At 72.1% G+C, this 57,039-nt stretch carries 46 protein-coding genes and 1 tRNA gene (1 of these 47 only partly in view); 31 read left to right on the top strand and 16 right to left on the bottom strand.

Annotation, left to right across the window (positions count from 1 at the left end; translation table 11 throughout):
- Positions 1-662, bottom strand: the 5' portion of a protein-coding gene (locus ACLBWX_RS18825) for an isocitrate lyase/PEP mutase family protein (RefSeq protein ID WP_447678522.1). 100 nt of this gene lie to the left of the window's left edge; 662 of the gene's 762 nt are visible here — the first part of the coding sequence; the start codon lies at positions 660-662; its stop codon lies off the left edge, out of view.
- Positions 663-977: 315 nt separating this feature from the next.
- Here ACLBWX_RS18825 and ACLBWX_RS18820 point away from each other — a divergent pair, with 315 nt between their 5' ends.
- From ACLBWX_RS18820 to ACLBWX_RS18810, 3 genes are all read left to right on the top strand, one after another.
- Complete coding sequence (locus ACLBWX_RS18820) at positions 978-3,155, top strand: marine proteobacterial sortase target protein (RefSeq protein WP_447678521.1); 2,178 nt, start codon at positions 978-980, stop codon at positions 3,153-3,155.
- On the top strand, positions 3,152-3,814 hold the full coding sequence (locus ACLBWX_RS18815; RefSeq protein WP_447678520.1) for a class GN sortase: 663 nt from the start codon (positions 3,152-3,154) through the stop codon (positions 3,812-3,814). The genes ACLBWX_RS18820 and ACLBWX_RS18815 overlap by 4 nt, the downstream gene beginning before the upstream one ends.
- Positions 3,815-3,906: 92 nt before the next feature.
- The gene (locus ACLBWX_RS18810; RefSeq protein ID WP_447678519.1) at positions 3,907-4,665 is read left to right on the top strand and encodes a helix-turn-helix domain-containing protein; all 759 of its coding nucleotides are present in this window, start codon (positions 3,907-3,909) and stop codon (positions 4,663-4,665) included.
- Between the two features lie 73 nt (positions 4,666-4,738).
- Here ACLBWX_RS18810 and ACLBWX_RS18805 read toward each other — a convergent pair whose 3' ends face one another.
- Both ACLBWX_RS18805 and ACLBWX_RS18800 read right to left on the bottom strand, forming a co-directional pair.
- A complete protein-coding gene (locus ACLBWX_RS18805) occupies positions 4,739-5,389 on the bottom strand; it encodes a glutathione S-transferase family protein (RefSeq protein ID WP_447678518.1) in 651 nt (216 codons plus the stop codon).
- Positions 5,390-5,552: 163 nt separating this feature from the next.
- A complete protein-coding gene (locus ACLBWX_RS18800; protein WP_447678517.1) occupies positions 5,553-5,822 on the bottom strand; it encodes a hypothetical protein in 270 nt (89 codons plus the stop codon).
- 354 nt (positions 5,823-6,176) lie between these two features.
- Between ACLBWX_RS18800 and ACLBWX_RS18795 the strand changes: the two genes are divergently transcribed.
- Genes ACLBWX_RS18795 through ACLBWX_RS18780 form a run of 4 tightly spaced genes read left to right on the top strand, consistent with a single transcriptional unit; the run spans position 6,177 to position 9,144 of the window.
- The gene (locus ACLBWX_RS18795; RefSeq protein WP_447678516.1) at positions 6,177-6,707 is read left to right on the top strand and encodes a sigma-70 family RNA polymerase sigma factor; all 531 of its coding nucleotides are present in this window, start codon (positions 6,177-6,179) and stop codon (positions 6,705-6,707) included.
- Positions 6,704-7,477 (top strand): anti-sigma factor family protein, encoded by a 774-nt coding sequence (locus ACLBWX_RS18790; protein ID WP_447678515.1) that lies wholly within the window; start codon positions 6,704-6,706, stop codon positions 7,475-7,477. Before ACLBWX_RS18795 ends, ACLBWX_RS18790 begins: the two co-directional genes overlap by 4 nt.
- 9 nt (positions 7,478-7,486) lie before the next feature.
- Complete coding sequence (locus tag ACLBWX_RS18785) at positions 7,487-8,599, top strand: catalase family peroxidase (RefSeq protein WP_447678514.1); 1,113 nt, start codon at positions 7,487-7,489, stop codon at positions 8,597-8,599.
- A complete protein-coding gene (locus ACLBWX_RS18780) occupies positions 8,596-9,144 on the top strand; it encodes a cytochrome b (RefSeq protein ID WP_447678513.1) in 549 nt (182 codons plus the stop codon). Before ACLBWX_RS18785 ends, ACLBWX_RS18780 begins: the two co-directional genes overlap by 4 nt.
- A gap of 123 nt (positions 9,145-9,267) precedes the next feature.
- On the opposite strand, the gene katG is transcribed toward ACLBWX_RS18780, so the two are convergent.
- The 3 genes from katG to ACLBWX_RS18765 form a co-directional block, all read right to left on the bottom strand.
- Positions 9,268-11,589 (bottom strand): catalase/peroxidase HPI, encoded by a 2,322-nt coding sequence (katG, locus tag ACLBWX_RS18775; RefSeq protein WP_447678512.1) that lies wholly within the window; start codon positions 11,587-11,589, stop codon positions 9,268-9,270.
- A gap of 617 nt (positions 11,590-12,206) precedes the next feature.
- Positions 12,207-12,851 (bottom strand): hypothetical protein, encoded by a 645-nt coding sequence (locus ACLBWX_RS18770; protein WP_447678511.1) that lies wholly within the window; start codon positions 12,849-12,851, stop codon positions 12,207-12,209.
- On the bottom strand, positions 12,848-13,492 hold the full coding sequence (locus tag ACLBWX_RS18765) for a hypothetical protein (protein WP_447678510.1): 645 nt from the start codon (positions 13,490-13,492) through the stop codon (positions 12,848-12,850). Before ACLBWX_RS18765 ends, ACLBWX_RS18770 begins: the two co-directional genes overlap by 4 nt.
- 169 nt (positions 13,493-13,661) lie before the next feature.
- On the opposite strand from ACLBWX_RS18765, the gene ACLBWX_RS18760 reads away from it, so the two are divergent.
- A complete protein-coding gene (locus ACLBWX_RS18760; protein ID WP_447678525.1) occupies positions 13,662-14,645 on the top strand; it encodes a hypothetical protein in 984 nt (327 codons plus the stop codon).
- Here ACLBWX_RS18760 and ACLBWX_RS18755 read toward each other — a convergent pair.
- The gene (locus tag ACLBWX_RS18755; RefSeq protein WP_447678509.1) at positions 14,633-15,853 is read right to left on the bottom strand and encodes a glycosyltransferase family 4 protein; all 1,221 of its coding nucleotides are present in this window, start codon (positions 15,851-15,853) and stop codon (positions 14,633-14,635) included. The genes ACLBWX_RS18760 and ACLBWX_RS18755 overlap by 13 nt on opposite strands.
- Positions 15,853-16,893, bottom strand: coding sequence for a glycosyltransferase family 4 protein (locus ACLBWX_RS18750; protein ID WP_447678508.1), 1,041 nt, complete (start codon positions 16,891-16,893; stop codon positions 15,853-15,855). The genes ACLBWX_RS18755 and ACLBWX_RS18750 overlap by 1 nt, the downstream gene beginning before the upstream one ends.
- A 60-nt stretch (positions 16,894-16,953) precedes the next feature.
- Between ACLBWX_RS18750 and ACLBWX_RS18745 the strand changes: the two genes are divergently transcribed.
- The 6 genes from ACLBWX_RS18745 (at position 16,954) to ACLBWX_RS18720 (ending at position 23,837) form a co-directional block, all read left to right on the top strand.
- Positions 16,954-19,008, top strand: coding sequence for an HAD-IIB family hydrolase (locus ACLBWX_RS18745; protein ID WP_447678507.1), 2,055 nt, complete (start codon positions 16,954-16,956; stop codon positions 19,006-19,008).
- Positions 18,998-19,897, top strand: a complete 900-nt coding sequence (locus tag ACLBWX_RS18740) for a glycosyltransferase family 2 protein (RefSeq protein ID WP_447678506.1) — start codon at positions 18,998-19,000, stop codon at positions 19,895-19,897. Before ACLBWX_RS18745 ends, ACLBWX_RS18740 begins: the two co-directional genes overlap by 11 nt.
- Positions 19,898-19,918: 21 nt before the next feature.
- A complete protein-coding gene (locus ACLBWX_RS18735; RefSeq protein ID WP_447678505.1) occupies positions 19,919-21,055 on the top strand; it encodes a glycosyltransferase in 1,137 nt (378 codons plus the stop codon).
- A gap of 43 nt (positions 21,056-21,098) precedes the next feature.
- The gene (locus ACLBWX_RS18730) at positions 21,099-22,016 is read left to right on the top strand and encodes a glycosyltransferase family 2 protein (RefSeq protein WP_447678504.1); all 918 of its coding nucleotides are present in this window, start codon (positions 21,099-21,101) and stop codon (positions 22,014-22,016) included.
- The gene (locus ACLBWX_RS18725; protein WP_447678503.1) at positions 22,013-23,077 is read left to right on the top strand and encodes a glycosyltransferase; all 1,065 of its coding nucleotides are present in this window, start codon (positions 22,013-22,015) and stop codon (positions 23,075-23,077) included. The genes ACLBWX_RS18730 and ACLBWX_RS18725 overlap by 4 nt, the downstream gene beginning before the upstream one ends.
- A 76-nt stretch (positions 23,078-23,153) precedes the next feature.
- Positions 23,154-23,837 (top strand): class I SAM-dependent methyltransferase, encoded by a 684-nt coding sequence (locus tag ACLBWX_RS18720; RefSeq protein WP_447678502.1) that lies wholly within the window; start codon positions 23,154-23,156, stop codon positions 23,835-23,837.
- 53 nt (positions 23,838-23,890) lie between these two features.
- On the opposite strand, the gene ACLBWX_RS18715 is transcribed toward ACLBWX_RS18720, so the two are convergent.
- A complete protein-coding gene (locus ACLBWX_RS18715) occupies positions 23,891-24,643 on the bottom strand; it encodes a DUF502 domain-containing protein (RefSeq protein WP_447678501.1) in 753 nt (250 codons plus the stop codon).
- A 209-nt stretch (positions 24,644-24,852) separates the two neighbouring features.
- Here ACLBWX_RS18715 and ACLBWX_RS18710 point away from each other — a divergent pair, with 209 nt between their 5' ends.
- Positions 24,853-25,116 carry a hypothetical protein gene (locus tag ACLBWX_RS18710; protein WP_447678500.1) on the top strand — a complete coding sequence of 88 codons (264 nt, stop codon included), beginning with the start codon at positions 24,853-24,855 and terminating at the stop codon, positions 25,114-25,116.
- Between the two features lie 53 nt (positions 25,117-25,169).
- Here the strand turns inward: ACLBWX_RS18710 and ACLBWX_RS18705 are convergent, their stop codons facing one another.
- Positions 25,170-25,505, bottom strand: a complete 336-nt coding sequence (locus tag ACLBWX_RS18705) for a hypothetical protein (protein WP_447678499.1) — start codon at positions 25,503-25,505, stop codon at positions 25,170-25,172.
- Positions 25,506-25,705: 200 nt separating this feature from the next.
- Between ACLBWX_RS18705 and ACLBWX_RS18700 the strand changes: the two genes are divergently transcribed.
- The 7 genes from ACLBWX_RS18700 to ACLBWX_RS18670 all read left to right on the top strand — a co-directional run bounded on the left by ACLBWX_RS18700 (position 25,706) and on the right by ACLBWX_RS18670 (position 34,727).
- Positions 25,706-26,383 carry a trna delta -isopentenylpyrophosphate transferase gene (locus ACLBWX_RS18700; RefSeq protein WP_447678498.1) on the top strand — a complete coding sequence of 226 codons (678 nt, stop codon included), beginning with the start codon at positions 25,706-25,708 and terminating at the stop codon, positions 26,381-26,383.
- A 60-nt stretch (positions 26,384-26,443) separates the two neighbouring features.
- Complete coding sequence (gene recD2, locus ACLBWX_RS18695; RefSeq protein ID WP_447678497.1) at positions 26,444-28,705, top strand: SF1B family DNA helicase RecD2; 2,262 nt, start codon at positions 26,444-26,446, stop codon at positions 28,703-28,705.
- Positions 28,706-28,919: 214 nt separating this feature from the next.
- Positions 28,920-29,183: a DUF6894 family protein gene (locus ACLBWX_RS18690; protein WP_447678496.1), complete on the top strand. Its 264-nt coding sequence runs from the start codon at positions 28,920-28,922 to the stop codon at positions 29,181-29,183.
- A gap of 88 nt (positions 29,184-29,271) precedes the next feature.
- Positions 29,272-29,568, top strand: coding sequence for a hypothetical protein (locus ACLBWX_RS18685; protein WP_447678495.1), 297 nt, complete (start codon positions 29,272-29,274; stop codon positions 29,566-29,568).
- 543 nt (positions 29,569-30,111) lie between these two features.
- A complete protein-coding gene (locus ACLBWX_RS18680) occupies positions 30,112-32,388 on the top strand; it encodes a TonB-dependent siderophore receptor (RefSeq protein WP_447678494.1) in 2,277 nt (758 codons plus the stop codon).
- 39 nt (positions 32,389-32,427) lie between these two features.
- Positions 32,428-34,044: a PepSY-associated TM helix domain-containing protein gene (locus tag ACLBWX_RS18675; protein ID WP_447678493.1), complete on the top strand. Its 1,617-nt coding sequence runs from the start codon at positions 32,428-32,430 to the stop codon at positions 34,042-34,044.
- Between the two features lie 95 nt (positions 34,045-34,139).
- Complete coding sequence (locus tag ACLBWX_RS18670; protein ID WP_447678492.1) at positions 34,140-34,727, top strand: PepSY domain-containing protein; 588 nt, start codon at positions 34,140-34,142, stop codon at positions 34,725-34,727.
- Positions 34,728-34,781: 54 nt separating this feature from the next.
- Here the strand turns inward: ACLBWX_RS18670 and ACLBWX_RS18665 are convergent, their stop codons facing one another.
- Together ACLBWX_RS18665 and ACLBWX_RS18660 are read right to left on the bottom strand one after the other, a co-directional pair.
- Complete coding sequence (locus tag ACLBWX_RS18665) at positions 34,782-36,140, bottom strand: sigma-54-dependent transcriptional regulator (RefSeq protein WP_447678491.1); 1,359 nt, start codon at positions 36,138-36,140, stop codon at positions 34,782-34,784.
- Positions 36,137-38,023 carry an ATP-binding protein gene (locus ACLBWX_RS18660; protein WP_447678490.1) on the bottom strand — a complete coding sequence of 629 codons (1,887 nt, stop codon included), beginning with the start codon at positions 38,021-38,023 and terminating at the stop codon, positions 36,137-36,139. The genes ACLBWX_RS18665 and ACLBWX_RS18660 overlap by 4 nt, the downstream gene beginning before the upstream one ends.
- Positions 38,024-38,382: 359 nt before the next feature.
- On the opposite strand from ACLBWX_RS18660, the gene ACLBWX_RS18655 reads away from it, so the two are divergent.
- Positions 38,383-39,726 (top strand): dicarboxylate/amino acid:cation symporter, encoded by a 1,344-nt coding sequence (locus ACLBWX_RS18655; protein ID WP_447678489.1) that lies wholly within the window; start codon positions 38,383-38,385, stop codon positions 39,724-39,726.
- Between the two features lie 112 nt (positions 39,727-39,838).
- Here the strand turns inward: ACLBWX_RS18655 and glmS are convergent, their stop codons facing one another.
- Positions 39,839-41,665, bottom strand: coding sequence for a glutamine--fructose-6-phosphate transaminase (isomerizing) (gene glmS, locus ACLBWX_RS18650; protein ID WP_447678488.1), 1,827 nt, complete (start codon positions 41,663-41,665; stop codon positions 39,839-39,841).
- 241 nt (positions 41,666-41,906) lie between these two features.
- Complete coding sequence (gene glmU / locus ACLBWX_RS18645; RefSeq protein ID WP_447678487.1) at positions 41,907-43,307, bottom strand: bifunctional UDP-N-acetylglucosamine diphosphorylase/glucosamine-1-phosphate N-acetyltransferase GlmU; 1,401 nt, start codon at positions 43,305-43,307, stop codon at positions 41,907-41,909.
- A 282-nt stretch (positions 43,308-43,589) separates the two neighbouring features.
- Between glmU and ACLBWX_RS18640 the strand changes: the two genes are divergently transcribed.
- The 3 genes from ACLBWX_RS18640 (at position 43,590) to ACLBWX_RS18630 (ending at position 47,502) form a co-directional block, all read left to right on the top strand.
- The gene (locus ACLBWX_RS18640) at positions 43,590-45,185 is read left to right on the top strand and encodes a glucan biosynthesis protein (RefSeq protein WP_447678486.1); all 1,596 of its coding nucleotides are present in this window, start codon (positions 43,590-43,592) and stop codon (positions 45,183-45,185) included.
- A 68-nt stretch (positions 45,186-45,253) separates the two neighbouring features.
- Positions 45,254-47,359 (top strand): glucans biosynthesis glucosyltransferase MdoH, encoded by a 2,106-nt coding sequence (gene mdoH / locus ACLBWX_RS18635; RefSeq protein ID WP_447678524.1) that lies wholly within the window; start codon positions 45,254-45,256, stop codon positions 47,357-47,359.
- 53 nt (positions 47,360-47,412) lie between these two features.
- Positions 47,413-47,502 (top strand) — tRNA-Ser (locus ACLBWX_RS18630).
- A 118-nt stretch (positions 47,503-47,620) separates the two neighbouring features.
- Here ACLBWX_RS18630 and ACLBWX_RS18625 read toward each other — a convergent pair.
- Positions 47,621-48,958, bottom strand: coding sequence for a TAXI family TRAP transporter solute-binding subunit (locus ACLBWX_RS18625; RefSeq protein ID WP_447678485.1), 1,338 nt, complete (start codon positions 48,956-48,958; stop codon positions 47,621-47,623).
- A 127-nt stretch (positions 48,959-49,085) separates the two neighbouring features.
- On the bottom strand, positions 49,086-49,274 hold the full coding sequence (locus ACLBWX_RS18620; RefSeq protein WP_447678484.1) for a hypothetical protein: 189 nt from the start codon (positions 49,272-49,274) through the stop codon (positions 49,086-49,088).
- Between the two features lie 394 nt (positions 49,275-49,668).
- Here ACLBWX_RS18620 and ACLBWX_RS18615 point away from each other — a divergent pair, with 394 nt between their 5' ends.
- The 5 genes from ACLBWX_RS18615 to ACLBWX_RS18595 all read left to right on the top strand — a co-directional run bounded on the left by ACLBWX_RS18615 (position 49,669) and on the right by ACLBWX_RS18595 (position 57,039).
- Positions 49,669-50,301, top strand: a complete 633-nt coding sequence (locus ACLBWX_RS18615; RefSeq protein WP_447678483.1) for a hypothetical protein — start codon at positions 49,669-49,671, stop codon at positions 50,299-50,301.
- A gap of 274 nt (positions 50,302-50,575) precedes the next feature.
- Positions 50,576-51,694, top strand: a complete 1,119-nt coding sequence (locus tag ACLBWX_RS18610) for an efflux RND transporter periplasmic adaptor subunit (protein WP_447678482.1) — start codon at positions 50,576-50,578, stop codon at positions 51,692-51,694.
- A gap of 4 nt (positions 51,695-51,698) precedes the next feature.
- The gene (locus ACLBWX_RS18605) at positions 51,699-54,890 is read left to right on the top strand and encodes an efflux RND transporter permease subunit (protein ID WP_447678481.1); all 3,192 of its coding nucleotides are present in this window, start codon (positions 51,699-51,701) and stop codon (positions 54,888-54,890) included.
- Positions 54,891-54,921: 31 nt separating this feature from the next.
- Positions 54,922-55,764 carry a polyphosphate kinase 2 gene (gene ppk2, locus ACLBWX_RS18600; RefSeq protein WP_447678480.1) on the top strand — a complete coding sequence of 281 codons (843 nt, stop codon included), beginning with the start codon at positions 54,922-54,924 and terminating at the stop codon, positions 55,762-55,764.
- 336 nt (positions 55,765-56,100) lie between these two features.
- Positions 56,101-57,039, top strand: coding sequence for an IS481 family transposase (locus ACLBWX_RS18595; RefSeq protein ID WP_447676926.1), 939 nt, complete (start codon positions 56,101-56,103; stop codon positions 57,037-57,039).

The following is a 57,039-nucleotide window of genomic DNA, read 5'->3' as shown; positions in this document are numbered from 1 at the left end:
CGAACCCCGAGTTCGGCGAACACCCGGATCTCCTCGTCGTACCGGTGCACCACGACGTTGACCGGCTTCGGGGCGACGGCCGCGACGAGTTCCGCGACGGCACCGCGATCGCGGATGAAGGGCACGAAGAGGCAGTCGGCGCCGGCCTCCGCATAGGCGACGGCGCGCACGATGCTGACGCCGACCGACAGGTCGGGGACCCGGAAGTTCTCGTTTCGACCGACGAGCATCACCGCGGGATCGACGGCGTCGATGGCCCCGCGCGCGGCGGCGATCCGTTCGACGGCCTGCCCCGTCTCGTACAGCGCGGTTCCGGACCAATCCTCGATCGACAGGGCTGCCACACCCGTGTCGACCGCCCGGGCGACGTTTCGCGCGACGTCCTCCGGACGGTCGGCGAAGCCGTTCTCGAAATCCGCGTTGACCGGCAGATGGGTGCTGGCCACGAGTCCTCTCAGATAGTCGAGGACGGCCTCCAGGCCGAGTTCCCCGTCCTGCCTGCCGGCGGCCCAGGCCGCACCCGCGCTCGTCGAGGCGATGGCCTTGAAGCCGAGCGCGGCGAGCCGAACCGCGCTGCCGCCGTCCCAGGCATTGGGCAGGAGGAAGAAGCCGCTTTCGTGAAGGCTGCGAAAGGCGCTCCGCTTCTCCGCCGTGGTGGCCATCGCTCGTTCCATCCTCTTCAGGCTTAGCAGTCTTTCGTCGCCGCCGCCGGCCAGCCCCGTCGACGTTCGAGGTCGCGACCCCGGCGGTCGACGCGACCGGGATCCTGGACCATTCGGGGCTCACGATCGAGCACCGGGCGCGGTCCGCCGGGGGCGGACGGCGCCGCACCGGCCCCGCACAGATCCGCCCGGGCGCGGCGGACGGGTGCGGTTCCGGACCGGGAAAGGGCGAAGTTTCTCGTGGTGGCAGAGGGGCGGGCGCGGGAGCTTCGGCGGCGAGCCGGCCCCGATCCGCCGGCGCAGGAGGTTTCCCCGATGCCGTTCTTCACCCCCCGATCCGCGGTCGGGCTCCCCCGCAGCGCCGGGCTGTCGCCGCTCTTCCTCGCGCTGCTGGCGCTCCTCGTCGTGGTCGCCTCGGCCCAGGCGTCGCCGGGGCCGGCGCGGGGCGGCCTGACGCTGCGCGGGTCCGCCGACGGCGCGCCGGTCGAGGCCATCCGGCTCGCGACCGACATCAGCGTCGATGTCAGCGGCCCGACGGCCCGGGCCGTCGTCACCCAGGCCTTCCGCAACCCCGGCGCGGACTGGGTCGAGGGCACCTACGTGTATCCCCTGCCCGAGGACGCGGCCGTGGACGGCATGACGCTCGTCGTCGGCTCCCGGGTGATCGTCGCCGGCATCCGCGAGCGGGCGGCGGCCGAGCGCGCCTACGAGGCCGCGAAGGCGGCCGGGCAGTCGGCGGCCCTGACCGCGCAGGCGCGGCCCAACCTCTTCACCAACGCGGTCGCCAATATCGGCCCCGGCGAGACGGTGCTGGTCCAGATCACCTATCAGCAGACGATCCCCGTCTCCGGCGAGACGCGGATGCTGCGCCTGCCCCTGGTGGTCGCGCCCCGCTACAATCCCGCCCCCGCCCCGGTGGACGCGGTCTCGCGCGACGGCGTGGCCGCGGCGGGCCGCGACCCGGTTCCGGATCGCGCCCGGATCAGCCCGCCGGTGCTCGACCCGTCGGTCTCCCGCCCGACCAACCCCGTCGCCGTCACGGTGCGGCTCCGGGCGGGCTTCGCCGTCGGCCCCGTGCGCAGCGCGACCCACGCGATCCGCGTGACCGAGGCGGGCCCGGAGGCCCGGACCGTCACCCTGGCCGACGGCGTCGTGCCGGCCGACCGCGACCTCGAGCTGACCTGGGCGCCGGTCCCCGGCCGGATGCCGGGCCTCGGCCTGTTCCGCGAGACCGTCGCCGGCCGGACCTACCTGCTGGCCGCCGTGACCCCGCCGGAGATCGAGGCCGGCGCGGGCGCCGGGCCGGCGCGCGACGTCACCTTCGTCATCGACAATTCCGGCTCGATGTCCGGGGCCTCGATGCGGCAGGCCAAGGCCGGGCTGCTGGCCGGCCTCCGCCGCCTGACCCCGCAGGACCGCGTCAACGTCATCCGCTTCGACGACACCTGGGACGCGCTGCATCCCGAGCCCGTCCCGGCGACGCCGGATGCCCTGGCGGAGGCCGAGCGCTTCGTCGCCGCCCTGGAGGCGCGCGGCGGCACCGAGATGCTAGCGCCGCTCGAGGCGGCCCTGGCCGATCCCCGCCCGGAGGACGGGCGCGTGCGCCAGGTCGTGTTCCTCACCGACGGCGCCGTGGGTGACGAGGAGCGGATCTTCGCGGCGATCCACGCGCATCTCGGGCGCTCGCGCCTGTTCATGGTCGGCATCGGCTCGGCGCCCAACGGCCACCTGATGCGCCACGCCGCCGAGATCGGGCGCGGCAGCTTCACGGAGATCCGCGACCTCGCGCAGGTCGGCGAGCGGACCCGCGCGCTCTACGAGAAGCTCGAATCCCCCGCCGTCACCGACTTGACCGCGACCTTCTCGGCCCCGGGCGTCGCGGTGACGCCGGGCGCGCTTCCGGACCTGTATCGCGGCGAGCCGCTGGTCTTCGCCGCGCGGCTGCCGGGGGCGGCCGAGGGGACCGTGACCGTCGCGGGCCGGGTGGGCGGCCGGGCCTGGAGCCGGACGCTCCCGCTCGCCGAGGCGGGCGCGGGTGCGGGCATCTCCAAGGTCTGGGCGCGCTCCCGGATCGGCGAGACCGAGACGGCGCGCATCACCGGGCGCCTCGGCACGGACACGGCCGACGCCACCATCCTGGCCCTCGCCCTGGAGCACGGCCTGACGACGCGCCTGACCAGCCTCGTGGCGGTCGACGCCACCCCGCGCCGGGCACCGGGCACGCCCCTCGTCACCGCCGACCTGCCGCTGAACCTGCCGGCGGGCTGGGACTTCGCCAAGGTGTTCGGCACGGACCGGCCCGGCGCGGCGCCCGCCGACGACCGGCCGGCCCGGATCGTGCCGATCGGCGCCGACGGCGCGGCCGTCGACCTGCCGCAAACCGGGGCCGGGATTCTCGCCGAGCTCGGCCTGGGCCTGCTCCTCGCCCTCCTGGGCCTGCTGCTGGGCACCGGTCTCCGGTCCGGCGAGCGGCCGATTGGGGACATGCGATGAGCCGTCGCCGCGCAACCGGACCGCGGAGGGCCCTCGCGGCCCTCCTCACCCTCGCGGGCCTCGGGCTGGCGCTGCAGGCCGCCTGGATCCCCGCCAAGGCCGCCCTGGCGCAGGGGCTGCTGGAGCGTGCCTTCGCCCGCAGCCTGGCCGAGGAGCAACTCACCGGGCAGCCCGCCGGGCAGCCCACCGGGCAGCCCGTCAGGCCCTGGCCCTGGGCCGACACCGAGCCGGTCGCCCGGCTCACCGTCATGGGCCGCAGCTTCGTGGTCCTGCGGGGCGGGAGCGGACAGGCCCTGGCCTTCGGCCCCGGCCATCTGGACGGCACCCCGGAGGCCGGCGCACCCGGCACCGCGGTCTTCGCCGCGCACCGCGACACGCAGTTCGCGGGGCTGGGGCGGCTCGGCCCCGGCGATCCCGTGGTGGTGACGGGCCGCGACGGCCGAACCCGGCTCTTCCGCGTCACCGGCACGCGGGTGGCGCGCTGGGATGCCTCGGGCATCGACCCGCAGGCGCCCGGCCGGCATCTCGCCCTCGTCACCTGCTGGCCCCTGGAGGCCCTGCGGGCCGGCCCCCTGCGGCTGATCGTCGACACCGAGTTGGTGCCGGAGGCGGAGTTGGTGCCGGAGGCGGAGTTGGCACCGGAGGCGGGCCGTTCCTGACGGGTCGCCGTGGATGGCCAGCTCGGCCGCACTTGCGCGAATGTGCGGTTTCGTGCGGATCTGTGCGGATCGAGCCTGCGCGAGCCCTGTCCGTGAGCGACGTCGAACTGTCCGAGGCGCAGAGCCGCGCCATTGCCCAGATCGTGCGCGAGGCGTTGGCCCGCCGGCGCATCTCGCGGCAGACGCTGGCCGAAGAGGCCCGGATCAGCCTCTCGACCCTGGAGAAGGCGCTCGCCGGCCGCCGGCCGTTCACCCTGGCGACCACGATCCGGCTGGAGGAAGCGCTGGGCCAATCCCTACGGCAGCCGCCGGGGCAGGCGCCGGCTGTGGAACCGCCCCTGCATGCCCCCGACGAACTCGGGGCCTACGCGCGGCAGGGCGTGGCCTGGCTGGAGGGCCGTTACCTCACCCTCCGCCCCTCCTTCGAGACGGCGGGGGTGATTTTCGCCTACCGGACCGAGATCGCCTGGGACGCCGGCAGCGCGCGCCTGGTGTTCCGCGAGGCCGAGCGGATCGACGCGCCGTTCGCGCAATCCGGCAGTGTCGCCGTCCCGAGCCAATCCGGCATGATCTACCTGGTGACCAACTGGCACGGGCAGCATCGTCTCGCGGTGTTGTGCCGCCCCAACATCCGCGGCGAGATGTACGGGATCCTCACCACGCTGCACGCGGGCCGCGGGACGCAACTCACGCCCGCTTCGGCACCGCTCGCCCTGCTGCCGGAGCGCGATGCGGCCGAATTCCGTTACGGCCGCGTCGCTCCGCAGGAGCCGGCTCACGCGGCCTATCGCGCGCATCTCGATCGCGTCCACGCAGACGGCTACGCCACGTTCTTCACGAGCGCTTCCTAGCCGGAACGACACCGGCCCGAGTCCCGCGCCCGCCCGTCGTGCCGGCCGGCAGACAGGCAGGCGACCGCGATCCTCAACCCGTGCGGTGCTCGATCTCGCCCTCGAGGTCCCGGGCGAGCCTCTCGTCGAGCGCTTCGGCCCGGACGACGGCAGACCGGGTGCGGAAGCGCTCGACATACCGCAGCAATTCGAGGTTCGGCGGCACGAGCTTCGCGCGCGTCGTCCAGCCGAGGGCCGTCGCCCACAGGACGTCCGCGGCCGTGAACCGCTTGCCGAACAGGTAGGGTCCCCGGCGAAGCTGCGCCGTCAGCGCGTCCATCACGGCGTCGTAGCCGCCATACGGCGACATCGCCCGAGGTCCTGGATCGCGGTTCATGGCGCGATCGACGATGGCGGGTTCGAAGGAGGCGCCGTGGAAGGCGAGCCAGCGCAGGTAGGGGCCGCGCAGGGGGTCGTCGAGCGCGGGGGCGAGCTTCGCCTCGGGGTAGAGGTCGGCGAGATAGATGACGATCGCCGCCTGCTCGGTCACGACCACGTCGCCGTGCACGATCGCCGGCACCTTCCCGAGCGGATTGACCGCGAGAAACGCGGGCGCGCGGTGTTCGCCCGCCTTCAGGTCGAGCGTGCGCAGCCCATAATCCGCCCCGAGCTCCTCCAGCAGGGTCAGGACGCCCGACGAGCGGGTGCGCGGCGCATGGTAGAGCGTGATCCGGCGGGAATTCATCGCGAACAGCTCCGTCGTTCGATGATCAGGACGCCCACCATGACACGGCGCGGCGCAAAGGCGACCTGCTGCCGTTCCGATTCGTCGTCGTTCGGGCTTGCGCGGGGCCGGATGGCGGGGAGACGGCCCCGGGCGCGGGCTGACGCGCTCGGGGAAGCGCGCGCTAATTCGGGATCAGCTCACGGGCGGGTCCGCCGGTCTCCTGACCGCGGGCCTGGGCATAGCCCGGGAGCGCCGGGTTCCGGGCGTTGCCGCTGTCGGTGTCCGGGCCGCCCAGCCAGTCCGTCGACCGCGCCTGCGGCAGGATCGAGCCGGTGATCGCCGGACCTTCCGCAGGATACGGGATGGGCCGGGCCTGGGACGCTCCGGTCAGGGCAGCGACGGTACAGGTGGACGCGAAGGCGAGGGCCGAGAAGGTCTTGAGCATCGACATGCCATGTCTCCAGTGTTTCCTGCTCGATCCGGGAGCGTCGAGCCGGGATGCCGGACAGACGATGTCTTGGGCTGATTATTCCGGGTGCCGTCGAAAAATCGCTCGTCCGCCTTCAGGACCGTCGCCGCGACCCGACGCGCGCTGCGGACCGTAAAAAATGCGGTGCGCGCGTGGAATAATACGACATCCACGGCGTCCATGCCGCCATAGGCCGGTCCGGGCACAGGCCCGGCGCGGCCGTCCCGCAAGGAGAGGAGCCCGGCCCATGTTGGGAGACCGGCGCATGTTGGGAGACCGGCGCATGCCAAGAGACCGGCGCATGCCAAGAGACCGGCCCGAGCCGGGAGACCGCACATGACGGACATGATGCGCCTCGTCGAGCCGCTGATCCCGGCCCTGCGCCGCTATGCGCGGGCGCTCCTGCGCGACCCCACCGACGCCGACGACCTCGTGCAGGACTGCCTGGAGCGGGCGGTCGGCCGCTGGCACCAGCGCCGGGCCGATGGCGACGCCCGGACCTGGCTCTTCGCGATCCTCCACAACCTGGCCGTGACGCAGATGCGCCAGCGCGTCCGCCGCGGCGCCCACATGCCGATCGAGGACACGGCGGACGCCAGCCTCGCGGTGGCGCCGACCCAGGAGAGCGGCCTGCGCCATCGGGACCTGATGACGGCCCTCGACGCCCTGCCGGAGGAGCAGCGCAGCGTCCTCCTGCTCGTGACGGTGGAGGGCCTGTCCTACGCCGAGACGGCGGACATCCTCGCCATCCCGACCGGGACCGTGATGTCCCGTCTGTCCCGGGCCCGGAACCGGATGATCCAGCTCATGGAGGGCACCGAAGCCTTCGCGCCCGCCAGGCGCCCAAACCTGCGGAGGGTCAAATGACCATGCATCCGATCGGCGAAGACGATCTCCAGGGCCTCGTGGACGCGCGGCTCGAGGCCGGCCGCAGGCGCGAGGTCGAGGCCTATCTCGACGACCATCCGGAAGCGCGCATGCGGGTCGCGCGCATGGTCGCCCTGCGCGAGGCGATGCGGACCGCCTTCGCGCCCACCGCGGCCGAGCCGGTGCCGGCCCGGTTGAACCTGGCGCGGATCGCCGCGGCGCGCCGCCGCCCGGCGCGGCCGGCCTGGCAGGCGATGGCGGCCGGGCTGCTGCTGCTCGTCGGCGGCGCCGGGGGGTGGGGCCTGCGCGAGGTGGCCTCGCCGGTGCCGACCGGCATCGAGGCGCTGGCCCAGTCCGCGAGCATGAACTACGCGGTCTACGCCCCCGACCACACCCGGCCCGTCGAGCTCGCCGCGGCGAACCGGGACGAACTCGCCGGCTGGTTCTCGGCCCGGCTGCAGCGACCGGTGGGCGTGCCGGACCTCAGCGGCTCCGGCTACCACCTCATGGGGGGACGCCTCGTCGCGACCCCCCAGGGGCCTGCCGGACTGCTGATGTACGATGACGGGCACGGCGCGCGCTTCGTCATGCTGATGCGGCCCATGAACGGACCCGGCGATGCGCCGATGCGCCCGCACAGCACGCAGACGTCGAACGGCTACGCCTGGGCCCAGGACGGGCTGGGCTACAGCCTCGTGGGTGCGGCCGACGACACCGTTCTGCATCCCCTCGCCGACGCGATCCGGCGCGCCACCGCGAAGAAGATCTGAAGGTCTGCCATGTCGCTCCTGAACGACCTCACCGGGGCCGGTCCCGGCTTGAGCCCGCGCGCCGTCCTCCTGCGCCTCGGCGCGATCGGCGCCCTCGTCACGGGAACCGCGGGGGCCTTCGCGTATGCCGGAGGCTGGCTCTCGCCGGGGGACCTGACCCAGGCGCGGATCGTCGACCGCTTCGAGGCGGTCAACGGCCCGCATCCGGGGTTCCGCCGCAACCACGCCAAGGGACTGTGCCTGGCCGGGCGCTTCGAGAGCAGCGGCCGGGGCCAGCGCCTGTCGAAGGCCACGCCGTTGGCCGCAGGACAGGTCACGCCGGTCACGGGACGCATCGCGCTCGCGGGCGGCCAGCCCTATGCGGCGGACGCGGCCACGACGGTGCGCAGCCTCGCGCTGCGCTTCCGGCTTCCCGACGGCGAGGAATGGCGCACGGGCAACAACGACATCCCGGTCTTTCCGGTCCGCACACCCGAGGCATTCTACGCGCAGCTCGTCGCCGCCAAGCCCGATCCGGCGACCGGCAAGCCCGATCCCGAGGCGACGAAGGCGTTCTTCGCGGCAAACCCGGAGAGCGTGAAAGCGGTCGCCCTGATCGAGGCCCGGACGAAGACGTCCGCGTTCGCCGACGACACCTTCCGGAGCCTCAACGCCTTCCGCTTCATCGCCGCCGACGGCACGCAGACGCCCGTGCGATGGGCCTTCGTGCCGGAGCGGACCGCGGCGGCGGAGAGCCCCGCACAGGGCGCGCGCACGGACAAGGACTATCTGTTCGACGACTTCGCGGCGGCGGTCCGCGCGGGTCCCGTGCGCTGGCACCTGGTCGTCACGCTGGGCGAGGCGGGCGATCCCACGGCGGATGCCACCCGTCCCTGGCCCGCCGAACGGCCCAGCCTCGACGTCGGGACGGTGATCGTGGCGCAGACGCAGGCCGAGGCGGATGGCAATTGCCGCGACGTGAACTTCGACCCCCTGGTCCTGCCCGCCGGCATCGCCGCATCGGACGATCCGCTGCTCAGCGCACGCTCGGCGGCCTATTCGGTCTCGTTCACGCGCCGCGCCGGCGAGCCGAAGGCGCCGAGCGCCGTCCACGACACACCCGCGCCGGGAGCCGGATCGTGAGCGCCACCGCACGCTTCAGCCGGCCGGCGCGCCTGCTGCACTGGACCATGGCGGCCCTGATCCTGGCGATGCTGTTCATCGGCGTGGCGATGGTGACCTCGGTGGCCCACTATCATGCGCTCGTCGCGCTGCACCGGCCGCTGGGCATCGGCATCCTGATCCTGGCCGTGCTGCGCCTCGCGCACCGCTGGCGCCATCCGCCGCCGGCGCTGCCGTCGGACCTCCCGGGCTGGCAGCGCCGGGCGGCGCACGCCTCGCACACCTTGCTCTACGGGTCGATGCTCGGGCTGCCGCTGGTCGGGTGGGCGATGCTGTCGGCGGCCGGCTACCCGATCGGGCTCGGCGGCGCGGTGGTGCTTCCGCCGATCCTGCCGCGCGATCCGAGCCTCTATGCGTGGCTGCGTCCGCTTCACACCGTCCTGGCCTACACGCTGTTCGGCCTCGTCCTCGCCCATCTCGGGGCGGCGCTGATGCACGGGCTGATCCGCCGCGACGGGGTCTTCTCCAGCATGGCGCTGCGTCCGAGCTCACCCCGGTCCCGCTGAGTCCATCGCGGGTGCCGGCCTCGGGCCGGCCCGCTCCCGGGGCGCCCGTTCGGAGGTCCCGGATACGACCCCGCCCTTCCGGGCGTCGGGATGGGGTCGCGGGCAGCCCGCGACCCCCGTCTCTCAGGCCGCCATCGGTCCGGAGCGGCGGTGGCCCTTCACGTCGAACCGGTCGAGCATCATGACCTTGTCCCAGACCCGAATGAAATCCGCCACGAACCGGCCTTGCCCGTCGCTGCCCGCATAGGCGTCGGCGATGTTGCGCAGCTGCGCGTTCGATCCGAAGACGAGATCGCTGCGCGTGGCCTCGAACCTCACCTGCTGCGTGGCGCGGTCCTTGAGGGCGAAGGACGTCCCGGCCGCATCGGCCTTCTCCCAGACCAGGTCGGTGTCGGTCAGGGTGCGGAAGAAATCCGTCGTCAGCACGCCCACCCGGTCGCTGAAGATGCCCCGGTTCGATCCGTCGTGGTTGGCGTTGAGGGCGCGCAGGCCGCCGGTCAGCACCACCCATTCCGGCGCGGTCAGGGTCAGCAGGTTGGCCTTGTCGAGGAACATCTCCTCCGGCGACAGGCTCTGCGCTATCGCGGGAAACCCGTCGTCGACGTAGTTGCGGAAGCCGTCCACGACGGGCCTCAGCCACTGGAACATCTCGATGTCGGTCAGTTCCTGGGTGGTGTCGACCCGGCCGGGCGTGAACGGCACCCGCGCCGCGACCCCGGCGTCCCCGGCCGCCGTCTCCACGGCGGCGCAGCCGGCGAGCACGATGAGGTCGGCGAGCGACACCTGCTTGCCGTCGCTCCGCCCGGCGTTGAACGCGGCCATGACCCCGCGGAGCGCCGCGACCACGGGCGCGGCCCGGCGGTTGACGGCCCAATCCTTCTGCGGGGCCAGGGCGAGACGGCCGCCGTTGGCGCCGCCGCGCTTGTCGCTGTCGCGGTAGGTCGAGGCGGCCGAGAAGGCCGTGAAGGCCAGATCCGAGACCGAGAGGTTCGTGGCCCGGATCGCCTGCTTCAGGGCGACGATCTCGGCCTCGCCGATCGGCGCATAGGCGGCATCGGGGATCGGGTCCTGCCAGAGCAGGCCGTCCTCGATTCGAACCTCCGGGCCGAGGTAGCGGTGCTTGGGTCCCATGTCGCGGTGGGTGAGCTTGTACCACGCCTTGGAGAAGGCCTGCGTGAAGGCGTCGAAGTCGCTGAGGAACTTCTCGCAGACCTTGCGGTATTGCGGATCGACCTTCAGGGCGATGTCGGAGGTCATCATCATGAGGGGATGCATCTGCCCGGCGACATGGGCGTCGGGGGTCTTGGGCGCGTTCGGATCCTTCGGGGTCCATTGCAGGGCGCCGGCGGGGCTCCGGGCCTGCTCCCAGTCGAACTTGAAGAGGTTCTCCAGATAGGCATTGTCCCACTGGGTCGGATCGGGGGTCCAGCTGCCCTCGATGCCGTTGGTCATGGTGTCCTTGCCCGAACCGGCGCCCTTCGGGTTGTGCCAGCCGAGACCCATCGCTTCCATCGGCGCCATCTCGGGCGGCGGCCCGATCTCCTTGGCCGGGGTCATGCCGTGGCTCTTGCCGAAGGCATGGCCGCCGGCGATGAGCGCCACGGTCTCCTCGTCGTTCATGGCCATGCGGGTGAAGGTCACCCGGATGTCGTGGGCCGAGCCCTGCGGGTCGCCGTTCGCGTAGGGGCCTTCCGGGTTCACGTAGATCAGCGACTGGTGGGAGGCGGCGAGCGGGTTCTCCAGGTCGTAGTCGGGCTCGCCGTTCCTGGCCCGCCAGCGCTTGTCGCGGTTGACCATCTCGTCGAAGCTCGCGACCGTGCCCATCTCGACGACCTCGGGGCCCCAGTAGGTGGCGTTGTCCGCCTCCCAGGCGTCGAGGCGCCCACCGGCGAATCCGTAGGTCGGCAGGCCCATGATCTCCAGGGCGCAGTTGCCGGTGAGGACCATCAGGTCGGCCCAGGACAGGGCGTTGCCGTACTTGTGCTTGATCGGCTGCAGGAGGCGGCGCGACTTGTCGGTGTTGCCGTTGTCCCACCAGCTCGAGATCGGCGCGAAGCGCTGCATCCCGGTGCCGGCGCCGCCCCGCCCGTCCGCGATGCGGTAGGTGCCGGCCGAGTGCCAGGCCATGCGGACCATCTGCGGGCCGTAATTGCCGTAGTCGGACGGCCACCACGACACCGACGAGGTCAGGAACCGCTTGATGTCGCTCTTGAGCGCGTCGAGGTCGATCGCCTTGAAGGCGCCGGCATAGTCGAAATCGGGTCCGAGCGGATCGGCCGCGAGCCCGTTCTGGTGCAGGAGCTCGACCCGCAGGCGGTGCGGATACCAGTTCTCCAGCGCCGGACGGCTGCCGAGCGCCCCACCGATCCGGTCGCCTCCGAACGGGCACCGGCCCGCCATCGGATAGGACGCGGTGTCGGTCTTGTCGGTCGTCATGGTGTTCATCAACATTCCCCTTGGCGCGGGACCGGCTTCACCGGACGGTCGGGTCCTCCGGTCTGTCGCCGACCGAGGCGCGCGGCGCGCAGCACCTCGCGAAGAGCAACTTTTGCGCGATCCGACCGTGAGCGAGATCAGGCGATTTCATCAAAAATCAAGGCGCCGCCGACGCCCTTATCGGCCGGGCGGCCGCTGAAACGCCCTGCAGGCAGCGGCCTCACGTTTGCGCGAGTCGGCGACGCGCGATCCGCCCGTGCCGACAGCGCTCCCGCGCGCGACCGGTGCGGCCCGAACCGCGCCGGGTTGTTCGCAGGCTCCGAGGTCTGAGCGGATGGAGCCCTGACGACGCGCACCGCGCGGTGCGGATGGTGTGGGTGCACCGGGGCGAGCCGGCCTCGCGGCGGGCGGCGGTCACGGCGATCGCGGCCGAGATCGGCTGCTCGGGCGAGACGCTCCGGAGCCGGATCCGGCGGTCCGGACGGGGCACCGGACAACGGGACATGGAACAACGGGACATGGGACAGCGGGACATGGGACAGCGGGGCGGCCCGAGCGCGGACGCGCGCGCGGCGCTGGGCGAAACCGGCGATGGGGATACCGTCAGGTCCGTTTTCCGCGACGGATCATGTCTGCGTCCACGCTGCCCGGACCGGACCGCTCGCGGTGTCGGGCTTCGACTCGCCGATGAAGACGACCACCGGGCCGTGATCGGCCCGCCGCGGATCGTAGAAGTCGAGCAGGGCGGGGTAGCGGCGCTGGAAGAGGTCCGGGTGCAGGCCCTCCCGGCGCAGCAGGTGGTCGATGACGACCTGATCCCCGTGGACGGCGTTCGGCACCGGTCCGCAGGCGCCGGGCGCCATCCAGCGCTCGGGCTCGGCCGCGAAGGCGTCGTAGAGGAAGTCCAGCGTCCCGCCGGGCCATCGCAGCAGGGCGCTGGAGACGCGGCCCTTGTGGAAGTAGTCCTCCATGGCGGCGAGGCCCGGCTCGGCCAGGGCATCGGCCGGCCCGGTCAGGACGGTGTCGAGGTCGCAGAGCAGCGTCGGCCCGGTTGTGAGCCCGGGGCGGAAGGCCTCCATCTTCGCCCACCAGGCCGGCCAGTCGTGCCGGAGCGGCACCCGTTCGACGCCGGCCACCGCGAGGGGAAGATCCGTGAGGCAGAGGATCCGGTCGAAGGCCGGGGCGTGGCGGCGCACGCCCCGGGCGAGGCGCTCGACCCAGGTCGCGTCGTAGCGGCCGCCGCTCTTCAGGACGGTGACGAGCGTGGTCATCGGATGCAGGCGCTCCCGCCCGGAGCGGTCGCGGATGACGGGCGACACGGATGGAGCCGCAGCCGCCCGTCCGCCTCGGCCTGCCGGAACCAGGCGCGCTCGGCCGCCCAGGGATGGCCGGGCCAGCCGTCGAAGCCGAAGCCATGCGCCTCGACCGGGCCGTGCCCGAGGGGACCGCCGAGGAGGAACGCCAGCGTCACCAGGAAGCCGGTGCTCGGGTTGGGCCGCCCGGCCGTGCCGGGGGCGAGACGCTGCCGCGCCGCCTCGTGAAGGCCCTCCGGCAGGATGTGGATGGGTCTGCCGAGGGGCGCCAGCCGCGCCACCGCTTCGCGGGTCCAGCACACCTGCTCGGGCCGGTTGTGCGCGGCCGGCAGCCTCGGAAAGGGCAGGATGAACGTGTCCGCCTGCCGGACCACCGGGCGATCGAGGAAGCGCGGATCGGCGAGCCATTCGCGCATCTGCCCGCCGCGATTGACCAGGGCGAGGTGGGTGACCCGGGAGCCGGCGCGGCCCCCGAAACCCGGCGCGTTGTTGAAGCGCACGACGCGGGGCGCCCCGTCGATCGCGGCGGCGGCATCGAGTCCCGGGGCGTTGCCGACGATGGCGACGGGGCCGGAAGCGGGGACGGACGGATCGAGCATGCGCGGAGAGTCGACCTCGGCGTTCGGTTGCGGCAGGGATTCGCGGAGCCGCGGAGGTATGGCGCCGGGCCGGCGCGGCAAGGGCTCGGCGCGGCAAGGGTCCTGCGCGGCAAGGGCCCTGTGGTCGAAGGGGGAGGCCCGCAATGAGGGAGAGAGGCCGGGACCGATGATGCGACGATGCTTCGTCTGTGCGGCCGACATGCTCGGGCCGAGCGCCCGGCGCCTGATCTACCCGGACGGGCGGGACCGGGCGTTTCCGATCGCCTGCGGGTCCTGCGGCCTCCTGCTGGAGGTGGAGGCCGATCCGACGGAATGCCGCGCGCACCTGGCCGGACGTCTCGCCGGCCCGGTCTTCGGCCCCGACCCGGACGCGCCCTATGGCCTCGATCTCTACACCCTCCGCAGCGCTGCGACCGGCCACGCCCGCGGTATCCGGCCCTGGGACGAGGCCGGGCGCACGGCGCTGCGCCGGCCCCACGACCGGTGCGCCGCGCGCGCAGACCTCTACGCGCTCGACCTCGCGGCGGGGCCGCCCGTCTCCCTCGGCCTGCTCTGCCGCCCGGAGGCCCTGGCCGCCGTCCTCGCGGCCCTGGCGATCCATGGGGCCTGGACCGACGACATCGTGGTCCTCCTCGACGCGCCGGCACGGCCGGCACGGGCGGTGGAGGCCGCCGGATGTCCGCCGGGCTCCGTGCGGGTGGGCGCCCGGCCCCTGGGGCAGGACTTCGCCGCCCAGCGCAACGCCCTCCAGGACCTCGCCCGCCATCCCTGGATGCTGCAGCTCGACGCCGACGAGACCCTGGCCGCCGAGGCCGGGCGGCGCCTGCCGGCGCTGGCGGCCCTGGCCGAGGCGGGGGACGTCCTCTCGATCGGATTGGCGCGCCGGAACCGCGTCGACGGCCGCCTCTCGGACGTCTACCCAGACGTGCAGTACCGGCTGAACCGGCGCGCCGTGCGCTATGCCGGCCGCGTGCACGAGCGGCCCGTGCTCGACGGCGGCTGGCCGCGCAGCCTCATCGCCCTGCACGGGGCGATCGAGCACCATCTCGGCCGCGCCCATGTCCTGGCGCGCTCCCGGCGCTACGAGCGCCTCGCGCCCGGGCAGGGCCGCCCCGAGGAGGAAGCCGCGCTGCTGCGCCCCTACCGGGACTGAGACGGCGGGCGCGCACGGCGCCCCGGGCCGGGCCGGGCCGCCGCGATGGCCCGGGCGTAGAGAGCGAGGGTTTCGCGCGCCAGGATCGTCCGGGTGAAGCGGCCGGACGCCGCCAGCGCCCGACCCCGGTAGAGATCGCGCAGAGCCGGGTCGGCGAGGAGCGGGCGCAGGGCCTCCGCCAGGGCGGCGCCGGTGGCCTCCCGTGCCAGGGGACCCGCCTCCGGCGCGCCCACGAAGGCCCGGGCGCTCGCGTCCTGCGCGCAGGCCACCAGCGGCCGGCCATAGGCGAGGGCCTCCTGGTAGACGAGGCCGAAGCTCTCGTAGCGCGAGGGGGCGAGCACCGCGTGGGCCTCCGCATAGGCCTGCGCCAGCGCCCCGGCCGGGACCCGCCCCCGGGCGCGGATGCGGGCCCGCGCCGCCGCGGGCACATCGTCCGGCAGATCCTCCGGGGACACCCCGACGAGGTCCAGCCGGAAGGCCGGGATCGCGCGCCGCTCCGCCTCGTCGGCCAGGATCGCGACCGCGCCGAGGAGTGCGTCGAAGCCCTTGCGCGCCTCCGCCCGGCCCACGAAGAGCAGGCGCACGGGCTCCGTTTCGCCCGGATAGGGGGCACCCCGCGCCGTCGCGACGATCTCCGGCGGGAGACTGAGGCCGATCACCGCCTCGGGCTGGCGCCCGGACAGGCCGTAGCGTCGGGCGATCACCGCCCCGTGCGCCTCGGTGTTGGCGATGAGCCCGGCGCTGCCCCGGGCCTGGGCGCGCTCCAGGGCATCGGCGGCCGTGCCGTCGAGGCGGTCGCGCAGGGTGGCGGGGGCGTCGCGCGTGAAGGCGGCGGGCGTCGAGCTCCGGGTCACCAGCGGAAGGTCCGGGCGCCCGGCCAGCAGGGCGGCGGGGGCGTACCAGTTCGTGGCTTCCGCGATGTCGAACGGCCGGTCGGCGTGGGCCGCCAGCACGGCGCGCCGGAACGCGAGCGGTGCGGCGAGGTGCCCGGCCGCGCCCCAGCGGCGCAGACGCGCCAGCCCGCCGCCGGGCGGCAGGGCGAAGCCCGCCACCGTGACGCCGCCGCGGCGCTCGCGGCCGGTCCGGTCGAGGCTGAAGACCGTGACGTCGGCGCCCGCCTCGGCGAGGCTCTCGGCGATCTCGCGGGCCGCGGTCGAGAGACCGCTCGGGGCCGGAGGGTAGTCCCAGGCGAGGAGGGCGACGCGCATCAGGCGGCCAGCAGGCGCCGGTACAGGGCGAGGTAATCGGCCGCCATGCGGTCTGCGGTGAAGCGCGCCTCGAAGCGCCGGCGGATGCGGGCGCGATCGAGCGTCGCGATCCGCCCCAACGCCGCCACCGCTTCCCCCTCGGAGGAGACGACGAACCCGGTGACGCCCTCCTCGACGATCTCCGGCACGGAGCCCCGGTTCCAGGCCACCACCGGCGTGCCGCAGGCCATCGCCTCGATCATCACCAGACCGAAGGGTTCCGGCCAGTCGATGGGAAACAGCAGCGCCCGTGCGCTCCCGAGGAGCTCCGCCTTCCGGGCATCGTCCACAGGTCCGAGATAGGTCGCGTCGTCGCCCAGGAGCGGGCGCACCGCGCGCGCGAAGTAATCGGGGTTGCCGACGTCGATCGTGCCGCCGAGCCGGATCGGCAGGCCGGCGGCGCGCGCCACCCGGATCGCGACGTCGGGCCGCTTCTGGTCGGTCATCCGGCCCACGAAAGCGACGTGCGCGTCGGGCTCGGGCCGCAGCGCGTAGCGGTCCCGCGCGATCCCGTGATGCACGATCCCGGCCCGGTTGGCCGGCGGGATGCCGGCCGCCTGCGCCGCCGAGATCGCCGCGACCGGCAGGTCGGGGAAGCCCGCGAAGAACAGCGCCCGGTCGAGCTCGTCCACCCGCCAATGCACGGTCGTCAGGCTGTGGCGCCGACGGGCGCCGAGGAGCGCCGCATGGGCGAACTCCCCGTGGCAATGCACGATGTCGAACCGGTCGAGCCGGCCCCGCAGGGCCTCCGACTGCAGGGCGTCCAGGGCCGCCGGGACGCCGGGCGCGACCGGCCCGTGGCGTCGTTCCAAAGCAGCGAGGCTCGGATGATCGCCGATGCGAGGCAAGTCTGTCGCACTGTCGGAGGGGGCGAACAGTGTTACTTCCACGCCCAAATTATGCAGCGCCATGCTGAGGTCGTGTATGACCCGCTCCGTGCCGCCGTGATGCTCTGGGGGAACGGGGAAAATGTTTGGTGCGACTTGGGCGACACGAATCACGGATTACACCTCGACTTTAACATACATCTATCTGATCGTTCCTGATCCGCTGGCTGCCTGATGTTTGTCCTGCACGTCGCTCTGCAAGGCTGCCTGCGCGGTGGCGGAGTCGTGTTCGGTCTCACCGCCGATACGGGCGGGCACATCCGCTATCTGCTCGATCTGGTGGCGGCCTCGTCCCAGGATGCGGGGATCGATCGGATCGTGATGGCGACCCGCCTGTTCAGCGGTGCCCCCGGCCCGGACTACGCCGTGCCCGAAGAGCGGATCTCCGACAAGGTCACGCTCGTGCGGCTCGCCAGCGCGTCGCCGCAATACCGCTCCAAGGAGGAGATGCACGCGGAGGTCGTCAGCTTCGCGCGCAGCCTCATGGCCTGGATCGCCGCGCAGCCGCGCGCGCCCGACCTGATCCATGCCCATTACGCCGACGCGGCGTCCGTGGCGGCGATCGTCGAGGCCGCCTGCGGGATCCCCTTCGTGTTCACCGCCCATTCCCTCGGGCGGGTCAAGGCGTCGATGCTGGGGTCGGGGGCGGGGGACGACCCGGACCTCCTGCGCCGGATCGGCGCCGAGGAGGACGCGCTGGCCCGCGCGAGCCTGGTCATCGCCTCCTCCCGCGACGAGGCCGAGGTGCAATATGCCGGGTATGGGGCCTACGATCCCGGGCGCATCCGCGTCCTGCCGCCGGGCAGCGACCTCGCCCGTTTCGCGGCGGCCGAGACCCGGCCGCAGGTCGATGCCACCATCGACCGGTTCCTGCACGATCCGCGCAAGCCGGTGCTGCTGGCCCTCGCCCGCCCGGTGGCCCGCAAGAACCTCGGCGCCCTGGTGCGGGCCTATGGCGAGAGCCCGGCCCTGCAGGCGCGGGCCAACCTCGTCCTGATGGCCGGAACCCGCCAGGACATCGACGCCCTCGACGGCGACATGGCCGGCACCATGCGGGAGATCCTGGTGCTGATCGACCGCTACGACCTGTACGGGCGCGTGGCCTACCCCAAGACCCACGGGCCGGAGGACGTGCCGGCGCTCTACGCCTATGCCCGCGCGCGGGGCGGGCTCTTCGTCAATCCCGCCCTCAACGAGCCCTTCGGCCTGACCCTCCTGGAGGCGTCCGCCGCCGGACTCCCGCTGGTGGCCACCGACAGCGGCGGCCCCAACGACATCGTGGAGACCTGCGGCAACGGGCTCCTCGTCGATCCGCGCACCCCCGACGCCATCGCGGCGGCCTGCCTGCGCATCCTGGACGATCCCGAGCTCTATGCCGCGTGCGTGGCGGGGGGCGCCCGCGCGGCGGCGGCCTACGACTGGGACCGGCACGCCGCCCGTTACCACGACCTGCTGCGCAAGCTGCTCGCCCCCGAGCCGCCCCTGGCGGACCCGCGACAGCTTCTCGTCTGCGACATCGACAATACGCTCGTGGGCTGCGAGGCGGCGCTCGGGATCTTCCGGCGCTGGCGCAGCCGGCAGGCGGGCCTCGCCTTCGGGGTCGCCACCGGCCGCTCGTTCCACAGCGCCATGGCGATCCTGGAGCAGCAGGCGAGCCCGCGTCCGCAGGTGATGATCACCTCGGTGGGGTCGGAGATCTATCACCTCGATTCCAACGGCGTGACCTACACGACCGATGCGGCCTGGCGCGCCACCGTCTCGGCCGGCTGGGACCGGGCGGGCATGCGCGCGGCGCTGTCCGGGCTCGACGGCCTCGTGCCCCAGGGCCCCCTGGAGCAGCGCGGACACAAGCTCAGCTATTTCGGGGATGCGGCGACCGCCCAGAGGGTCCGGGCGGGCCTCGCGCGGGCGGGCCTCTCCGCCAACGTGATCCACAGCCACGGCCTCTACCTCGACGTCCTGCCGGAGACGGCCTCGAAGGGCACGGCGGTGGCCCATGTCCGGGCGCTCTACGGCCTGCCGGAGCGGGCCGTGTTCGTGGCGGGCGACTCGGGCAACGACGTCGAGATGCTGCGCGCCCAGGCGCAGGCGATCATCGTGGCCAACTTCTCCGACGATCTCGCCAGCAACGCCGCCCTGCAGCATTCCTACGTGGCCCGGGCCTCGCACGCCCGCGGCATCATCGAGGGCGTCGGCTATTTCCGCCGGATGCTGGCCGATGCCGGCTGATCCGTCCTCCGGCCCTCGCCCCGGTCCATGCGCGAGCGTGCTCACCCTGGTGCGCGGCCGGGCCGACCGCCTGCGCAACCTCATGGCCGGGCTGGCGCGCCAGTCCGCGCGCCCGCACGAGCTGGTGATCGCCTGGATGCAGCCGGACCGCGTGTCCGACCTGCCGGACCCGGGCTGCCCGGTGCGCCATCGCCATGTGGCGGGGGAGCCGATGCCCCTCGCCGCCGCCCGCAACCGCGCGGCCGAGGCCGCCACGGGCGATCTCCTGGTCTTCCTCGACGTGGATTGCATCCCGTCCCCGACCGTGGTCGCGGCCTATCGGCGGGCGGCGGCGCAGACCGACGGCCTGTTCCTCGGCGAGGTCCTGTACCTGCCGCCGGGGCTGAGCCCGGAAGCGGCCACGGACGAAGCGGCGCTCGCCCGGCTCGGCCGCGCCCATCCGGCGCGCCCCGCGATCCCGCCGGAGGGCCTGCGCCGGGAGGCCGATCCCGGCCAGCTCTGGGGATTGTCCTTCGCGCTGCCCGCCCGGTCCTGGCACGCCGTCGGCGGCATGGACGAGGCCTATCGCGGCTATGGCGGCGAGGAGACGGACCTCGCCGCGCGCCTCGCGGCCTCGGGGCTGCCGACCCACTGGGTCGGGGGCGCCCGCGCCTACCACCAGCACCATCCCGTCCACGTGCCGCCGCTGCAGCACTTCGACGCCATCCTCGCCAACGCCGCCCGCTTCCGGGCCACGCATGGGCGCTGGTGCATGACCTACTGGCTCGGCCAGTTCCGGACCGCAGGCCTGATCGCCTGGGACGACGACGCCCCCGCGATCCGGGTCCTGCGCCGGCCCTCCGCGTCCGAGACCGCCGCCGCCCTGAAGCCCGACGCCCTGTTCTCCTGACGGATCGCGAAACCGACAGCCATGAAGAAACCCATCGCGTTCTTCGTCCATCACCAGGGACGGGGCCACGCCAACCGCACGATGGCGGTGGCGGCCGCGTTCGCCCAGGACCGGCCCGTCTCCGTGCTCACCGCGGGCCCGCGGCTCTTCGACGGGTTCGCCCGCGACATCGAGATCGTGCCGCTGCCCGACATGATCGGCGCCGCGGTGCCGACGCCGCGTCTCCACGCGGAGCCGACGCCCCGGGTCATGCACTGCGTGCCCCTCGGCCTCGCCCCGATGCGCCGGACCATGCGGCGCATCCTCGACCATCTCGACGAGCGCGACGTCGGCCTGTTCGTGGTCGACGTCTCGGCGGAGATCGCGCTGCTGGCCCGCATCGCCAGCGTGCCGGCGGTGCAGATCCGGATGCATGGCGACCGCACCGACATCGGCCATGTGGGCGCCTACGAGGCCTGCGTCGGCATGCTGGCGCCCTTCGACGCGCGCATGGAGCAGGACGACTACCCGGCCGCCCTGCGGGCCAAGACCTTCTACAGCGGCGGCCTCTGCACCAGCGTCGACCGGGTGCCGGATCGGGCCGAGGCCCGTGACAGGCTCGGCCTCGACCAGGACCGCGAGATCGTCGTGGCGGTGACCGGCGGCGGGGGCAGCGGCACGCCCTACGCCCCCCTGACGGTGGCCGCCCGGGCCGCCCCGGAGGCCCTGTGGCTGACCCTGGGGCCGACCCATCGCGAGGGCCACGAGACCGATTTCTCCAACCTGCGCGAACTCGGCTGGGTGCCCTCGGTGACCGACTACCTCGCCGCCGCCGACATCGTGGTGGCCTCCGCCGGCGACAACACGATCCACGAGGTCGCCCGCGTCGGCGGACGCCTGATCGTGATGCCCGAATGGCGCTATTTCGGCGAGCAGACCCGCAAGGCCGAGGCCCTGGTCCGGCTCGGGGCCGCCGTCCAGGCGCCCGTCTGGCCCGGCGACCTCCAGGGCTGGCGCGACCTCCTCGCCCGCGCCCGCGCCCTCGACACCGCCCCGCTGCGCGGCCTCTACGCGCCGGACGCCGCCGCCCGCGCCGCCGGCTGGCTCGAGGGCCTCACCGACGAACTCTGGCACGGGGCGGCGGAGCCCGCCGGCCAACCGGTCGCCGTCGCCGGCTGACCGCCCCCTCCCCCCGTCCCGTCGCCCCGGAGCCAGACCGCCCATGTCCACCGTTTCCGTCGTCACCCTGGCCAAGGGACGGCCGGCGCATCTGCGCAACGTGCTCCTCGGCCTGGAGCGCCAGACGCAGAGGCCGACCGAGTTCATCGTCGCGGTGATGCAGGACGCGCCCTACGACCTGCCCGAGGTCGGCTTCCCGGTCCGCCAGATCCCGGTGACGGGCACCGAGCTGCCCCTGGCGGCCGCCCGCAACCGCGGGGTCGCGGAGGCGGCCGGCGCGGCGATCGTCTTCCTCGACGTCGACTGCATCCCGGCCCCCGGCCTCGTGGCCGATTACGCGCGCGGCCTCGCCGAACTCGACGGCCTGCTGATGGGCGAGGTCCTCCACCTGCCCGAGCGCGCCACGGCCGGCGACTGGGCCTGCGAGGGCTTCGCGGCCGTGGCCGAGCGCCATTCCGACCGCCGGGGCCCCCCGGCCTCCGGTCTGGAGATCTGCCCGGATTACCGCTGCTTCTGGTCCCTGAACTTCGCCATCCGGCGGGCCACCTTCCTGGCCACGGGCGGCTTCGACGAGCGCTACACCGGCTATGGCGGCGAGGACACGGATTTCGGCAAGGTCCTCGATCAGCGGGGGATTCCCATCGCCTGGATGAAGGGCGGGCTCGCCTATCATCAGTACCACGCGCACCACATGCCGCCGGTCCACCACCTCGACAGCGTCGTGCGCAACGCCGAGCTGTTCGAGGCCAAGTGGGGCTACCGGACGATGGGCCACTGGCTCCATGCCTTCAAGGTGATGGGGCTGATCGACGACACCCCCGACCGGCCCATCCGCATCCTGCGCCGCCCCGAGGCCGGCGACTTCGCGCTGACCGGCCAGCAGAGCCACCAGCCCTACAGCAATTCGGCCTCCGTCATCCGCTTCCTCGAGGCGCGGGGCACCGCGGCGGCGACCGCGTGAGGATCGCGCTCCTCGCCCATCTGCGCCATCCGGTGGCGCGGCCCTTCGCGGGCGGCATGGAGGCCCATGCCTTCGCCCTGGCCGACGGGCTGATGGCGCGGGGACACGACGTCGTCCTGTTCGCCGCCGGGGACAGCGACCCGCGCTTCTCCATCGACCCGGTGATCCCGGTCCACCACGAGCGCCGCTTCCCCGGGCTCGAACACCGGGGCGATGCCGGCCTCGTCGCCCATGTGGATGCCGGATACGCCGCCGCCTGCGACCGGATCGCGGCCGGCGGCTTCGACGTGCTGCACAACAATGCCCTGAGCCGCCTGCCCCTGGAGCACCGGCGTCTCGCGGCGGTGCCCACCGTCACGTCGCTGCACGTCCCGCCCTACGACGCCCTGCGCTGGTTCGTGACGGACAGCCTCGTGCCCGGCCACCGGATCACCGTGACCTCGGAGGCCCAGCGCCGGACCTGGTGGCCCGAGGGCGCGCCGCCGGCGGTGTCGGTGCTCCACAACGGCGTCGATCCCGCGGCCTGGCCCTTTCGGGACCGGGGCGACGGCGGCGCCGTCTGGTCCGGGCGCATCGCGCCGATCAAGGGTCCGCATCACGCCGTCGCGGCCGCCCGGCGGGCCGGTCTCCCCCTGACCCTCTTCGGCCCGATCGAGGACCGGGACTACTGGGAGACGCGGATCGCCCCGGAGCTCGGCGGATCGATCCGCTACGGCGGCCACCTCTCCGGCGCGGCCCTGGCGGGCGAGATCGGCCGCGCCTCCGTCTTCCTGTTCACGCCCTGCTGGGACGAGCCCTTCGGCCTCGTGGCCATCGAGGCCATGGCCTGCGGGGTGCCGGTGGCGGGTCTCGCCATGGGAGCGGCCGCCGAGATCGTCGGCGAGGCCGGACATCTCGTCCCGCCCGACGACGGCCCCGCCCTGGCCCGGGCGATCGGCGACGCCCTCGCCATCCCGCGGACCATCCCGCACGCACGCGTGCTGCGCCTCTTCACCCGCGACCTCTGGCTCGCGCGCTGCGAAGCCCTCTACGGGCTGGCGCAGCGGGACGCCCGGGGCTGAAGGCCCGACGCGCGCCCGATCCCGGACGCGAGCCCCCCCCCTGTCTCGCGAGCCGCCCCCGAGGAGCCAGCCGCCGATGAGCCAGCCCAGGACGAACCGTCGCGCCATCGTCGACGCGCTCTGGCACGGCCGGGATCCGTTCGCGCGCCCGCCCGACAGCCTGCGCCCCCGTGATCTCCAGGGCTGGCGCAGCCTCCATCCCTTCCTCGACGGGGCCGTCGCGGAGTTCCGCCCGAGCGTGATCGTGGAGATCGGTGCCTGGAAGGGGGCCAGCACCCTGCACCTGGCCCGGAGCCTGGCGGCGCACGGCGTCGACGGGACCGTCATCGCGGTGGACACCTGGCTCGGGGCCGTCGACCACTGGGCCGATGCGGACCTGTTCGGCGAACTCGCCATGGAGAACGGGTATCCCAGCCTGTACCGCACCTTCCTGGCCAACGTGCTGCGGGAAGGGCTCGCCGACCGGGTCGTGCCCCTTCCGCTGGATTCGGTGAATGCCGCCGAACTGATGCGCCTGCGCGGCCTCACCGCCGACGTCATCCATCTCGATGCCGGTCACGAGGAGGCCTCCGTGGCGGCGGATCTCCGGGCATGGTGGCCGGTCCTGCGTCCCGGCGGCCTCCTGATCGCCGACGATTACGATAGCCTGGGCGGCCGCTTCCCCGGCGTGACCCGCGCGGTCGACGCGTTCTGCGCCTCGGAACGGGTGCGAGGCCCCTGGGCGCAGGGCGGAAAATGCAAGGTCCTCAAGCCGCTCTGAGCCCTCGACGCGAAGCTCGTGGGAGGGCCGCCTCGTCGGGCCGGGGGCTCGGCTCAGGCGTCGACCTTCGGCGCGTCCCCGTGGGCCGCCCGCAGGCTCGCCGCCATGGCCTGGACCTTCGCCCCCGGATCGTCGGGCTGGATCACGCCGGCCGACATCACCAGCTTGGCCGCGTCGTCGACGCTCATGGCGATCTCCACGATGTCGGCGCGGGGCAGGTAGAAGAAGAACCCGGTGGTCGGGTTGGGCGCGCAGGGCAGGAACACGCCGACATGGTCGCCCCCCGGCGCCAGAGCGTTCTGCACGTCGGGCGCGGCCGGCGCCGACAGGAACACCACCGACCAGGTGCCCTTCACGGGGAATTCCACGAGGCCGACGGTGCGGAACGAGGTGCCGTTGGCGGAGAACAGCGTCTCGAAGATCTGGCGCAGGCCCTTGTAGAGCCCCGAGATCACCGGCGTGCGGGCGAGCAGCACCTCGCCGAACTCGACGACGCTGCGCCCGACGAGGTTGGCGGTGAGGAAGCCCAGCAGGGTCACCGCCACGAAGGCGATGAGGAGCCCGAGGCCCGGAATCGAGAAGGGCAGGTAATGGTCGGGCAGGTAGCTCGCCGGCACCAGCGGCTTCACCCAGCCGTCGATGAGGCTGATGAACCACCAGGTCAGGTAGATCGTGATGGCCAGCGGCCCCGACACGATGATGCCGGTGAGGAAGTAGGTCCGCAGGCGGCCCCGCGCGCTCACCCGGGGGCGGGCGCCGGCCTCGGGCTCGGGTGGGGGAAGCGTCGGGGGAAGGGTGGGCGCCACGGGATCGCACTCTCGGCCGGGGGACGGCGTCTCGGAACGCCCCTTGTCTGAACGCCCCTGCCCCGCGCGGGGCGCGGAGCCGGGGTTCCGGCAAGCTTGGCCCCGCGCCAAGAGGTAGCCCCTGCGCTCCCGCGGCTCAAGACCGCGTCCGCGCGCCGGGCGACGGGCCGCGTTGCGGCGGCGGCCTCCGCGGGCCTATGGAGGGGCGCATGACCGAGAAGCTGACGATTCGCGCCCTGTGCGACCTGGGCCTCATTCCCGCGACCGAGGTGGCGGCGGCCGTCGACGCCTACATGGCCGACCCGATGGCGCCGCCCTTCGTGTTCGGGGCGGGCTACCGGCTCAACCTCGGCAAGGCGATCCGCCGCCATCCCGGCGCCAACGACTTCGTCCTGCGCAGCGCCGCCGGCCCGCAGCTGAAGCGCCCCTTCGTCGAGGCGGCGATCTGGGAGGCGCGGCCCGACCGGGGCTGAGCCGCCCGAGATCTCCGCTGTCCGAGATTTTCTTCGCCCGAGATCTCCGCCGCTCAGCCGCCCAGCATGGTGGCGAGGACCTGCCGGGCGCGCGCCAGGTCGGCGCGGGCCTCGGCCTCGGCGGCCTCCGCCTGCGCCAGCCGGTGGACGGCGTGCATCAGGGGCGAGCCGCGGGTCAGGGCGGCCAGCGCCGCGACCGAAGCGGGATCGACCGACGCGAGGTGGCCGACCTCCCCGAGGAGCAGGGCGATGCGGTGCTCGCACTGTTCCTGCGCGACGCCCTCCGGGCAGGTGCACGTGAAACGCACGCCACGGGCGGTCTTCGTCGCTTCCATCCGGTAGGTGCCGTCGCCCTCGGGGCTCGACACGGAGAAGATCAGCGAGGTCATCGGCGCTCCTGTTCGCGCTGCGGCTCCGCAGGACAGCGGGTGTCCGGCGCCCCTTCTACGACGGCTTCGGTCTCGACACACCCACTTGTCATGCCCCGCCCCGGGGACCACATCACGTCTTCTGGAACATAACAGGAACGCGGCCCTGGGGGCGCGGCCTGGGGCCGGCCCGGGCGGCCGGCCTTCGACGGGAAGGCCCGATGAGAACGGCGGACAAGCAGATCGCGGACATCCTGGTCCGCTACGGCGAACCCTTCGGCGGCAATGTCTGGCGGGTGCAGGGCACGGCGGTGATCTACCACCGGACCCTGGAGCGCATCGCCGCCCAGGCCGGCATCGCCTTCGACCCGCCGACCCTGGTGCGGGCCGAGCGCGACGAGGCCGTGATCCTGGTCACCGGCCGGATGGCAGGGGCGAAGGCCGGGACCGAGCGGGTCGAGTGGTCGATCGGCGAGGCCCTGGTGAACGTGAACTACCGGGTCTCGGGCAAGCAGGCCGGCTACGTCTACGCCATGGCCGAGAAGCGCGCCAAGGACCGGGTCATCCTCAAGCTCCTGGAACTGCACGGGCTCGTCTATTCCGAGGAGGAGGCGGACGCGTTCCGGGCCGAATCCCCGGCCGCGATCCAGGCCGTCGACGACGCCTTCGCGGATCCCGACCCGTTCGACGAGGTGACCGAGGCCGAGGCCGACCTGAAGCGCCGCATCGACGCGCAGGACAGCATCGACGCCGTCACCGACCTGATGCTCGACGCCGAGACCCAGCAGGTTCTCGCCCGGATGCCGCCGGGCACCCGCGACGAGGTCCGCGACTATGCCCGCGCCCGCCTCGTCGCCCTGGGCTGGCCTCCTAAAAAACCCGGCCGCCGCGCGGCCTGAACCAAGAAACCGGGCCGCCGCGCGGCCTGATCGTCAGGCGGGGCCGGTGGCGTGAACAGGATGATCCGCCCGGGAGATCTCGAACCGCAGGCCCGCGCGGCGTCTCGCGGCCGGGAGCCCGGCGACACGCTCGCGGGCACGATCGAGCGCGTCACCTTCCACAACGCCGAGACCGGCTTCTGCGTGCTCAAGGTCCAGGCGGTGGGCCGGCGCGAGCTCGTGCCGGTGGTGGGGCACGCCCCGGCGATCGCGGCCGGCGAGTGGATCGCCGCCGCGGGCCGGTGGACCAGCGACCGCCAGCACGGGCTGCAGTTCCGGGCCGAGACCCTGCGGGTGACGCCGCCGACGGGCCGCGAGGGCATCGCGCGCTACCTCGCCTCCGGGCCGATGCGCGGCATCGGCCCGGCCATGGCGGAGCGCATCGTGGCCCGGTTCGGCGCGGACACCTTCTCGGTCATCGAGGCCGAGCCCGGCCGCCTGACCGAGGTGGAGGGAATCGGCCCCAGGCGCGCCGCCCGCATCCTGCGCGGCTGGGCCGAGCAGACGCTGGTGCGGGAGATCATGGTCTTCCTGCACGCCCACGGGGTCGGCACCGCCCGGGCCGTGCGCATCTTCCGGACCTACGGGCGCGACGCCATTGCGGTCATGAGGCAAGACCCCTACCGGCTCGCCCGCGACGTCCGCGGCATCGGCTTTCGCACCGCCGACGCCATCGCGATGCGGCTCGGCATGGCCCGCGAGGCGCCCCAGCGCCTGCGCGCCGGGGTCACCTTCGCCCTCCAGACCGCCACGGACGAGGGCCATTGCGCCCTGCCGACCGAGCGCCTCGTGGCCCTGGCCCGGCGCCTGCTGGAGGTCGAGCCCGACCTGATCCGCCTCGCCATCGCCCTGGAGCTGCGCGGCGCGGACGTGGTGGCGGACACGATCGAACGGGAGACCTGCCTGTTCCTGAAGGGCCTGCACGGGGCCGAGCGCGCCATCGCCGAGCGCCTGCTCGACCGCCGCGACGGGGCTCCGCCCTGGCCCGCCATCGACCCCGCCCGGGCGATCCCCTGGGTCGAGGCCCGCACGGGCCGGACCCTGTCGCCCTCGCAGGGCGCCGCCATCGGCACCCTGCTCGCCGCCCGGCTCTGCGTCCTCACCGGCGGCCCCGGCGTCGGCAAGACCAGCACGCTGGATTCCCTCCTGCGCATCCTCGTCGCCAAGGGCGTGCGCGTGCTGCTGGCCGCCCCCACCGGCCGGGCCGCCAAGCGCATGACCGAGCAGACCGGCCTGCCCGCCCGGACCCTCCATCGGCTGCTGGAGGTCGACCCGGCCCGGGGCGGCTTCACCCGCGACGCCGGCAACCCGCTCGACTGCGACCTCCTCGTCGTCGACGAGGCCTCGATGATCGACGTGCCGCTGATGAACGCGCTCCTGAAGGCGGTGCCGGAGCGGGCGGCCCTGCTCCTCGTGGGCGACGTCGACCAGCTGCCCTCCGTGGGGCCGGGCCAGGTCCTGGCCGACCTCATCGCCTCGGAGCGCATCCCGGTCGCCCGCCTCACCGAGGTGTTCCGGCAGGCCGCGGCGAGCCGGATCGTCGTCAACGCCCACCGCATCAACCGGGGCCTGATGCCGGAGGCGCTGCCTCCGGTGCAGGAGGCGGTGCAGCAGGCGCTGCGGGAGGGCGCATCCGCGGACGCGGCGGCGGATTTCTACTGGATCGCGGTGGACGATCCCGAGATCGGCCTCGCCCGGCTGATCGAGGTGGTGACCCGGCGCATCCCCGCCCGCTTCGGCCTCGACCCCCTGCGCGACGTCCAGGTGCTGACGCCGATGCTGCGCGGGGTGCTGGGCAGCCGCAACCTGAACCACGAGCTCCAGCGCGTGCTGAACCCGCCCCCGGAGACGGCGGTGGAGCGCTTCGGCTGGCGCTTCTCACCCGGCGACCGGGTGATGGAGACGCAGAACGACTACGACCGCGACGTCTGCAACGGCGATCTCGGGCGGGTCGTGCGCCTCGATGCCGCGGATCAGGCGGTGATCGTGTCCTTCGAGGGGCGCGAGGTCGCCTATCCGTACGGCGAGCTCGACACCCTCGTGCCGGCCTTCGCCACCACCATCCACAAGAGCCAGGGCTCCGAGTACCCGGCCGTGGTGATCCCGATCGTGAACCAGCACTTCACCATGCTGGCGCGCAACCTGCTCTACACGGCGGTGACCCGGGGCAAGCAGCTGGTGGTGCTCGTCGGCCAGCCCCGGGCGATCCGGACGGCCGTGTCCGGAAGCCGCCAGGCCCGGCGCTGGACCAAGCTCGGCCAGTGGCTGCGCGAGCGCGGCTAGGGACAGGATCGGCCCCGCGACGCCCGAGCGCGGGACGCCCGCCGGCAAGCTTTGCCGCGGGGCCGCGTCAGAACGCGCGGGGCTGGAATCTTGATGAGAACAAAAGAAGAACTTATATCGGCTCGACGACGTTGCACGATCCGGCCGCGAAGTCCGGACGACAGGCCCCGGCGACGCTCCCGACAGGGAAATCCCGGGCATCGGAGGCCCGGCCATGACCGTCCCGCGTGATCCCCGACCCCGTTACCGGTTCCACTGCACCGACGGCCACGTGGCCATCATCGACCCGAGCGGCCTCGCCCTCGCCGACCCGACCCAGATCCGCTTCCATGCCGTGGAGGTGGCCCTGCACGCCATGGAGCGGGTCGGGGCCGGGCTCGACTGGTCGGACTGGATCGTCGACGTCCACGACGCGCAGGGCCGGCGCGTCCTCCTCCTCGCCTTCCGCGAGATCCTGCCGCTGGCGCGGGCGGCCTGAGACCGCGGGCGGCGTTCACGGCGGGGCGGCGTTCGCGGCGGGGTTTTCGACACGAGACGCGAACGAGGACGGAACCATGCGAGGCATCATGACGAAGGGCACGTCGAAGCGGGGCGCCTATACGATCGAGACCCTGTCCTACAGCAGCACCCGCCTCGTCCGGCTCGGCGGCCGGAAGGTGGCGATCCTGTTCCCGCCGCTCGATCCGGGCGGCCCCTACCAGCTCTATCCCCATCCCGACACCTTCCGGAGCCTGACCTTCGCGGGCCTTCCCGCCCCCCTGCGGCCGGAATTCATGGCCTTCGACGGCCTGGGCGCGGTGGAGGCCTTCCTCGGCATCCGCGCCGCCGCCCCGGCGCCGGAGACCCTGCCGCTGGCGGCCTGAATCCGGGGTGGAACGGGAGGCGGGCCTCTCCGATCGGCCGGGCGTCCTCGTCGGTTGGGTGTCCTCGGCCTCGAGGGCGAGCAGGCGTCCGGTCGCTGTCGCGCAGGATCGGCGCGGACTCGGCGCGCCCTGCTTGAGGGCATCGAGGCTGCATCGGAAAATCCCCGGGATATCCGCGGCGACCGATCGGTCGAAGGCGCCGCCGGCTCTCGGTCAGACCCGCCCTCGCCCCGAGCGTGCGCCCGCGTCTCGGCCCCCGGCTGTGGATTGCGTGTCGCACCGCGAATTTCTTCGCGCCGGTGGGGATTAAACGCCGTGCGGGCGAAACGGTCGCGGAGCAGTTCCAATTTGGAATAAGTAAAAAACATATAGCTTGCAGATGAATTATGGATTCTGCCAAGACGTTCGTGTGCCTCGAATAGTAATGCAATTTCCGTCCGCGGCAGTGCCTTCGTAAACTCGTTGGAATGGTCTTTGGCTGTGAACCGTTTTGCGTCGAATGAGAGTGCCTGTGTCGTCACCAAAGCAGCGCAACGCTGTCTCATGGCGACGCTCCTATCCGGCGTTGCTGCTGTCGGGTTCGCGGTCCGGGATGCGCGGGCACAGGCGGCCGTCGAGACCGTGACCCTCGATACCCTGTCGGTGGAAGGCGCCGGCGCGGGCCGGAACGCCTCGGGCAACCAGCCCGGCGGCGCGGTCGGACCCGTGCGCGGCTACGTGGCCACCCAGAGCCGGGTCGCCACCAAGACCGACACGCCGATCCTGGAGACGGCGCAGTCGATCTCGGTGATCGGCCGCCAGCAGATCGAGGACCAGAACGCGCTCACCCTGAACCAGGCCCTGCGCTATACGCCGAGCGTGACCACCGAGCAGCGCGGCGGCTCGGGCGCGACGCGGACCGATCAGTTCTTCATTCGCGGCTTCACCGCCCCGCTGTTCCTCGACGGCCTCTCGCTGCCGGGCAGCCGCGACGCCGCGCCGTCCGTCGACCCCTACCGCCTGGAGCGCGTGGACGTCATCAAGGGACCCGCCTCGGTGCTCTACGGGCAGTCGGGCCCGGGCGGGATCGTCAACTTCGTCTCCAAGATGCCGCGCTTCGTCCAGCACGGGGAGATCTTCGTCCAGGGCGGCGGCTTCAACGAGGTGCGCGGCGGCTTCGATATCGGCGGCCCTCTGGCCGCCGAGGCGGGACCCCTCGCGGACCAGTTCGCCTACCGGGTCGTCGGCCTCGGCTGGAAGGGCGACGGCCCGGCCGTGACCACAGAGGTCGAGCGCGTCCTGATCAATCCGAGCCTGACCTGGCGGCCCTCCGCCGACACCTCGCTCACCGTCATCGGCAACTACCAGCGCGATCCGTACTCGGGCTTCTACGGAGGCTTTCCCGCCGTCGGCACGCTGTTCCCGCGCAACTTCGGCGGCGGCCTCACCGGTCGCCTGCCGGTGGACTTCTACGACGGCGACCGCAACTTCGAGCGCTCGGACCGGACTCAGGCCTCGATCAGCTACATCTTCGACCACGATTTCAACGAGTCCCTGCACTTCCACTCGGCGGCGCGCTACCTGCGCACCGAGGGCGATTACCGCAGCGTCTACGGCGCCTTCAACGACAGCACCGGCCCCTTCGCCAGCGGCCCGCTCATCGACCGCTCGCGCATCACGACCCGGGTCGGGATCGACGCCTACACCATCGACAACAATCTCGTGGGCAAGTTCGAGACCGGCCTCTTCGCCCACACCGCGCTGGTCGGCGTCGATTACCGCAGCTTCGAGACCCGCACCCTGTCCTCGGCCTTCCCGGCGGCGCCCAGCCTCAACGTGCTGGCGCCCAATTACAGCCTGTCCATCCCGACGCCGCCCTTCACCACGGATGCGCGCATCACGGCGGAGCAGACCGGCGTGTACTTTCAGGACCAGGTGAAGTTCGACCGCCTCGTCCTCACCCTCGGCGGCCGCTACGACTGGGCCCGGACCTCGGGGCCGACCCGGAACCTCGCCACGAACGGCGTGACGAACCAGGACGTGCCCTCGGAAGCCTTCACCGGCCGGGCCAGCCTGCTCTACCTCTTCGACAACGGCTTCGCGCCCTACGTCTCCTACAGCGAGGCCTTCGAGCCGATCACCGCCGGGCGGATCTTCGACGCCAATTTCGGCTCGATCGGGCGCATCCCCGATCCGGTCACCAGCGACCAGTTCGAGGCCGGCATCAAGTACCAGCCGCCCGGCACCGACATCCTGCTCACCGCCGCCGCCTTCGACATCCGCCGCTCGAACGCCACGAATCCCGACCCGGTCAACCGCGGCAGCTTCGTGGTGCAGACCGGCGCGGTCGGCGTGCAGGGCCTGGAATTCGAGGCGCGGGCCACCCTGGCGGAAGGCCTGAACGTCATCGGCGGCGTCTCGGTCATCGACGCGCGGATCGCCACCGACATCACCTCGACGCTCAACCAGGTCACCAACCAGCAGGTGCCGCTGCTCGGACGGGTGCCGGTCCAGATCCCGGACACGACGATCTCCCTGTTCGCCGATTACCGCTTCACCAGCGGTCCCCTGCTGGGCCTCGGCCTCGGCGGCGGCGTGCGCTATCTCGGCTCCTCCTGGGGCGATCCGGCCAACACCTTCAAGGTTCCGGAGAGCGTCCTCGTGGACGCGGTGCTGTCCTACGACCTGAAGAACCTCGACGCGACGCTCAACGGCTTCACGATGCAGGTCAACGCGCAGAACCTTCTCGACGCGCGCACCGTCACGGGCTGCTTCAGCTACTCGAACTGCTATTACGGCCTGCCCCGCACCGTCTACGCCACCCTGCGCTACCGCTGGTAGCGCGGCGCGCCGGCGCCGCGCCGGCCTTCCGGAGGACGCATGGGAACGAGCTTCCGCCAGGCCATGGCCTGGCTCCACACCTGGTCCGGCCTCGTCGTCGGCTGGATCCTGCTGGCGGTCTTCGTCACCGGGACGGCGAGCTACTACCGGGCCGACATCTCGCGCTGGATGCGGCCCGAGCTCCGCCAGGTCGAGGCGCTCTCCCCCGACGAAACGGCGCGGGCGGCCGAGCTCGCCGTCGCCCACCTGCAGCAGCACGCGGGCGGGGCGCGGACCTGGTTCATCGGCCTGCCGACGCCCGACAGCCCGGTCGTCGACCTGTTCTGGCGGACCAGGCCGGGCACCCCGCCGGGGCAGGCCCGCCTCGACCCGGCGACCGGCGCGCCGGCCGCGATCCGCGACACGAAGGGCGGCGACTTCCTCTACCGCTTCCACTTCGAGCTCCACATGCCCCCGCTCTGGGGCCGCTGGATCGTGGGCCTCTGCGCCATGATCATGCTGGTGGCGCTGATCTCCGGCATCGTCACGCACCGGCGGATCTTCGCCGATTTCTTCACCCTGCGGCGGGACAAGGCGCCCCAGCGCGGCTGGCTCGACGCGCACAACGTCACCGGCGTGCTGGCGCTGCCCTTCCACCTGATGATCACCTACACGGGCATCGTCACCCTGAGCGTGATGTACATGCCCTGGGGCATCACCACGGCCTACCGGGGCGAGGCGCAGACCTTCTTCGCCGAGAGCGGCCAGATCCCGGCACCCCGCCCGCCCGCCGGGCAGCCCGGCACCCTGGCGCCCATCGGCCCGATGGTGCGCGAGGCCATGGCGCGGGTGTCCGAGCCCCTGGAGCGGCTGTCGATCGCAAACCCGCGGGACGCGCATGCCGTGGTGACGGCGGTGTTCGAGGAGCCGCACGGGCTCTCGCACGAGCACCCGCAGATCGCCTTCGACGGGGCGACGGGCGCGGTGCGGGAGGTCCGCCAGGGCGGCCTCAAGCCGGCGACCCGGACCTTCACCACCCTGGTCGGCCTGCACGAGGCGCATTTCGCCGGACCGGCCCTGCGCATCCTGTTCTTCCTGTGCGGGCTGATGGGCTCGGCCATGGTGGCGACCGGCCTCGTGCTCTGGTCGGTGGCGCGCCTGCCCCGGCCGGGCGAGCGGGGCTTCCTCGGCCTGCGCCTCGTCCAGGCCCTGAACATCGGCGCCGTCGCCGGGCTCCCGGCGGCGATCGCGGCCTACTTCCTCGCCAACCGCCTCCTGCCCCCCACCCTGTCCGGCCGGGCCGACTGGGAGATCGGCGCCTTCTTCGCCACCTGGCTCCTGGTCACGCTCGCGGCCCTGGCCGGCCCGTCGCGCCGGGCCTGGGGGGCGGCGCTGACCGCGACGGCCGGCCTCTATCTCGCGGTCCTGGCCGCCGACCTCGCCCTGGTCGATCACCGCTGGGCCGGGCTGCCGGCCGGGGAGGCGCGCTTCGTGTGGTTCGACGCGACCCTCCTCGCCCTGGCGGGCCTGTTCGCCTTCGCGGCGCGCAAGCTCGCCCGCTATGCCGGCCCGCGGCGGGCGGCCCGGCAAGCGCCGGTCCAAGGTCCCGTGCCTGCCCCCGCGACGCAGCGCCCGGGCCTCGGCGCCCTCGCGTCGACGGGACCGAGGGCCCGCTGAGGCTCCGGCGCCGCGGCGAAGAATGCGGAGCAACCAACCGGCCCGCCGGTCGTTTCCAGGGTCCTTCAACGACATCCGAAAACGGACGACCCGCCATGATGCACCGCCTCGCCGCCGCCGCCGGCCTCCTCGCGATGAGCTCCGGCCTCGCGCTGGCCCAGTCGCCCGCCGCCAAGCCCGACACGGCCAAGCCAGACACGGCCAAGACGGATACGGCCAAGTCCGAGAAGGACATGAAGGAGTATCAGGTCGCCGCCGCCAGCAAGATCACCCTCGCCCAGGCGCTGACCACCGCCGAGCAGCAGGGCGAGAAGGGCCGCGCCATCGACGCCGACTTCGAGAAGGCCGACGCGAAGAACCCGAACCACTACAGCATCAAGGTCGTGTACCCCGACGGCAAGCTGGTCGAGTACGGCATCAACGCCGACAGCGGCGCCCTCTACAAGACCGAGAACCAGCCGATCGAGCGCTACTTCACCCGCCTGAAGCCGGCCGATTTCCAGAAGGCCACCACCTCGCTCAAGGACGCCCTGAAGATCGCCGAGCAGAAGGCCGGCGGCGGCAAGGCCTACGAGGCCGAGGTCGAGCGCGAGGGCTCCTCGGTCGAGTACAAGATCAAGGTGGCGCTCGCCGACCGCGAGCAGAAGGTCAAGGTCGGCCCCGACGGCAAGGTCGTCGACTGACGTGACCGGGGGAGGCCGGCGCGGACGCCGGCCTCCCCGCCCCGGCCGGGACCCTCAGCGGTAGTCGGTCGGCGTGAGCCCGTGGCGGGCGATCTTGTCGTAGAGGGTCTTGCGCGGCGTCCCCAGGGATTCCGCCGCGAGCCGGACATCCCCGCCCGCCATGATCAGCTCCTCGCGGATGAGGCCGCGCTCGAAGCGGTCGACCTGCTCGGCCAGGGTGCCGGCGGTGACGATCTCGGGCGCCGCGAGGTCGAGGGTGCCGAGGCCCAGGGCGTAGCGCTCGGCGAAGTGGCCGAGTTCGCGCACGTTGCCGGGCCAGTCGTGGCGGCGCAGGTGCTCCAGCACCGGGCCGGTGATCGCCGGCACCTCGCGGCCGAAGCGGGCGGCGGCCCGCCGGAGGAACTCCTGGAAGAGCAGGATCGCGTCCTCGCGCCGGTTCCGCAGGGGCGGGATCGCGATCGTGATGACGTTGAGCCGGTGGTAGAGGTCGTCGCGGAAGGTGCCCTGCGCCGCCGCCTGGCCGAGATCGACCTTGGTGGCGGCCACCACCCGCATGTCGATGGCCAGGCTGTCGTTGCCGCCCAGCGGCTCGACCCTGCGCTCCTGCAGCACCCGCAGGATCTTCACCTGCAGGTTGAGCGGCATGCTCTCGATCTCGTCGAGGAAGAGGGTGCCGCCCTGAGCGTGCTCGATCCGGCCGACCCGGCGCTTCATGGCGCCCGTGAAGGCCCCCGCCTCGTGGCCGAACAGCTCGCTCTCGGCCACGCTGTCGGGCAGCGCCCCGCAATTCATCGCCACGAAGTTGCGCTTGGCCCGCCGGCCCCAGCGGTGCAGCGCGCTCGCCACCACCTCCTTGCCCGCGCCGGTCTCGCCGAAGACGAGCACGTCGACGTCGGCCTGCGCCACCTCGCGCACCAGCTGGCGCAGGCGCACGATCTCGGGCGACACGCCGAGGAAGGCCGGATCCTCCTCCAGGGCGGCGTCGAGACGCGCCCGCAGCTGGCGGTTCTCCAGGACGAGGCGGCGGCGCTCCAGCGCGCGGCGCGCCGAGGCCAGCAGCGCCTCGGCCGGGTAGGGCTTGGCCAGGAAGTCGTAGGCGCCGTCGCGCATCGCCCCCACCGCCATGCGGATGTCGCCGTGGCCGGTGATCAGGATGACGGGCAGCTCGGGATCGATCGCCCGCAGCCGCGCGAACAGCGCGACCCCGTCGAGGTCCGGCAGGCGCACGTCGGTGACGACGAGGCCGGGCGGGTCGGCGAGGATCGCGGTCAGGGCCGGCCCGGCCGCCCCGAAGGTCTCCACCCGGAACCCGTCGAGCTCCAGGCTCTGGCGGTTGGCGCGGCAGACATCGGCCTCGTCGTCGATGAAGACGACCCGCTCGGCCGAGGTTGCCCCATCCCTGTTGTCGCTCACGTCGTCGTCTCCGCCGGTCCGGCTGCTCCGGCCGTCTCGTAGGCCGGGGCCTTCGCCAGCGCCATCCGGAAGATCGTACCGCCCGCCGGATCGTCCCGGACGGTGAGGCTGCCGCCGCAATCCTCGACGATCCCGCGGGCGATGGCGAGCCCGAGCCCGAGCCCGTCCGCCTTGGTGGTGAAGAAGGCGTCGAAGACCTGCGCCCGCACCGCCTCGGGCATCCCCGGGCCGCCGTCGCGGACCTCGACGGCGACGCGGTCCGGGGCCTCGACGACGACCCGCAGGTCGACGCGGGGATCGGGCCGGCCCTGCACGGCGTCGAGGGCGTTCTGGAGCAGGTTCACGACGACCTGCTCGAGGCGCGGCCCGTCGCCCAGCACCCGCAGGCCGGCGGGGCCCGCCTCCGTCACGAGCGGGATGCCGGCGGCCGCGGCCCGGGCCTCGACCAGCTCCAAGGCGTTGCGCAGGATCTCGGCGAGGGCCACCGGCTCCCGCTTGGCGGAGGAGCGCCGCGCGAACCCCTTGAGCTGGCGCGTGAGGCCGCCGATGCGGTCGGTGAGGCGGCCGATGGCGAAGGCGTTCTCCGCCGCCTCCTCTGTCCGGCCGCGCCGGACCAGGACGGCGGCGTTGTCGGCGTAGGAGCGGATGGCGGCGAGCGGCTGATTGATCTCGTGGGCCATGCTGGCGGCGAACTGCCCGAGGGCGGCCAGGCGCCCGGCCTGGGCGAGCTCGCGCCCCAGGCGCTCGCGCTCGGCCTCCGCGCGCTGCCGCTCCTCGATCTCGAGCCGCAGCATCCCGTTGGCGGCCGTGAGTTCCAGGGTGCGTTCCCGGACGCGGGCCTCCAGGGCGTCCCGCTGGGCCGAGGCGCGGGCGAGGTGCTCGCGGTTGCGCCGGCCCCGGCCCGCCAGCGCGGTGAGGCCGAGGCAGGCCAGGCCCGTGACGAGGGCGGCGATGATCCAGGCCTGGACCCGCTCGCGCTCGACCGTGCCGCCCAGGGAGGTCAGGGTGGTGAGCCGCCAGCCGGTGCCGGGGATCGGCGCGTCGAGGCGCAGCGCGGCCCAGGCCGGCCGCGCGCCCTGTCCGACGCGCACGAGGTCCGCCGTGCCGGCGACCGGATAGAGCGGCATGTCGTCGAGGGGGGCGTCGCCGAATTCCAGCGCCTCGCGGATGCGCCGGCGCTCGGCCTCGTCGACCCGCCGCAGGGTGGTGAAGCGCCAGGCCGGGTCGCTCGCCACGAGGACGATGCCGCGCGCATCCGCGACGAACACCCCGTCCCCCGCCGCCCGCCAGGCGGCCTCGACCGCGTCGAACTCGATCTTGACCACCACGACGCCGCCGGCGCTCCCGATCCGCCGGGACAGGTAGAGGCCGGCGCGCCCGCTCACGGTGCCCAGGGCGAACTGCGAACCGGCCCCGTCGCGCATCGCCTGCCGGAAATAGGGCCGGAAGGCGTAGTCCCGGCCGAGGAAGCTGCCGCGCCCCTCCGCATTGCTGGCCGCCACCGTGATCCCGTCCGGGCGGATTACGTAGATCACCGCCGAGCCCGTCGCCGCGGCGACCTGGGCGAGGCGCCGGTTCACGCGGCCGATCAGGGCCTCCGGCGGCGCGGCCTCCGCCGCGGCGGCGATCTCCGGATCGGCCGCCAGGGCCAGGGGCAGCGAGGCCTGCTTCTGCATCTCGGCCGCCAGGACCCCGACCTGCAGCCCCAGCGTCGCCGCGGCGGTGCGGCGCAGGTCGGCCAGGGCCCAGCGCTCGGCGACGCCGCCGGCGATCCAGACCGCGAGCAGGATCGCGGCGACGCTCGCCAGCAGCGCGAGGCTCCGGCGGCTCGGCACGTGCACCTTCGCACGGTGTGCCGCGATCGGTCCGGGACCCGGCGTCATGGCCTGCGCCCCTCTGCGAATTCTCGGACGGGATTCCGCGGCCGGGTCCGGGTTTTCGCAAGGCGATCCCGGGAGCGGCGCGGGCTCATGGAAAAAACGACCCTGATATCAGGCGTTTAACAAAAAGTTTCCCGCGCCGCGCCGCTGGCACGCCGGTTGCCATTCCGGGAGGGTAAGGCTGCCCTGCGCGACGCGCAGGGCTCGCCGCCGAACGGCCTTCGCCCCCGTTCCCGCCCCCCGTCGGGGCGCGACCGGGCCGGCGGGAGCCCGCAGGTGCAAGACCAAGAGCGGACGGAGGCGGGGCGGTGGCCCCGGACCGAGCCGACATCCTTCGAGAGACCAACCGGGAGAACGCCCTCATGGCTGCTGTACCATCGCCCCTCACCGCGCCGCACGCGCCGCCCAAGCCCAAGCCGATCTACAGGACCCTGTATTTCCAAGTCCTGGTCGCGGTGGCGATCGGCATCGCGCTGGGCCACTTCTACCCGCAGGTCGGCGCGGACATGAAGCCGCTCGGCGACGCCTTCATCAAGCTCGTCAAGATGATCATCGCGCCGGTGATCTTCCTCACCGTGGTCTCCGGCATCGCCGGCATGACCAACCTCGAGAAGGTCGGCCGCGTCGGCGGCAAGGCCCTGATCTACTTCATCACCTTCTCGACCCTGGCCCTGATCGTCGGCCTGATCGTGGCGAACCTCGTCCAGCCGGGCGCGGGCATGCACATCGATCCGAAGTCCCTCGATCCGAAGTCGATCGCGATGTACGCCGACAAGGCGAAGACGCAGTCGATCACCGACTTCCTCATGAACATCATCCCCTCCACGGCGGTGGGCGCGTTCTCGGGCGGCGAGATCCTCCAGGTGCTGTTCTTCTCGGTGCTGTTCGGCTTCGGCCTCGCCTTCATGGGCGACCGCGGCAAGCCGGTGCTCGACATCATCAAGGTGCTGTCGGAAGCCATCTTCGGCGTCGTCAACATCATCATGAAGGTCGCCCCCATCGGCGCCTTCGGCGCCATGGCCTTCACCATCGGCAAGTACGGCATCGCCTCGCTCGCCAACCTCGCCTACCTCGTCGGCGCCTTCTACCTGACCTCGGCGATCTTCGTCCTCGGCGTCCTCGGTGCGGTCGCCCGCTACAACGGCTTCTCCATCATCAAGCTCATCCGCTACATCAAGGAAGAGCTGATGCTGGTGCTCGGCACCTCGTCGTCCGAGTCGGCCCTGCCCTCGCTCCTCGAGAAGATGGAGCGCGCCGGCTGCTCGAAGCCCGTCGTCGGCCTCGTGGTCCCCACCGGCTACTCGTTCAACCTCGACGGCACCAACATCTACATGACGATGGCGGCGCTCTTCATCGCCCAGGCGACGGACACGCCGCTCACCTACGGCGAGCAGGGCCTGCTGCTCCTCGTGGCGATGCTCTCCTCGAAGGGCGCGGCCGGCGTCACCGGCTCGGGGTTCATCACCCTGGCGGCGACCCTCGCGGTGGTGCCCTCGGTGCCGGTCGTCGGCATGGCGCTGATCCTCGGCGTCGACCGCTTCATGTCCGAGTGCCGCGCGATCACCAACTTCATCGGCAACGCGGTGGCCTGCATCGTGGTCGCCCGCTGGGAGGGCGAGGTCGACGACGTCAAGCTCGCCGCCGCCATGGGCGGCAACCCGATGCCCCTCGACTCGGAACTCCCGGCCCTGCAGCCGGCCGTGTGAGCCGACGCGATCCGGACCGGGCGCGCGGCGCCCGGTTCCCGAGAGACAAGAAAAAGGGGGCGCGGACCGGCCGGTCCGCGCCCCCTTTCGTTCGCGTCCCGCAACCGGCGCCCTATTCCACCGTGACGGACTTGGCGAGGTTCCTCGGCTGGTCGACGTCTTTGCCCATGAAGACGGCGGTGTGGTAGGCGATGAGCTGGATCGGCACCGCGTAGACGATGGGCGCCACGACGGGATCGAGGTCGGGCATCGTCACGGTGGCCATGGTGTCGAGGCCGGCCGCGGCCGCGCCCTTGGCGTCGCCGATCAGGATGATGCGCCCGCCCCGCGCCGCCACCTCCTGCATGTTCGAGACCGTCTTCTCGAAGATCGCGTCGTGGGGGGCGATCACGATGACCGGCACGCTCTCGTCGATGAGGGCGATGGGGCCGTGCTTGAGTTCACCCGCCGCATAACCTTCCGCGTGGATGTAGCTGATTTCCTTGAGCTTCAGGGCGCCTTCCAGTGCCATCGGGTAGCTGGTGCCGCGCCCCAGGTAGAGCACGTCGCGGGCCTTGGCGACCTCGCGGGCCAGGACCTCGATCGCGCCCTCCAGCTTGGTCGCGTCGGCCATCAGGCCCGGCACGGTGATCAGCGCGTCGACCAGGCGGCGCTCCGCCTCGGCGCCGAGGGTGCCGCGCGCCCGGCCGGCATGGATGGCCAGACACAGCAGCACGGTGAGCTGGCACGAGAACGCCTTGGTGGAGGCGACCCCGATCTCGGGGCCGGCCAGCGTCGGCACGGTGGCGGAAGCCTCCCGGGCGATGGTGGAGGTCGGCACGTTGACCACCGCCAGGGTGTGCTGGCCCTGCGCCTTGGCGTAGCGGAGCGACGCCAGGGTGTCGGCGGTCTCGCCCGATTGCGAGATGACCAGGGTGAGCCCGTCCCGGTCGAGCGGCGGCTCGCGGTAGCGCGCCTCCGAGGCGACGTCGATCTCGACCGGCAGGCGGGCCAGGCTCTCGAACCAGTACTTGGCCACGAGGCCGGCATAGTAGGCCGTGCCGCAGGCGGTGATCGAGATCCGCGAGAGCTTGGCGAAGTCGAAGGGCAGGGCCTCGGGCAGCGCCACGCGGCCCTGGGCGAGGTCGACGTAGTGGGCGAGCGTGCGGCCCACCACCTCGGGCTGCTCGTGGATCTCCTTGGCCATGAAGTGGCGGTGGTTGCCCTTCTCCACCCGGAAGGCCTGGGCGACGATGCGCTGGCGCTCGCGGGTGACGGGCCGGCCGCCCTGGTCGCGGATCTCGGCGCCCGCGCGCGACAGGATGGCCCAGTCGCCCTCGTCGAGATAGGTGATCGCTTCCGTGAAGGGGGCCAGCGCCAGGGCGTCCGAGCCGAGATAGGTCTCGCCCTCGCCGAACCCGATGGCCAGCGGCGCCCCGTGGCGGGCGCCGATGAGCAGGTCGTCGTGCCCGGCGAAGACGAAGCCCAGCGCGAACGCCCCGTGCAGGCGCGGCAGGCAGGCGGCCACCGCCTCGACGGGGCCGAGGCCCTGGTCCATCGCGTGGCTGACGAGCTGGGCCACCACCTCGGTGTCGGTCTCGCTCTCGAAGCGCACGCCCTGCGCCTGGAGCTCGGCCTTCAGCTCGCGGAAGTTCTCGATGATGCCGTTGTGCACGACGGCGAGGCGCGTCGTGGCGTGCGGGTGGGCGTTGGTCTCGTTGGGGCGCCCATGCGTGGCCCAGCGGGTGTGGCCGATGCCGATGCTGCCGGCCAGGGGCGCGTCGCGCAGGCGCATCTCGAGGTTGGAGAGCTTGCCCTCGGCCCGCCGGCGCTCGAGGTGCCCCTGGGTCAGGGTGGCGATGCCGGCCGAGTCGTAGCCGCGATATTCGAGCCGGCGCAGGGCTTCCACCAGCTGCCCGGCCACGGCGTCCCGTCCGACGATGCCAACGATTCCGCACATGGGTTTTCGTGTCTTTCAAGAGTCCGGTTCGCGGCGCGAGCCGGCCGCGTCATCCCGGGCTTGTACCGGATCGGGACGGGCGCGCGCCAGCCACCCGGCCCGGAGGCCGGTCAGCGAGGCAGTCTGGCCCGGCAATCCTGAACACGGGCTTGCCGGCCGGGGCGCCGTCCCCGCCGGCGAGCCGCGCAGATTCCGTCGACATGCCCCGTCGAAAAGCCTCGCCGCCGTCCGATGGCCCGTCCTACGGCGTCTCGTCCCGCGGTGTCTCGGCCCGTGCCGCCTTCTCCGCCTGCAGGGCCGCGCGCTTGCCCGGCGCCCAGCCGGGCAGGTTGCGCTGGCGGGTCCGCGAGACCGCGAGAGCGTCGTCGGGGACGTCCGCCGCGATCACCGAGCCGGCCCCCACGATGGCGCCCGCCCCGACGCTGACGGGCGCCACCAGGGCGGTGTTCGAGCCGATGAAGGCGCCCGCCCCGATCCGCGTCCGGTGCTTGTTCACCCCGTCGTAGTTGCAGGTGATGGTGCCGGCCCCGAGATTGGCCCCCGCGCCGACCTCGGCGTCGCCCACATAGGTCAGGTGGTTGGCCTTGGCGCCCGCCCCCATCCGGGCGTTCTTGACCTCGACGAAGTTGCCGATGCGCGCGCCCGTCTCCAGCACCGCGCCGGGGCGCAGGCGGGCATAGGGGCCGATCTGGACCCCCGGCGCCAGGGTGGCGCCCTCCAGATGCGAGAAGCTGTGCACCACGCAGGCATCGCCCACGCGCACGCCGGGTCCGAACACCACGTGAGGTTCCACGAGAACGTCCCGCCCCAACACCGTGTCCACGCTGAAGAAAACGGTTTCGGGCGCGATCAGGGTCGCGCCCGCCACCTGGGCCGCCCGGCGCAGGCGCCCCTGGATCTCGGCCTCGGCCACCGAGAGCTGGACCCGGTCGTTGACGCCCTGCGCCTCCGCCTCCGACACCGGCACCACCGCCACGGGCAGGCCGTCCGCCACCGCGAGGCCGACGGCGTCGGGCAGGTAGTACTCGCCCGCCGCGTTGGCGTTGCCGATCCGGGTGAGGAGGGCGAGGGCGCGGTCGCCCGACAGGGCCATCAGCCCGGCATTGCACAGGGTGACCGCCCGCTCCTCGGCGCTCGCATCCTTCTCCTCGCGGATCGCCAGCACGCGCGCCCCGTCCGTCAGCACCCGGCCGTAGCCGGCGGGTTGCTGCGTCTCGAAGGCGAGCACCGCCACGGCCGCCCCCTCCGCCAGGGGCGCGCGCAGGCGCGCCAGGGTCGCGGCGGTGATCAGCGGCGTGTCGCCGAAGGCGATCACCACGTCGTCGTCGCCCGCCTCCAGGGCGGCGCGGGCGGCCAGCACCGCGTGCGCGGTGCCGAGGCGCTCGGCCTGGGGGTAGATCGCGGCGCCGGGAGCCAGGGCGGCGACCTCGCGGGCCACCGCCTCCTGGCCCGGCTCCACCACCACGGCGATGCGGCCGGCCCCGGCGCCCCGCGCCGCGGCGAGCACGTGCCCCAGCATGGTCCGGCCGGCGACCCGGTGCAGCACCTTCGGCAGGTCCGAGCGCATCCGCGTGCCCTTGCCGGCGGCGAGCACGATGGCGGTGAGGCTGCGCCCCGTGATCCTGGTCGTCTGGTCCGTCATCGAAGGGTCCGCCGCTGGCCGCGCCGTCGTCGCTGCGCGGGCTGAAGTGCTCCTGCGCGGGCTAAAGCGCGGCGGGGACCGTTTCAAGTCCGAACCCCGCGCGCGCCGCGGCGACCCGCCTCACGCAGGCTTTGATCGGGACCAAACGAACGGTCCGGAGCCCTTCGGCGTTGACCGCCGCGGTTCGGGACGGCTTAAGCACCGGTTCAGGGCTCCGCGTGGTAGACCGCCTTCAGCCCCTCGCCCTCTCCGCGCGCGCCCCGCGCCGATCAGACGGACCCGATGACGCCGCCGAACCCGGATTTCCTCGACGACCCGTCCGCCGGCCCCAGCCGCCGCAGCCTGCTGCGGCAGGCCGGCCTCGTGGCCCTCCTGAAGCCGACCGGCCTCGCGGCCTTGGCCGGCGGGCTTCCCGTCCTGCCGGGCCGGGCCGCCGCCGAGGAGGCCCCGGCCCTGCCCGCGGACGGTACGCCGTTCCAGCCCGGCCTCGTCACGGATCTGGCCCGGGCGCTCGCCAAGGCCCCCTACGCGGCGCCCCGCACCAACGACCTGCCCGAGGCGCTGACCGGCCTCAACCGCGAGCAGTACGCGGCCATCCGCACCCGGCCCGGCAGCGCGGTCTGGGCCGATGCGGCCCTGGGCTTCACCATCGAGCCCCTGCATCGCGGCTCGGTGTTCCGCTCGCGCGTGGCGCTCGCCCTGGTGGAGGAGGGCGTCGTGCGCGCCCTGCCCTACGACCCGGCCCGGTTCGAGACGGACGGCGTCGCCCTGCCGGTCCTCAAGGACGACCCCGGCTATTCGGGGTTTCGCATCCGCGCCCGCTTCCGCGGGGGCGAGCTCAGCGACTTCGCCATGTTCCAGGGGGCGTCGTTCTTCCGGCTGCTGGCCACCGGCCAGGGCTTCGGCGTCACGGCCCGGGCGCTGACCCTGCGCCCGGCCGACGCCAAGGGCGAGGAGTTTCCCGAGTTCCGCGCGATCTGGATCGAGCGGCCCGGCCCCGGCGGTCCTCTGGTCCTGCATGCGCTGGTCGACTCGCCCTCCGCCGCGGCGGCCCTGCGCATGAGCCTGCGCCCCGGCGACGCCTCCCTCTGCGACGTCGAGGGCACGGTCTTCGCCCGCGCGGCCATCGACCATCTCGGCCTCGGCGGCATGACCACGAGCTACCTGTTCGGCCCCCACGACCGGCGCGGGTCGGACGACGCCCGCGCGGGCGCCTCCGCCAGCGGCGGCCTGCAGATCCGCACGGGCGTCGGCGAGGCGATCTGGCGCCCGGTGCGCAACCCCGAGACACTGCAGATCTCCTCCTTCGTGGACGAGAACCCGAAGGGCTTCGGCCTGATGCAGCGGGCGCGGGACTACGCCGCCTTCCAGGACGACGTGCAGCACTGGGAATGGCGTCCCTCCCTCTGGCTCGAACCCCTCGGCGCCTGGGGGCCGGGGGCGGTGACCTTGCTGGAGATCCCGAGCGATTCCGAGTTCAACGAGAACGTGCTGGCCTATTGGCGCCCGAAGGCGACCCTCGCGGCCGGGGCCGAGATGCCCTTCAGCTATCGCCAGCACTGGTGCTGGCAGCCCCCCGAGCCGCCGCGCGTCGCCCTGGTCTCGGGCACCCGCAGCGGGCACGGCGGCGAGAACCGGCGCCTGTTCCTGGTGGACTTCACCGGCGCGGGCATCGCGGCGGGCGACCTCCAGACCCAGCTCGGCGCCGCCTCCGGGGCGATCACGTCGAGCACCCTCTACCGCTACCCCGAGCGCGACACCCTGCGGGTGGCCTTCGAGCTCGATCCGAAGGGCGAGAAGGCCTGCGAATTGCGGCTCAACCTGCAGCGCGCCGGCACGCCGCTCACCGAAACCTGGCTCTACCGTTGGACCCCGTGACCGCATCCCCGCTCTCCCCCGACGCGACGGCCCCGGCCGATCCGGCGCCTCCGGCGACTCACGCCGCCCTGCCCTTCGCCCCCGCGATGCCTCCCGAGGCGCCGCTGCCGATGCCGGTCCAGGATCTCGAGCGCTGGGATCCGGCCAGCGGCCACCGGCCGGCCTCGCGCCCTGGAAAGCCCTGGCTCGCCCGCGCCTTCGTGTTCGGGGGCGCGGCGCTCCTCACCGCCTACGGCGCGATGCAGATGTACGAGGTGGTGGCGGTCTCAGGGGGGACCACGGCGCTCCAGTACGTGCTCCTCGCCCTCTTCACCCTGAACTTCTCCTGGATCGCGTTGGCCTTCACCGGCGCGATCCTGGGCTTCCTCGTGCTCCTGCGCGGGCTGAAGACCCCCGTCCTGCCGGCGCGGCTCACCACCCGCACCGCGGTGGTGATGCCGGTCTACAACGAGGCCACCGCCCGCACCTTCGCGGGCGTCGAGGCGATGCGGGCCGAGATCGACGCCACCGGCCACGGCGCGGCCTTCGATTACTTCGTCCTGTCGGATTCGACGCAAGGGGACGCCTGGATCGCCGAGGAGCGCGCCTTCCTGGAGCTGCGCGCCCGCTGGGGTGACGCGGCCCGGCTCTACTACCGGCACCGGCCGAAGAACCACCATCGCAAGGCCGGCAACATCGGCGACTTCGTCTCGCGCTGGGGCGGCGCCTACGACCACATGCTGGTGCTCGACGCCGACAGCCTGATGACCGGCCCCTGCATCGTGCATCTGGCCGCCGCCATGGAGGCGGATCCGGATGCCGGCATCATCCAGTCGCTGCCGCTCATCATCAACCGCAACACCCTGTTCGCCCGGGTCCAGCAATTCGCCGCGCGGATCTACGGGCCGGTCATCGCCACGGGCCTGTCCGTCTGGTCGGGCCGCGACGGCAATTACTGGGGCCACAACGCCATCATCCGCACCCGCGCCTTCGCGGCGGCCTGCGGCCTGCCCGACCTGAAGGGCAAGCCCCCCTTCGGCGGCCACGTGCTCAGCCACGACTTCGTGGAGGCGGCCCTGATCCGGCGGGCCGGCTGGAGCGTGACCATGCTGCCCGCCCTGCCCGGCTCCTACGAGGAGAGCCCGCCCTCGCTCATCGACGTCGCGGTGCGCGACCGGCGCTGGGCGCAGGGCAACCTCCAGCACAGCCGCATCATCGGCACGGCGGGGCTGGCGCTCGCCTCCCGCCAGCACTTCGCCACCGGCATCGCCGGCTACGTCGCCTCGCCCCTCTGGCTGGCCCAGCTCGTGGTCGGTATCGCCCTGGTGCTCCAGACCGCCTACGTGCGGCCGGAATACTTCACCTCCGAGTTCGGGCTCTACCCGGTCTGGCCGCGCTTCGATCCCGTGCGCGCGCTCCAGCTCTTCGGCCTGACCATGGGCATCCTGCTCGCCCCGAAATTCCTCGGCCTGATCCTCGCCCTCGTCGACGGGCCGGTGCGCCGGGCCTGCGGCGGCGCGATCCGCCTCGTCCTGTCGAGCCTGATCGAGATCCTGCTCTCGGCGCTCATCGCCCCCATCGCGATGCTGATCCAGTCCGGCTCGGTGTTCCAGATCCTGCTCGGGCGCGACACCGGCTGGAACCCGCAACGGCGCGACGACGGCTCGATCCCCTGGGGCGACATCGTGCGCCGCCACCGCTGGCACATGGCGCTGGGGCTGGTCACCGGGGTGGCGGCCTTCGCCATCGCCACCTCGCTGTTCCTCTGGATGTCCCCCACCATCCTGGGCCTGGTGCTGGCGATCCCGATCTCCTGGGCCAGCGGCCAGCTCGGCCTCGGGCTCGCCCTGAAGCGCCTCGGCCTGCTGATGACCCCGGAGGAGCGCGCCCCCCCGGCCATCGCCGCGCAAGCCGGTGCCCTCAGTCGGCGCAACGCCGAATCCGGCCTCGACGACGCGGACGCGCTCACGGCCCTCCACGCCGATCCCGGCCTCGCGGCGGCCCACGCCGCGATGCTGCCCGGGACCGCCCCGCGCCCGCGCGGGACCATCGATCCCGACCAAGCCCTGGCCCAGGCCAAGGTGGTGGAGGCGGAGGAGATCGCCGAGGCCCGGGCCTGGCTCACGCCGAAGGAGCGCATGGCCCTCCTGCACGACCGCGCCCTCCTCGACCGCCTCACCCGCCTCGCGCCCTGACCCCGCGTTTTCCCATTTCCGCGCCCCGCATTCTCCGATAGAACCGCCGGCACGGAAGGGTGGCCGAGTGGTTTAAGGCAGCGGTCTTGAAAACCGCCGTGGGGGCAACTCCACCGTGGGTTCGAATCCCACCCCTTCCGCCAAGAGTCCGAGTGAAGGGCCCAAATTCACTTCGTTATTTTCATGAGTAGATTGGGATCCCCTGATGAAGGCCCCCAGCTTGCCGCGGCCTGGGAGTTGATCGCCGCAAAAGTCGGAGGCCTATCGCTTTTCGCGATCCGCATCCAAGATCGTGACGCGATCGCGAAGGCTGGCGCCTTCACTGCGAGCCAGACGGTTCTCGATGGTCGCGCGCAATCCTGAAATCATCCGTTCCAGAAAATGGAAATGGTCGCGCTCGATTTCGCCGGCGACAAGCCGCGTCAGCAGCCATTCCGACATTGCTTCGAGCTCCGCGTCGGCATAGGCGATTTGTGCCGCGGAACCCACCTTGGCCAGCCTGACGAGTTCGACCACACGGCGCAGCTTTGCCTTTTGCTCACGGTTGCGCCGCAGCTGGCGTCTGGAGGCGATCCAGCCGACGGCGGGCGCCAGGATGGCGAAGATCATGACGGACAGCCAATAATAGTTCACCGTCTGGTCCAGCAGGCTCTCCTGTTCGCCGTTCAGGTAGGCGAGCGTTCCGTGATGCACGGGGAGCAGCGAGGATCGCTCGGTTTCGGGCGCCTCCATCTGTCCTGCCGCCGGCAGCGTGGCGACGACCTTCGCCTTCGTCGTCAGCAGGAGCCGCGTGATCTCGCCGGCGACGCGGTCCGGCAGCGAAGCGCGCGAGACCAGGAGCGTGCGGACTGCGAAACTATGGATGCTCTCGTCCGGCTCCGTCGGCGTGCCCCCGTAGGTCCCCTGTTTGATTTCAACCGACTTGTAGGACGGCGAGCGGGCCGCGATGGCATCGGATTCTGGGATGTCGAGGTAGGAGGGTTTCGCTTTGTAGGTCTTCCGGATGCCCGCGAAGGCGTCGGGGATCGGCCCCGGACCGAGTGGACCGGAAACCACGGCGGCAACGGCCCGCCGCGCCTTCAGCGAAGGGCCGATCTCCGCCGCGGGCATCGCGATGAGGTCGGCCTCGCGCAGGTCGAAGAACTCTCTCAGGGCCTTGAGCAGTCCAGGATCGGACCCCTTCGCGACGGCGAGCGTCTTGCCGGCGAGCGCGCTGACGGTCTCGATCTTGGCGTCCGGCGGGATGATGATCGCGATTCCGTCCTGGCGGAGCACGAAGAGCGTTCGTCCGTTCGCTGCCGCCTCGTCGTCGCTTCTCACGACGGCGAGATCCACCCGACCCTCCGCGAGGGCCCTTCCGCTCTCGTGCACGCTGTCCATCGGGACGGGAACCAGGCGGATCAGGGGATGCTCCGAGGCCAGATCGCGGATGAAGGCGGCGAGCACCTTCTGCCCGTCGCTTGCGACCGGGCCGGTGGCCAAGGTCAGCGTGTATCGAGCGGAAATGAGCGCGGGGTAGCGCATCAGGATGTAAGCCCCCGCCGCGGCCAGCGCGAAGAGGACGCCCACGACCGCAACGATCTTCAGGAAGGGCCTCATCGCGCGCTCGGCCCGAGGGATCCAGTGCGGAGGGGTGGGATGCGCCGGGGCTCCGGGGCTGGGACGGCCCCGACGGCATGGGCGGGATCCCTTTGCGGGCTACGTCAGCGCCCCAGAGCCGCCGATTCTAGAAGTGCTGGCGCGGACGGTCGTACCAGAGGAAAATGCAGAAGGCGGAGAGCGCTACGCCGTTGATCACCAAGCTCCAGCCGTAGCCGGCGATCGCGTGCTGGCCCATGGGAAAACCGATGAAGCCGAGTCCCACCAGCGACCCCAGAAAAGCGATCGCCGCGAAGAGCATTGCGAGGACAATCATGCGCGCCTCCCACTTCGCAGAACAGTTTACGCGCGTTGTTGTCGCGTTCAAGCCCAATTCACGATAAGAACGACGTGCCGAAAGCCGAAGCTCCGGACTGCCCGCTTACCGATGAGCCTTGCAGAGAAGTGCGCAAAGGCCGAGGCCATACGCCTTCGATCGCCGCGACGCCTTGGCCACGTGAAGGAAGACCTCGATGCCGTGGAGCCGAGGCGAACAGGCTGCGCAACGGCGGTCGACGGCGTGCACCTTGGCTCCCGGCGCACCATCGTGGGCCGGCAGCTCGGGTCTTGCGCGGCACGCGAGACGGTATGCTGATGACGCAGGTGCGATGCAGAGGCGTCGCATCCGCGTCTGACGACCCGGTGTACGGACTGAGCGTCGGAGAAGATCCATGGACGATGGGCAGCCGCGGTTTTCATCTGTTGCGACTGTCGTCGGTTCGGCGGCGACAGCCGAATCCGGCAGTCGCAAGCGGCGCTTCGGTCGTCGGGTGCTCAAGGAGGCCAGGAGGACTCTTGGCATATTCCTGTATCTTTGGATGATCTTCAGTCTTCTGATTCTTCACGAGCAGATGGTTCTGTCACGGCATGGCTTGAGCTATGGGTTCTTTGGTCTGGCCTTCTTCAACGCCTGGGTGTTGGCAAAGATCATGCTCGTTGCGGAGAGTCTGGACGTCCGCCCCGACTTCTCGGGGCGGCCGCTTCTGTATCCGATCCTCGTCCGGTCCTGCGTCTTCGCCGCGATCCTCGTGGGCGCCTATGCCGTCGAGGACATGCTGATCGGACTCTGGCGTGGGAAGTCGATCGTCGACAGCGTGCCGGCTATCGGCGGAGGCGGATTTCGCGGACCCGCATCGGCGGGCATTATCATGGCGGTCGCCCTGATCCCCTATTTCGCGTTTCGGGAGCTTGGTCGCGTGATCGGGCGGGAGCGTGTGCACGCGCTCCTGTTCAGGGGTGTTCCTCCCGCGGACATGCGGGGCGGTAACGGTCCTCGAGACATCGCGCCCGCGGACGATCCCTGACGCGCCGCCTTCGAAACGGTCCGGTCCGTGACGGTCCGGACCGCCGCGACGGCGCCGATCCTCGGGCGAGGGCGAACCGACAGGGAGGAAGCGATCGATCCTTGGCGGCGGAGGGGGGCGAGGCGGCCCGTCGACGACGCATGAGATCCCTACCGACAGGATACTGATTTCCGTCCTCCGGCGTCTCGTTCGATCAAGTGAAGCTGCGCTGAGTCTGCGACATTACAGCGGACGGGGCTCAAATCCGGTGGCCCTGCCGACAAGAGGGCCGACCATGACCCGCCGTCTTTCTCGATGGGGCGCCCTGCTTCTGTTGGCCGGGCTCGGCCTGCCCGCGCGCGCGCAGACGGCCGCGCCCGCCGCCGTCCCCGTCGGGACCGTCAATGCCGAGCGCAAGGCCATCGACCAGACCCTCGATTTTGTCGGCCGCATCGAAGCGGTCGGTCGTGTGGAAGTCCGTGCCCGCATCACGGGCTTCCTCGACGCGGTCCTCTTCAAGGAGGGCGAGGCGGTCAAGAGCGGATCGCCGCTCTACCGGATCGAGCCGGATCTCTTCGACGCGGCGGTCAAGCAGGCCGAAGGCGCCCTCGAACGCACCAAGGCCGCCTACACGCTGGCGGCGATTCAGTTGCAGCGAGCCCAGGAACTGCTGGACCGCAATTCGGGGACCGTGGTCGCGCGCGATCAGGCTCGCGCTGCCCTGGACCAGGCGAAGGGCGCCGTCATGGGCGACGAGGCGAACCTTCAGACGGCGCGCATCAATCTCGGCTACACGCAGATCGTGTCGCCGATTGCCGGCCGGATCGGGCGCACCAGCGTGACGAAAGGCAACGTCGTCGGACCCGACAGCGGCGTCCTGACCTCCATCGTCAGCCAGGATCCCATGTACCTCACCTTCCCGGTGAGCCAGCGCGAGTTCCTCCGCTACGAGCAGGGGGCGGGGCGCCCCGACCGTAGCAAGATCGCCGTCCGAATCCGGTTCTCCGACGGATCGGCCTACGGCGAACTCGGGCGGATCAACTTCGTCAACGTCAGCGTCGACCGCACGACCGACACGGTCATCGTGCGGGCGACGATGCCGAACCCGGCGGGCGCCCTGCGTGATGGACAACTGGTGCGCGTCGACCTTCAGGCCGGGCAGCCGGAGCAGAAGGTGGTCGTGCCGCAATCGGCCCTCATCGCCGATCAGGGCGGCGTCTACGTCTTCATCGTCGAGGATGGCCGGGCGGCGACCCGGCGCGTCAAGCCGGAGCCCGGCGGTTCGGGCGCCGACGCCGTGATCGCCGAAGGCCTCTCGGGCGGCGAACTCGTCATCGTCGATGGTCTGCAGCGGGTCCGGCCCGGAATCCTCGTCCAGGCGACCCCGGTCAGCCAAACGGCCAACAGGACCTGAGCCGATGTTCTCCGCCATCTTCGTGGACCGCCCGCGGCTCGCGGTCGTCATCGCCATCGTGACCTCGATCGCGGGCGCGCTGGCGCTGCTGACCATTCCGGTGGCGCAGTACCCCGATATTGTGCCGCCACAGGTTTCCGTGACGACGATGTATCCCGGTGCCGCCGCCGACGTGGTGGAATCCACCGTCGCCCAGCCGGTCGAGTCCCAGGTCGTGGGCGTCGACAAGATGATCTACATGAAGAGCGTCAGCGGCAACGACGGCAGCTACACGCTCACCGGCTCGTTCGAGCTCGGGACCGATCCCGATATCAATGCGGTCAACGTCAACAACCGCGTTCAGATCGCCCTCGCGAAGCTGCCGGAGGACGTTCGCAAGCAGGGCGTCACCGTCAAGAAGAAGTCCTCGGCCCTGCTGGGCGTTCTGGCGGTCTACTCGCCCAAGGCGACGCAGGACCCGCTGTTCATCTCCAACTACGTCACGATCAATCTGCTCGACCAGGTCAAGAGCACCCCCGGAGTCGGCGATGCGACGCTGTGGGGACCGCAGGACTACGCCATGCGGGCCTGGGTGCGGACCGATCAGCTGACGGGCCTCAACCTCACCACGGGCGATGTGATCGGGGCGATCCAGGCTCAGAACGTCCAGGCCCCCGTGGGGCGGATCGGCGCCCGTCCGATCTCCGACGAGCAGCAGCTCCAGCTCAGCATCCAGACCCAAGGCCGCCTGACCTCGGCCGAGCAGTTCCGGAACATCGTTCTGCGGACGAACCCGGACGGATCGGTGCTGCGCCTCGGCGACGTGGCGCGAATCGATCTCGGTGCGGCCAGCCTCGACCGCGAAACGCGGCTGAACGGCAGCCCCGCCACCGTCATCGCGATCTACCAGTCGCCCGGCGCGAACGCCCTCTCGACCCTCAAGGAGGTCGAGCGGCGGGTCGGGGAACTGGCCAAGACCTTCCCGGAGGGGCTCGCCTGGAAGGTCACCTACGATCCGACCGCCTTCATCACCGAGACGGTCCACGAGGTGAAGAAGACGCTCATCGAGGCGTTCGTGCTCGTCGTCATCGTGGTGTTCCTGTTTCTCGGCAGCCTGCGCGCCACGCTGATCCCGACGCTTGCCGTCCCGGTCAGCCTGATCGGCACGTTCATCGTGCTCAAGGCCGTCGGCTATTCGGCGAACTCCGTTTCGCTGCTCGCCCTGGTTCTGGCCATCGGGATCGTGGTCGACGACGCGATCGTGGTCGTCGAGAACGTCGAGCGGGTCATGGAGGAGCACCCGGATCTGTCGCCCCGGGAGGCGACGAAACGGGCGATGGCCGAGATCACCGCGCCGATCATCGCCATCACGCTGGTCCTGCTCTCGGTCTTCGTGCCGGTCGCCTTCGTGCCCGGCATCTCGGGCGAGCTCTTCCGCCAATTCGCCGTCACGGTGGCGGTCTCGATGTTCATCTCGGCGATCAATGCGCTCACCCTGTCGCCGGCCCTGTGCGGGGTGCTGCTGCGCCCCCATCACGGTCCGCGTCGAGGCATCATGGGCTTCGTGATGCGATCCATCGACGGGGTCCGCGACGGCTACGGTGCCGCCGTGGCCCGCATCGTGCGCCTCTCGCTCCTCGGCCTCGTCCTCGCCGGCGCGGCGGCCTACGGGACGATCGCCCTCGCGAAGATCACGCCGACCGGCTTCCTGCCCGAGGACGATCAGGGCGCCTTCTTCGTCGTCGTGCAGCTGCCGGAAGGCGCCTCGGTCGGGCGCACCTCCGAGGTGGTGGCCCGGGCCGAGGCCATCCTGCGCGAGGAGCCCGCCGTTGCCGACACCACGTCGGTCATCGGCCTCAACTTCATCGACAACTACTCGCAGGGCAACGCGGCCTTTCTGGTGGTGACCCTCAAGCCGTTCGAGGAGCGCAAAGGGGCAGGCGAAGGCGCTGCGGCCTTGATCGCACGCCTCGGCCAGCGATTCCGCGAGGTCCCCGGCGGGACCGTCGTTCCTCTCGCCCCTCCGCCCATCATCGGGCTCGGCAGCGGCGGCGGCTTCAGCTACGTGCTGCAGGACCTGCGCGGCGGCGATCCGAAGGAACTCGCCCAGGTCCTGCGCGGATTGTCGGTCGCAGCGAACGCTGAGCCCCGGCTCAACCGGGTCTTCAGCACCTTCTCGGCGACGAACCCTTCGGTCTACCTCGATATCGATCGCGACAAGGTGCAAGTCCTCGGCGTGCCCCTCAACGCGGTCTTCCAGGCGCTGCAGGCCTCCCTCGGCGGGTTCTACGTCAACGACATCAACCTGTTTGGCCGGACATGGCAGGTCCAGGTCCAGGCGGAGGCCGCGGACCGCGCCCGGATCGATGACATCTACCGGATCAACGTGCGCAACAAGGACGGGCAGATGGTCCCGCTGCGCTCCCTCGCGGAGGTGCGGATCGTCGTCGGTCCGCCCGCGCTGATCCGGTACAACAACCTGCGCGCCGTCACGATTCAGGGCTCACCCGCGCCGGGCGTCTCGTCGGGCCAGGCGCTCGCTGCCATGGAGAGCGTCGCCAGCCGCACCCTGCCGGTGGGCTTCGGCGGCGAATGGACCGACACCGCGTTCCAAGAAAAGCGGGCCGAGGGCAAGACGGCGATCATCCTGGCTTTCGCGGTCCTGTTCGCGTTCCTGTTCCTGGTCGGGCTCTACGAGAGCTGGACCATCCCGGTTCCGGTTCTGCTCTCGGTGACCGTCGGCATCGTCGGTGCCTACGCCGCCATGGTGTATGGTGGGCTCACCCTCGACCTCTATGCGCAGATCGGCATGATCGTGCTCATCGGCCTGGCGGCCAAGAACGGTATCCTCATCGTCGAGTTCGCCAAGGAGAAGCGGGACAAAGGCGTCGCCCTGCAGGAGGCGGCGACCGAGGGCGCCCGCCTTCGTTTCCGGCCGGTGATGATGACGTCCTTCGCCTTCATCCTCGGCCTGCTGCCCCTCGTGATCGCCACGGGCGCTTCGCAGCTGGCCCGGCGGAACGTCGGAACGCCGGTGTTCGGCGGCATGATCGCCGCGTCCTTCATCGGCATCTTCGTGATTCCCCCCCTCTACGTGCTGTTCCAGGGCCTGCGCGAGCGAGCGTGGCGGCTCTTTGGCGGCGCGGCGGAGGCCCCGCCCGTGTCACCGCTGACGGACAGCGTCGCGGGTCCTCCGAAGCATGCGCCGGCCGAGTGACCCGTCCCGGCGGACAGGAAGGAGCACGACGATGCACGATGCCGAGCAGGTCCTGCTGATCGACAGGCCCGACGACGGTCCGCCCGGCGCGGAATCCCCCAAGAAGTTCAAGCGAAGGGCCTACGAGCGGGAGTTGCGCAAGCTTCAGGTCAAGCTCTGCCACCTCCAGGCGTGGGCCAAGCGGACCGGCGCGCGCGTCATCGTGGTATTCGAGGGGCGGGATGCGGCCGGCAAGGGCGGTACGATCAAGGCCATCACCGAGCGGGTCAGCCCCCGCGTTTTCCGGGTCGTCGCCCTGCCGGCCCCCTCGGACCGCGAGAAGACGGAGCTGGCGATCCAGCGCTACGTCGCGCATTTCCCGGCTGCCGGCGAAATCGTGATCTTCGACCGCAGCTGGTACAACCGCGCCGGCGTCGAGCGCGTCATGGGCTTCTGCAGCGAGGCGGAACATCGCCGCTTCCTCGACCTGTGTCCCCGGATGGAGCGCTTCGTCATCGGCGGCGGGATCCAGCTCATCAAGTTCTGGCTGGAGGTCGGCAAGGACGAGCAGAAGCGCCGCTTCCAGGCACGGATCGACGATCCCCTCCGGCAATGGAAGCTGAGCCAGATGGATCTCGAATCCTACGCGCGCTGGTACGAATTCTCGCGGGCGCGCGACGAGATGCTCGCGGCCACCGATACCGACGACGCGCCCTGGTACATTGTCCGGTCCGACGACAAGCGCCGGGCGCGCCTGAACTGCATCGCCCATCTCCTTCGGCTCATCCCCTACGAGGTCCAGAAGCGCGAGTCGGTGACGTTGCCCAAGCGCAGCGACAAGAACGCCTACACGGACGCGTTGCACGACAGGCGGTTCGTTCCGGAACGGTACTGAATGCCGGGTCCGCAGCGGCAGACCCGAGGACACCGGCCGCCGGACGCCGGAATGCGGCACAGGAGACGGGAGCGGGCATGGCCGGGACATCTGCCTCCTGGGGCCGCCCCACGGCGACCACCATGCGCGCCGGGCCGGGGCAAGGGCAGGATGCCCGCACCGGTCTCCGGACCCCAGCAGCGTCGACCCGGCAGCCCGAGGGCGGCCTCGCTCGGCGACGTCGGCAGCGACCTGATCGCCAGCGGCCTAGGTGTCGAAGCTATGAAGGTTGTTCACCCGAGGCGGGGGTGAGAGGCTGGGGTTGCGAAGCCGACCAACCCTGACCGAGCGCCCCGGATGAACACGCATCAGCATGCCCGCATGACGGTCCATGGTCGAGCCCTCCTGGTGAACCGGATCCTGGTCGAAGGCTGGCGCGTGGCCGAGGCGGCGCAGGCCGCCGGCCTCAGCGAGCGCTCAGCCTACAAGTGGCTGGCCCGCTTTCGGGCGGGTGGCGCGGGGGCGCTTCGCGACAGAAGCTCGGCGCCCCTCCGACCGAAGGTGCGTGTCACGCCCGTGATCCGCACGCAGGTCGAGGCTCTGCGGCGCACGCGGCTGACGGGTCAGGTCATCGCCGAGCGCCTGGCCCTGCCACGTTCCACCGTCGGCCGAGTCCTGCGCGGCCTGGGCCTCGGCCGTCTCAGCGCGCTCGAAGCCCGACCGCCGGTCATCCGCTACCAGCGCGAGAGGCCGGGCGAACTCATCCACATCGACACGAAGAAGCTCGGCCGGATCGAGGGCGTCGGTCACCGCATCACCGGCAACCGGCGCGATGGCCGGCGCGGCATCGGTTGGGAGGCCCTGCATGTCGCCATCGACGACGCCTCGCGTCTTGCCTACACGGCGGTCCTGCCCGACGAGACCAAGCAGAGCGCGCTGACCTTCATGAACGAGGCGCTGGCGTTCTTTGCCCGGCACGGCGTCACCGTCGAGCGCGTGATGAGCGACAACGGCTCGGCCTACCGCAGCCATGCCTTCCGCGATCTGCTCGCCGAGGCCGGCCTGCGCCACGTTCGGACGCGGCCCTACACGCCGCGCACCAACGGCAAGGCCGAGCGCTTCATCCAGACCTCGCTGCGCGAATGGATCTACGCCGAGCCCTACGCCTCGTCCGCCGAGCGGATACGCGCCATGAGCCCCGGGATCGACCACTACAACACCAGCCGAACCCACTCCGCCCTCAGCCGACAGACACCCTGGCAAAGGCTGAACAACCTTCTGGGCAACGACACCTAG

The organism is Methylobacterium sp. M6A4_1b (assembly GCF_053345175.1).
This window is presented reverse-complemented; position numbering and strand designations above follow the sequence as displayed.

Coding starts and splice junctions, on each gene's coding strand:
- ACLBWX_RS18785 (WP_447678514.1), top strand. CDS start 7,487: ATGTCGCTCCTGAACGACCTCACCGGGGCCGGTCCCGGCTTGAGCCCG.
- ACLBWX_RS18680 (WP_447678494.1), top strand. CDS start 30,112: ATGGCGACGCTCCTATCCGGCGTTGCTGCTGTCGGGTTCGCGGTCCGG.
- ppk2 (WP_447678480.1), top strand. CDS start 54,922: ATGCACGATGCCGAGCAGGTCCTGCTGATCGACAGGCCCGACGACGGT.
- ACLBWX_RS18770 (WP_447678511.1), bottom strand. CDS start 12,851: ATGACCACGCTCGTCACCGTCCTGAAGAGCGGCGGCCGCTACGACGCG.
- ACLBWX_RS18615 (WP_447678483.1), top strand. CDS start 49,669: ATGGACGATGGGCAGCCGCGGTTTTCATCTGTTGCGACTGTCGTCGGT.
- ACLBWX_RS18605 (WP_447678481.1), top strand. CDS start 51,699: ATGTTCTCCGCCATCTTCGTGGACCGCCCGCGGCTCGCGGTCGTCATC.
- ACLBWX_RS18625 (WP_447678485.1), bottom strand. CDS start 48,958: ATGAGGCCCTTCCTGAAGATCGTTGCGGTCGTGGGCGTCCTCTTCGCG.
- ACLBWX_RS18790 (WP_447678515.1), top strand. CDS start 6,704: ATGACCATGCATCCGATCGGCGAAGACGATCTCCAGGGCCTCGTGGAC.
- ACLBWX_RS18675 (WP_447678493.1), top strand. CDS start 32,428: ATGGGAACGAGCTTCCGCCAGGCCATGGCCTGGCTCCACACCTGGTCC.
- ACLBWX_RS18740 (WP_447678506.1), top strand. CDS start 18,998: ATGCCGGCTGATCCGTCCTCCGGCCCTCGCCCCGGTCCATGCGCGAGC.
- ACLBWX_RS18795 (WP_447678516.1), top strand. CDS start 6,177: ATGACGGACATGATGCGCCTCGTCGAGCCGCTGATCCCGGCCCTGCGC.
- ACLBWX_RS18670 (WP_447678492.1), top strand. CDS start 34,140: ATGATGCACCGCCTCGCCGCCGCCGCCGGCCTCCTCGCGATGAGCTCC.
- ACLBWX_RS18805 (WP_447678518.1), bottom strand. CDS start 5,389: ATGAATTCCCGCCGGATCACGCTCTACCATGCGCCGCGCACCCGCTCG.
- glmS (WP_447678488.1), bottom strand. CDS start 41,665: ATGTGCGGAATCGTTGGCATCGTCGGACGGGACGCCGTGGCCGGGCAG.
- ACLBWX_RS18595 (WP_447676926.1), top strand. CDS start 56,101: ATGAACACGCATCAGCATGCCCGCATGACGGTCCATGGTCGAGCCCTC.
- ACLBWX_RS18640 (WP_447678486.1), top strand. CDS start 43,590: ATGACGCCGCCGAACCCGGATTTCCTCGACGACCCGTCCGCCGGCCCC.
- ACLBWX_RS18765 (WP_447678510.1), bottom strand. CDS start 13,492: ATGCTCGATCCGTCCGTCCCCGCTTCCGGCCCCGTCGCCATCGTCGGC.
- ACLBWX_RS18755 (WP_447678509.1), bottom strand. CDS start 15,853: ATGCGCGTCGCCCTCCTCGCCTGGGACTACCCTCCGGCCCCGAGCGGT.
- ACLBWX_RS18700 (WP_447678498.1), top strand. CDS start 25,706: ATGAGAACGGCGGACAAGCAGATCGCGGACATCCTGGTCCGCTACGGC.
- ACLBWX_RS18660 (WP_447678490.1), bottom strand. CDS start 38,023: ATGACGCCGGGTCCCGGACCGATCGCGGCACACCGTGCGAAGGTGCAC.
- ACLBWX_RS18710 (WP_447678500.1), top strand. CDS start 24,853: ATGACCGAGAAGCTGACGATTCGCGCCCTGTGCGACCTGGGCCTCATT.
- ACLBWX_RS18820 (WP_447678521.1), top strand. CDS start 978: ATGCCGTTCTTCACCCCCCGATCCGCGGTCGGGCTCCCCCGCAGCGCC.
- ACLBWX_RS18620 (WP_447678484.1), bottom strand. CDS start 49,274: ATGATTGTCCTCGCAATGCTCTTCGCGGCGATCGCTTTTCTGGGGTCG.
- ACLBWX_RS18745 (WP_447678507.1), top strand. CDS start 16,954: ATGTTTGTCCTGCACGTCGCTCTGCAAGGCTGCCTGCGCGGTGGCGGA.
- ACLBWX_RS18815 (WP_447678520.1), top strand. CDS start 3,152: ATGAGCCGTCGCCGCGCAACCGGACCGCGGAGGGCCCTCGCGGCCCTC.
- ACLBWX_RS18800 (WP_447678517.1), bottom strand. CDS start 5,822: ATGTCGATGCTCAAGACCTTCTCGGCCCTCGCCTTCGCGTCCACCTGT.
- ACLBWX_RS18705 (WP_447678499.1), bottom strand. CDS start 25,505: ATGACCTCGCTGATCTTCTCCGTGTCGAGCCCCGAGGGCGACGGCACC.
- ACLBWX_RS18655 (WP_447678489.1), top strand. CDS start 38,383: ATGGCTGCTGTACCATCGCCCCTCACCGCGCCGCACGCGCCGCCCAAG.
- ACLBWX_RS18735 (WP_447678505.1), top strand. CDS start 19,919: ATGAAGAAACCCATCGCGTTCTTCGTCCATCACCAGGGACGGGGCCAC.
- ACLBWX_RS18720 (WP_447678502.1), top strand. CDS start 23,154: ATGAGCCAGCCCAGGACGAACCGTCGCGCCATCGTCGACGCGCTCTGG.
- ACLBWX_RS18685 (WP_447678495.1), top strand. CDS start 29,272: ATGACGAAGGGCACGTCGAAGCGGGGCGCCTATACGATCGAGACCCTG.
- ACLBWX_RS18690 (WP_447678496.1), top strand. CDS start 28,920: ATGACCGTCCCGCGTGATCCCCGACCCCGTTACCGGTTCCACTGCACC.
- katG (WP_447678512.1), bottom strand. CDS start 11,589: ATGAACACCATGACGACCGACAAGACCGACACCGCGTCCTATCCGATG.
- glmU (WP_447678487.1), bottom strand. CDS start 43,307: ATGACGGACCAGACGACCAGGATCACGGGGCGCAGCCTCACCGCCATC.
- ACLBWX_RS18730 (WP_447678504.1), top strand. CDS start 21,099: ATGTCCACCGTTTCCGTCGTCACCCTGGCCAAGGGACGGCCGGCGCAT.
- ACLBWX_RS18760 (WP_447678525.1), top strand. CDS start 13,662: ATGCGACGATGCTTCGTCTGTGCGGCCGACATGCTCGGGCCGAGCGCC.
- recD2 (WP_447678497.1), top strand. CDS start 26,444: ATGATCCGCCCGGGAGATCTCGAACCGCAGGCCCGCGCGGCGTCTCGC.
- ACLBWX_RS18610 (WP_447678482.1), top strand. CDS start 50,576: ATGACCCGCCGTCTTTCTCGATGGGGCGCCCTGCTTCTGTTGGCCGGG.